This is a genomic window from Vibrio rotiferianus (genome assembly GCF_002214395.1).
Classification (GTDB): Bacteria; Pseudomonadota; Gammaproteobacteria; order Enterobacterales; family Vibrionaceae; genus Vibrio; species Vibrio rotiferianus.
On the sequence record NZ_CP018312.1, the window covers coordinates 1,210,202 to 1,267,266 of the forward strand.

Sequence of the window (57,065 nt, forward strand, 5' to 3'; positions counted from 1 at the left end):
GATAGCCGTCCCAATCGATACAAGGGTTAATGCGAGCAGCGCATTTGTGGTGCGTTTTACCTTATTTACTTTCTTCGGTTCTTGGGCGGTTGGGTTTTCTTTTGCTGTATCTGACATATTCGAGCTCACAAATAATGGGACAGGCAATGGCTGAGTTCTTTATCGGCTTGAGACTTAGGCCGTTATCAAACTCAAAGCTGTTTAGTTGAGAGACAAAATACACCCTAGTAAATACTAGAAATTGCCATTATGCGACAACGAGAAATTTTGATGGAGAGAGCGGGGTTACAGAAAGAAAGGGGAGGTGGCAAAGAGCTTCTACTAGAAAAGCTCTTAAAAATCTGAATTAGTTGCTGTTGTACATCTTTTCAAAGTTCTTAGGATTCCAACCAATCATTACACGGTCACCAATCTTCAGAACGGGAACTGATCGCGCTCCTAGCGCGTCGAGCTCTTTACGTCCGCGTTGCATTTTGGCGTTGCACAAACGGTAATTAATGTTTTTTGAATCGAGATAACGCTGAGCATCTTTGCAGTGAGGGCATTTGTCTTTGATGTAAAGAACGACACGTTTCATTCAGTTTCTCTCCATTATCGTGGGAGCCGAAGTCTACTATAACCGTTTCTATCTCGCTAGTTGTTGTCTTAGTGAAGAAAAGAATGACGATTACCCCTAATCGCTCATTAATCTTTCATACCGTAATTCTACTGGCGGTGGGGAAAAAGTACCAAAGCAGCGCTTTGCTCACTCAAACAATAGAACTCATTTCGCGCATTATTTAGTATCCGTTTGCCATTTATTTCACTGATATGGCGAATTTCTGAACCTTTTGCGAAGGGTTCAATTAGTGCATGGATGATTATTTAAGGTTTGGGAAACATGTCAGGGAAGCGGGTCGCGAAAAATACGCTTTTTCAGATAATGAAAATGCTGATCACAACGATAGTTAACCTGTATATGGTTCGCATACTTCTGCAAGAGTTAGGTGTCGAAGGTTACGGTGTATTCAATCTAATCGCTGGTGTGTTGGCGTTGATGATGTTCCTAAATGGCGCGATGACCACTTCAAGTCAGCGCTACCTTTCCTATTATTGCACTAAGGTTTTGTCAGAGAGAATAAGAGTATTTTCGACAACCAAGTATCTTCACTTATTTGTTGCCTTATTAATCGCTTCCGTTTTGTGGATAGCGCAAGACTTCGTATTCAATTCACTTATCAATGTACCAGCAGGGCTGCTTGCGTCTTCACACAGCTTGTACCAAGTGATGGTTATTGGAGTATTTGCCTCTGTTCTCACCGTACCATTTAACGCGCAAATCAACGCCTATGAAGACCTGGGGGTTGATGCGTTTCTTAGCGTGGTTGAATCAGTTTTAAAACTAGCTTCCGCTTTTATTATTGGATTCGTTGACAACCCACTGACAGCGCTCGGGGTATTGTTTGTTTCTGTTTCATTTTTAATGCTTTTGGTTAAAGCCCTGTACTGTACAGCTCGTTATCGCGAGAGTGTTTTATGGAGCTCAACGCTCGACGTTGCGTTGCTGAAAGAAATGGTTGGATTTACTAGTTGGAACTCGTTTGGAGCGGTATGCGGTGTTGCCAGAGTTCAGGGGCTTGCTATTGTCCTCAATAATTTCTTTGGGGTAACTATTAATGCGGTTTATGCCATTGCGATGCAAGTTAATGGGAAGTTGAAAGAATTTAGTATCAACATAATGAAGGCGATCAACCCTAAAATCGTCAAGGCTGAAAGTAATGGCCAACGTTCAGAGATGCTCAACCTTTCAATGCAAGCAAGTCGGCTTAGTTTGTTGCTTTATTCAGTAATCGCTCTTCCTATCTACTTCGAAGCCAAGTTTATATTGTCACTATGGTTAGGAGAGTATCCGCAAGAAGCCGTGCCTTTTGTGAAGCTGTTTTTAATCTTGTCTTTGGTCAACCTGACGACAATTGGTCTTCAAACGGCGATTCAAGCTATTGGCGATGTTAAGGCGTACCAATCAACCATTGGTTCGGTATTACTGCTGACGATTCCTTTTGCTTATGCAGTATTGACGTTAGGTTATCCCGCTTACTCGGTAATCGTTGTTTCTATCGTAATGGAAGTGGTTTCTTGCTTGATGAGATTTGGCTTTTTGCGGAAGAAAGCGGGGCTGTCCATCAAACGATATGTATTTTTTGTTTTGACTAAAGCACTACAAGTTATCACTCCCACTTGCGTAGTGCTATTCGTATTCACTAGTAGCTATGAGCCTAGCTATCTTCGCGTTATCTCATCCGGATTCATTTCATTTGGCATGATTGTAGGGCTGACATATTGGCTTGTGCTAAGCACAGAAGAAAAAAATTTAATTCGATTAAAGGTATAAGGATATGACTCCAAAGAAGTTGGTTATGGTTGGGTATACACATGATACCAACCTCGGTGACCAAGTAATTGCCGATAGTGCAGAGTATCTAATTAGGAAAAATGCCCTTGAAGAACAACTTGTTGTTGAACGATTTAACCTTAATTATTCCAATGAGTTTAATAGTGCAAAAAAAATTAAGAGAAAATCGATAAACAAAATCCTTAGCAAACTATCACCACGTTCTTCCTTTAATTACAAAATTGGCTGCTACAAACGTGATTATAAAAATAAGTTTGATGATGCAGCGGCCATTGTTTTCGCCGGTGGTGGCATGATCAAATATAAGTATCAAGATTGCTGGGCTCATATTTCAGCACTCGTTGATACTGTTCAAGCTAAGCCATGCCCGATATTTTTTAATGCGGTTGGTGTAGAAGGTTATGATCAAGCTGATTATAAGTGCCGTTTGCTAAAAGCGAGTTTAAATAACTCATCCGTCAAAATGATCACCACCCGAGATGACTTGAATGTATTGAATGACGGATACATTGAGACAGACCATATTGAAACTGCACAAGTTGCTGATTCTGCAGTGTTTAGTTCGGAAGTTTATGGTGTAAAGAAAAACTCGACTGATCGAGTTGGCGTCGGCTTGGTTCGTTCAAAAATATTCAAAGACAATGGTCTTGATTTTAATAGGGAGCAAGTGATTGCTTTCTACGCGTCTTTGCTTTCTGAGCTGGAGTCGAGAGGGCAAGAGTATCAACTATTTACCAATGGGTTAAAAAGCGATGTCGATATTCTCGTCGACTTAGAAAATTATATGGGTAAGCCCCTTCACATTATCGAACCTCAAACTCCTCAAGAACTGGTGGAGCTGATCGCCACGTTTAAATGTACGGTTGCCGCTAGGTTACATGCATGCATTATTTCATACTCACTCAAAGTACCTGTGGCTGGGTTGGTATGGAATAACAAAGTCAAGATGTTTGGTGATTGTATTGGTTACCCAGATCGATTTTTTACCTACGAGCAATTTGATGCCAAGTCGATTGTTGACCGTTTGATGCAGTCTGTTGAGGAGGGTTATGAGCCTAAACGCTATGAACAATATAGACAGACTGTGAACGCTAGCATCAACAAAATGATATCTATGATTTAGGAGCGAATTATGAATGTTGCATTGATTTTTGCTGGTGGTGTGGGAACCCGTATGCAAAACAGTACCAAACCCAAGCAGTTTTTAGAGCTATATAATAAGCCGGTCATTGTTTATACATTGGAAAAATTTGAAGAGAACCCAAACATTGATGCCATTGTTGTTGTTTGCGTCGAACCATGGATTGACTATTTAAGGAAGTTACTTTTCAAGTTTGATATTCAAAAAGTGAAATTTATTATTCCGGGCGGTGAAAGTGGCCAAGAATCCATATTTAATGGGTTGTGTAAAATAGAAGAAGAATTTGACCATAACTCTGTTGTGTTAATACATGATGGAGTGAGGCCTCTGATTAATGATGACATCATCAATCGTAACATTGAGGCGGTGAAAAGCCATGGTAGTGCCATTACGACGTGTCCACCAGTAGAAACATTTGTCTTGGTTGATAATGATGATGTTGTTCAGAATGTTCATGACCGCTCTTTATCACGCTTAGCAAAAGCGCCACAAAGTTTCTATTTAAAGGACATTCTTCAAGTACATAGGCAGGCAAGGGAAGAAGGCTTTATTGACGCAATCGATTCTTGCTCACTGATGACCACATATGGACACGATGTACGCTTGGTATCCGGCATATCTGAAAATATTAAAATAACGTCTCCAATCGATTTCTTTATATTTAAAGCGATCATTGATACTCAAGAAAACTTACAGGTGTTTGGTTAATGTTATGATTGAACAGAAGCAAAGTATCTTAACTGACGATAATAAAGATATTTATACTGCGTTACCTGATTGGGGCGTGCTTAGAGATAAAACGGTATTAATTACTGGGGCAACTGGCATGCTGGCAGCCTGTGTTGTTCGCTTTTTGGTTTACTTAAATAAAGTCGACAATTTAAATATCAATATTTTAATCTTGGCTCGAAATAAGCAGCGAGTGATGGACACCTTTGGTGAAACCGCAAATGAGTTTACTTGTTTCTATCAGGACGTTTGTGAGCCACTAGACTATCAAGGCCACATAGACTTTGTGATCCATGCGGCGAGTAGTGCAAGTCCATACCATATAAAAAACGATCCTGTGGGTATCATCAAAGCAAATGTTCAAGGCACTTCAAATCTATTGGAGCTTGTCAAAGACATGCACGTAAGCAACTTCGTGTTTCTTTCCACCCGTGAAGTCTATGGAGAGGTATTGGACGTTGAATACATAGAAGAGACGGATTTTGGTCATTTCGATCCTCTTGATGCGAGATCGTGCTACCCAGAAAGCAAGCGCCTTGCGGAGACAATGCTCCAGAGTTATGCCGTCCAGTATGGATTAACGTTTAATTCGGTTCGCATTGCTCATTCTTATGGGCCTGGCATGTTTCTCAATGATGGCAGAGTAATGTCAGATTTGCTTGGGGATGTGGTTAACGATAAGCCTATTGTATTAAAAAGTGATGGCAGTGCGCTGCGTTCATTTTGCTATGTCACCGATGCCGTTTCTGCTCTGTTACTAGTGATGCTTAAGGGAGAAAAGAACACGGCTTACAACATTGCCAATGAGAACGATGAGGTATCGATTCTTCAGCTTTCAAATTTGCTAACCAAGCTTAGTGGAGATAAACACTCTGTAGTCCATGAGATCGCCACTGACAGCGCGTATTGCCAATACAAGAGAACGAAGCTATCTACCAACAAGCTAGAAGCATTGCATTGGCGGCCACACGTTGCGTTAAACGATGGCTTGCAGAAGACGATTTCATACTATAGGTAAATCAATTTGAAACAACTAACTTTCGAGCAGCTTCGCAGTGTCCAGATGTCGATACTTGATAAGGTGCATGATTTTTGCCAACAGCATCAACTTGATTACTCGTTGGCGGGGGGCTCACTTCTTGGAGCAATTCGACATAAAGGTTACATACCTTGGGACGATGATATAGACATCATGATGCCTCGGGATGACTACGAATATTTACTCGACAATTTTACACGCGAGAATCCAGACTTTACCTTTTTTAACCTAAATTCGGAGCCAAACCCTTATCCTTTTTTGTTCAGTAAGTTATCGCTTAATGGCTCAGAGATCTCTAATGGGCGCATTAAGGGCGTAGGGATAAACATTGATATATTCCCAATAGATAGTTTAGGAAAAAACCAAGCAACGGCGAAGTTTCGCTTCTCTTTGATGAAAGTGTTGAATCTCTTTCCTAGGGTACAGCGTTCAAGAAAGAAACGATCTAACCCACTCGCTGAGAGGGTGTTTCGCTTGTCTCAGAAATTAGTTCGGGTAATTCCAACACATTGGTTTTTGCGTGCTATTGAGAGTTTGTGCTCACACCGATTGGTGAGGCAATCTGGTTTCGCAGTCAGTATCGGAAGTAGCTATTTGTCTAAGGAGTTGTGTGAAGCCTCTCTGTATCATGAATACACGACCGTTGAGTTTGAAGATCGGCATTACCAAAGCATTGTGCGCTACGAAGATTATTTATCGATGATCTATGGAGACTATATGCAAATGCCTAAAAAACAAGATCGTGAGAATCACGATAATGTCGGCTATATTCAAGAACACTTGCTACCGATGTAGTGATAAATAGCCTAGTGATGTGCAATTTGCTAGGCTATTGCTCCTCTTCTTCAGGTGCATTACCGTTTTAGAAAAGATAGAATTGCTCCCTTTCTATTGTCAAAGCAGACTTAACACGCATGCATCCTTCACTTCGATACATTCAAGGTTACCCTCAGAACATCGTTGAGCAAGTTAGCTCACTGGTAGACAGTGGCAAGCTGGTACCTTGGTTCGAAAAACGCTACCCAGATAGACACCAAATCAAAAGTGAGAAGGCGCTTTATGAGTACGCAATAGCGATCAAGAACCGCTACATGAAGAAGGCGGCGCCAATCAGTAAAGTCATTTACGATAAGAAAATTCATGTGGTGAACAACGCGCTTGGGTTGCACAGTGTGATTAGCCGCAACCACGGTGGTAAACTGAAATCGAAGAATGAAATTCGCATTGCAAACGTGTTTAAAGATGCACCAGAAGCACTATTACGTATGCTGGTGGTGCATGAGTTGGCTCATACTCGTGAGAAAAATCATGATAAAGCATTTTATCAACTGTGCTGCTACATGGAGCCGGAGTATCACCAGCTCGAATTTGATGCTCGTCTGTTTATGATGTACCTCGATTTAAAAGCGGATTCGAATGAAGAACAATAATCACAACGCGAAACAAGCTCAGCCGAAAACGACGCCCCAGAAAACGGGCAAAGATGCAACTAAGGTTAAGTCAAAGCGAGTGAAAAACAAACCCGCAGCGAAAGTAAATGCTTCGGCAAAAAAGAGTGATGTCGAGTTTATTAAAATCGCCAAGAGTGGTCTGCATGAGCGTAATGCTCATAACGGCCGCTACGATTTTAAAAAACTGGTGATAGCCGAACCTCAGCTCAAACCATTTGTAATCAAGAACCCGAAAGGGGAAGACTCAATTAACTTCTCCGATCCAAAAGCGGTCAAGATGCTAAACAAAGCATTGTTAGCGGCGTACTACGATATAGAGTTTTGGGACATTCCTGATACTTACTTGTGTCCGCCGATCCCAGGACGCGCTGACTATGTCCATCGTGTTGCAGAATTGCTCGATGGTGAAGCCAAAGGAAAATATCTGCACCAAAATGTGCGAGCGCTTGATGTCGGTGTTGGTGCAAACTGCATTTATCCAATTGTAGGTGTAACCCAATATGGTTGGCACTATACAGGTAGCGATGTTGATCCAAAATCGATTGAATCAGCTCAAGCTATCGTCACTCGTAACGCATCATTAAACGGGAAGATTGAACTGGTGCAGCAAGGTGATGAGTCGAATATTTATCGTGGTATCATCCAGCCGAACGATCGTTATGATGTTACTACCTGTAACCCTCCATTTCACCGCTCAGCAGAAGAAGCTGCGATGGGCAGCCAGCGCAAGCTTGATAACTTAAAAGCTAACCAACGTAAGAAGGGTGTGAAGGTTCAAGCCAATCAAGGAAAAGCGAATAAACCAGCGCTTAACTTTGGTGGGCAAAATGCCGAGCTTTGGTGTGAAGGTGGAGAAGCTGCCTTCATTCGTAAAATGGCGAATGAAAGCCAAGCTTTCAGTGCACAGGTTCTTTGGTTTACTACCTTAATCTCAAAGAAAGACAACGTTCGACCGATGCGAAAACAATTAGAGAAGCTGGGTGTTAAAGCGATTAGAGTGGTTGAAATGAGTCAAGGGCAAAAGATCAGCCGTTTTATGGCTTGGTCTTATATGGATAAGCAGCAAAGAAAAGAGTGGATTGCATTGAAGTAGTTCAAACAATAAGAAAAGTTAAAAGCCCGCTGAGAATATCAGCGGGCTTTTCTTTATGGCGTTGTATACGGGATACAATCAATAGATTCTAAAGGAACGAATACATCCAGCTTCGCGTAGTACAAACCGCAGCTTTCGCCTCGGATTTGCAATGTGTATTGATCAGGCAAATCCGTGTAGCTACCGTCAAGTAGCAAGTTGTCTTTGCCTTTCACTCTCCCTTTCTCTATCAGTAAGTGAGGTGACGTTTCAAAGACATTTCCTGCAACTCTAGGGGCCGGTGTGTTTTGAATTTCTGCGATCGCACTCTGCACTTCGATAATGGCTTGAGATGTTGTATTTACACTTAGCGCTTCGATAGGAGAGTCAGCAACTGCTTGGCATCCGGTTACCGCTAGTGATGAACCTAGTACTAATGCAAGTGTAAGGCCTTTGCTTGGGAAGTTATTGGATATCAACATGAATCGCCTCTGTTTTCAAAGGAGAACGCAAGTCCATGATTGCTGGTGAAGACGAATCTAATGGCATTGAGTTGAAGCTTACTGGCGAAACTTGCGGGCATACACCAGTGTCCATGTAGTTTAACGCAGCCGCAAGCATGCCTTCCGACGTGTCACCAAGTGGTTTAGATAGATCATCCCCAACCAAGCAACCTTCCACCTTGTTATCTAAACCAAGCGTACTGTTTACCATGTTTTTAGAGGTTGGGATGAATCCATCCGCGAAATCCCCAAAGCCTTTCTCATTCGCTGATTTAAACTGGATCGTGTAGTAGTTTGTGCCACAATTTTGCTCAGGTGCGAACCCATATGGTTTACCCGTCGTGGTTGAACCGATTTGAATGACGTCTACATCTATCCCCCTCAGAGCGTTTATCAGTAACTCACTCGAAGAGGCTGTTCCGCCAGAGGTTAATACATAGACTTTAGTGGCTGACAGTGTTGGCAGAGGTTCATCAGAGTAACGACCTGCTGCCCAGTCAATAGCGACGTTGGTGAACTTGTAAGTGTTTGCACCTGCTTGTGTGTTCTTCATGACTTTATCATTGTGAATAAGCTCGCTAAATACGCGGTTTTGGCCTGCGCCACTGAGCATGTAACCCACTTGAGATGACTGTAATACCAAGCCACCACCGTTGTAACGAAGGTCAACAACGACCTCATCAACTTGCGCTTCCGATAGTTTGTTAAACGCATTGATCAGTGGGGTCTGCGCACTAGGTTCAAATGAGTTGTACTGAAGGTAACCGACTTTTTTGCCATTATAGTTAATGACTTTCGCATTGCGGACTGGGGATGTTACAACATCTGTAGCAGTTAATGTGACGGTTTTAGTTTGTCCGCTGACACTCTCAAACGTAAAAGTATAGTCTTGGTTCAGGTTCGGATTGAATAAGGTCGCATTAATAAAGTCTATGTCGGACTGGCTACCAGTATTGACAACATCAATGGAATTAATCGCAATTAGTTTATCACCGCGAGCGATGCCATTTAGCGAAGCGGGTGAAGCATCCTCAGTGTAAGAGATTCTGACATCTCTTGGCTGAGTGCCTCGAATGAAGAACCAATTGAATCCAAACCCAGCAACAAGGCCAGACTGTGATGATTTCATGTCCTCTTCATAAGGTACCGTGAAATGGAAACGATCTTTCGGCTTGCCAGTTTGTGTCACTTCTGACGTTACTAAGGTGTTGAAATAATCAACCACTGTGCGGTAGTTACTTGGATTGTTATCTGGTACTTCGTCATACCAAAGATAAGTTTCATTGGTAAATGCGCGTAAGAACATTTTTTCTTGTAAAGATGACCCTGCTTGGTCTGGGTATGCTGTGTTTCCTGCATATGGGTCTAAACCTGTTCGCGGATTTTCACATTTATTCGCGAAGTCGCTAGAAGACTGACTAAAATCCCCTGCCTTCCAAGTGGAATTGTCAGTCGTATTGGTGTTAGAAGATGAATCACCACCTCCACAACCTTGAAGTAATGCAAGCGTAACTGCCGTTATTAATGAATACTTAAACTGCATGTAACTATTTCCTTATAAATGATGGCGTTATAATTATTTTTATATTGATTTGTCTTTACTAAGATTGGTGAATGTATAAATTTAATTAGTTTTTACGCAAATTTATATTTTAATTATGTGATATAGAATGAATAAAGTATCACGCAAGGTATTGATATTTAGCCATTATGGGCCACTAATTATGTTCAAGTAATAGGCGTAAGCGGCATTCTCAATGAGTTTGCTCAAAAGATATGCCCTGGAGCAAGTTCAAAGCAGAGGTTTAGGGATATGATTGAGAGGTCAATGATCATAATCAGTCTATGACGAGTGTTACCAACACTGATAAGGGAGGGCGTTATGGAATTTGAATTTTTTGTCCCATGCCAACCAGATTGGTTATGTCAGCCATTTATGACCGTGTTCACGATACTGCTTGTCATCGGGCTCATTGCTTTCATACGTATTGTTTATTTAGAGTACCTAAGCATTCAAAAAAGAACCAGAGTGAGACGCTTGCGGAAATTGACCAAGCAGCAGCGTGAGCAACTACGCCGCCGCTACCCAAGAAAAAACACCAACAAGTTAAGATAAGTTATCTAGTTTCTGCTGATACTTCTCTTTCAGAGCGTCATTGCCAGCGGCTCCCTCTAGTTCCACCATGAGTTGTAATGAGGGCTTCTTTAACCCGTAGGTCTGGTGAAAACGCATGAGTCGTATACGGGCGTCCGTGTACTCTCCATCGTCAATTTCCAATTTTGCCAGTTGTAGGATGGATTTTGGTCGATGAGGGTCATGATCGATGGCTCTTTCAAAGTAATATTTTGCTCGCTTTGGTTGTTGAGACTTAAGAGCACAGAAAGCGGCATTTTCGTAACTGGCGGGAATCAGATAGTAGTATGGCTGCTCGATCGCCCGAGTGAACATTTTATCGGCTTGTTCGTATTTCCCTTGTTTACACAGAAATGTCCCATAATTGTTCAATACGTTTCCGTTCTTAGTATGCTGGCGAAGTGATCGTTTATACATACTTTCTGCTTTATCGACTTCACCTACTGTTTCGTAATAGTGCGCCATAGATAGCTGGGTTCGGTAATATTGAGGTGCGTGAGAAAGCGCTTGTTGCAAATTATCGTGTGCACGAATCATGTTTCCATTTTCGAGGTATCCTAGACCCAGCGCAATGCGAGACTCAGCCATGGCGATGGGATCTGCTTTCTGAGTGGGCTCTCCTTCATTGACGGTTACACAGCCGTTTAACATCACCAGCGCACAAATTGAAAGTGAATTCTTTAAGCTCATCTACATCACCTAATTACCATTGAGTAAAGGCATGATATGAGTTCACGTGGAAATGACTAATAGCGCCAAATTACAATGCGACAAGGTTTGCAAATAACGATGAAATAGCCGGACTTAGCCGGCTATTTAAGTAGGGTATGTTGCTCTTTCGAGCTGATTTTTGCAGCGAATTGTTGGGTGTTTATACAAGGCAGAGACTTTGATGTGTAGTTAGCCTACATGAGAAGTCGATAACGAAGTAGAAATGGCCAACAAACGCTGCCCAGAGGGTTCGGCTAGGCGCCCCCGACTAAAATCGTTTCATGCTTTGTTAAGAAGTATTTGCTTAGAATGACTAGGCTACGCACTTCTTGCCTCGCCTAAAACGATTTTACCTCGAACAAAATTTAACCGCGAAAGAGTAACAGCCCCTAGTACTCTCAATCATCTTTAGTAAATGCAGACTCGCTGAAATGGTCTAAATCGTATGGCGTTTGTTGGTATACGCAGTAGTTTAGCCAATTTGAAAACAACAGATGGCCGTGGCTGCGCCAGCTCGCGCGTGGTGGGTTGTCCGGATTGTTATTAGGGTAATAATTTACCGGTATTGCTGGCTCCATGCCTTCTCCTAAATCGCGGATGTACTCATTGTGTAATGTATGCGAGTCATATTCGGGGTGGCCAGTTACAAACACATTGCGCTTATCTTTCGTTGCAGCAAGATAAACACCAGCCACATCTGATGTAGCGAGGATATCTAGATCGGTGTGATCATTAAGATACTCAGGAGAGAAATCGGCGTACCGAGAGTGAGGAGCAAGAAACGAGTCATCAAATCCTCGTAATATTGGATGGTATGGGTGATGAATGTCGTGATGATAAACCCCAGAAAGCTTCTCTTTACGAGTTTTCTTCGGCAAATCATAAAGCAGTTTTAATCCTGCTTGGGCAGCCCAGCATACAAATAGAGTTGATGTTACATGTTCCTTTGCCCAACTCATGATGGTCTTGAGATGATCCCAGTAAATAACATCTTCAAATTGCACTAGACCTAACGGCGCGCCTGTGATGATCAAACCATCGAAATTTCGGTTCTTAACCATTTCGAATTGACGATAAAAGGTATCTAAGTGCTCTGTCGGTGTATTTTTACTCGGCCTATCGTCAATACGTAATAGTTCGACATCTACTTGCAGCGGGCTATTTGAAAGTAATCGCAGGAACTGGGTTTCTGTTTCGATTTTTTTGGGCATCAAGTTCAGTATGAGAACTCGCAGAGGGCGGATTTCCTGACTAGCGGCACGTGTCTCATTCATCACAAAGATGTTCTCTGTTCTAAGAATATCTGACGCGGGTAATTGATCTGGAATTCGTATTGGCACAGCTTTCTCCCTAAGCTTCTAGACGTCTATACATCTAAAGCTAACTTAAATCAGGCCATATGTCGATACAGAATGTGAGATTGAAAGATTTTTATTGGCGTCGTCGAGTATGGCGCTTTCTAATATGCAATGTAGTTGTGCGATCGGTGGTTGCTTTTAGTTTAGTGAAAACCCTATAACTTAGTCGTACTCTCATAGACACGATGAAATTTGTTATGCTATTAATGGTGTATTTTGACTTTGGTCAAAAAAACAACACTTTGGTGCGTTGGTTGTTAATTCCCTGATTACTATTGATAGAGGACAACGCATTAGCTCATTATGGCTGAAAGGGGAATTAACGTGCGTTACATTGTGATTTGTTTACCTTTGCTACTGGTGGGGTGTGACTTCGGTAAAGATATTTCCGTTAAAGGTCGCACTTTGTATTTTTATGAGGAAATAACACCACAGTCGGTTCAGTTTGCTCAGACGTTAATAAAGCAATCGAAAGAGCAGATTTCAACGATAATGGTAGATAGCAAAGGAGGGGATCATCAAGCTGCGATGGAGCTAGGGCGCTGGATGCATACTAGCAATGTACACCTTATCATCAATGGTGACTGTCAAGCTGAGTGCGCAAACTATGTGCTCCCTGCGGCATCTTCAGTACTAATTACTGGTGCGGCATCAGTACTATGGGTTGATCATCTTGAGTATGCTTCTTTTAAGTTAACAAATGATAAAGAAGCAATTGAGCGTTGGAATCGCGCACTGCAGCTACTTAAAAACCGTGAGAAGACCTTTTATTCAATGATTTCGGTTAACCCAAAAATCAGTCAGTTTGGGTATCTGAATAATCAAGAAAAATGGCAAAGCCAAGGGTGCAACTCAGACATGAAGGGCTGGAGCTATGATATCGATAGCCTTAAGAAATTAGGAATAAAAGACATCACTTACGTTAACTTGAAACGAGCGCAATCGAACGACATCTGCATTCTTAATATAAACGAAAGTGAACTCTAGCCAATTTAAATCCATGAGTTCGGAAGGTGCCCCATGATTCCCTTGATTATTGCTAGTACGTAAAATTGCTTTTCTAAAACTAGGCTAGATAAGCGGTAAAGAATCTCTATAATGCCGCGCTTGAGTTAATCTTCTTGCGTGGTAATTATGTTCAAGCTTTTAGTTTCTTTACCGCCATTGGTCGCGTTAAGTATTGCTATTGTTTGTGAAGTCATAGCAACATCCTATATCCCTAAAACCGAACAGTTCACGAAATGGTTGCCGAGTTCGATTGTACTGGTTGGCTATGCTATTGCTTTTTTCCTTTTGTCAGTAACGGTAAAAACAATGCCAGTTGGTGTTGTATACGCGATATGGAGTGGGGCAGGCATAGTATTGGTCGCTGGGGTTGGTTACGTCTTATACGGCCAGAAACTCGACCTCGCTGCTCTAATAGGTATTGGCTTCATTATAACTGGTGTGTTGATCGTTAATTTGGTGTCTAAAACAGCAACACACTAGAGCGATAAAGGTAGGCAAGTGCCTACCTTGATTGCTCAACTTCTGTGTTGCATCAGTATTCAACCCCGTTTCTCAAGGCAAATTGCACGAGCTCCGCGTGTGAGTCGAGTTCTAACAGGTCTAATAGCCGATACTTGTGTGACTCGATGGTTCTTGGGCTTAAATTCAGCTCTTTGGCACATTCCTTGGCTGACTTCCCTGTCGTTAGCAGTGCTAACACATCATACTGCCTTTGGCTTAGGCGTAGCATCTTTGTATTTTCATTATGTGTAGATACATCGGTCTTATATAAGGTTCGATGTAACTTAGAGTGCTGCCAAAACGACAGCCACATATGTGAAAGGTAAGTATACTCGTTGAGTTCTTTCTCGCTTAACGCTGCTCTTTGGTTGTTGAAGAGCGTAAAAGACATGCCCCCCCAACGCTGCCCGAATTGAACCAATGGAATGGTATAGTGATGGCTACCGCCTTGCGCGGCGATCATTCTCAGCACTGTGACGTCGCTTGACTCCATCTCTTTCGCGGAAAACAGTTGTGTCTTCGATGAGTTGCCAATCAAGCGAAGGTACTTTTCTCCATCTACAGGAGATACCTGCTCTGCGGTTAATATTTGATGAGGGGGACGAGCAACACTTATTGTTTTACCATGACTAAAAAACAACATTGAGTTGGGAAACATCGTTGTTCGATCAATGTTGAACCAATCCATCGCCTCAAGAATACATTGCTTAAGGGTTTCTTCACAATTTTGGGCTTGGGTGTTGGCAAGTAGCATGGTTTGCTTTGTTGCGAGTGCCTCAAAGCTATCAACGATTATCGATGTATGTATCTCGCTTTCCATAAAAATTAATTAACCTCACTGATTTTTATAAATGCAGTATTTTTACTCTACATTCTAATCATATCATTTTGCAGAATGTGTGCGGTGTTATTTCGAAAACTATGGAATAACTAATTACACCCAAGGTTAGCATTCTGATTGCACCATAACCAAAACAATGACTTCGATTGTTTATGGTGTTTTAGCTGATAACTCTGGTGTCTGTGCGTAAACAACAAGATGTAAAATTTATGAAAATGATGAAACTTCGCTACCGAATCGGAATGAGTGACCAATGGACAGAAGTTGTAGTATCGATGTTTGTGGCTCAAAGTTTAGCGAAAGAGTATCTTGGTTACGGATGGCAGGCTGAAGTTCTTTCAGTATAAAAATGGATTAGGGCAGTTGAGTCTTTTGACACTGCCCTTTATAACATCAACTAAGCGGATGCCTCATGATGACGGCTTTCCCATCAGGTTCGTAAATCGTTTTTTGAGTGTTTTCAAAACCAGCCGATTCAAAAAGTGTAATCCCCACTTTGTTTGAACAGGAAACGGTTGCACAAATAGAATTACTCTCCGCATCGATGGCGTAACCATAAACCATCAACTTTTGAAGCGTCGCTTTCCCAACGCCTTTCTGTTGAAACTGCTTGCCAATCACCATGTAGCTCAGCTTAAGTTCATGCCGTTTTGCAAACGGTGCATACTGAGCAAATGCCTTATCTATAACTAAGTAGCCTACCGCCAAGCTGTCTTGGAATATGGTATAAAACACTTCTGACTTACTTCGGTTTTGGTAAGCTTGCTCAAACGGTTTAAAAAATCCTTTTTGATCGTCATGCACTTCCAATTGCATCAAGCTCGCAAAATCTTTCAACTTTGCCGGTTTAATCGCGATCATATCTATCTGGATCTATTCAGAGGTGGTACACAGCATACCGCTATTATAGTGAGGGATGCGATAAAAGCGCAATTACGCTCATGAAGGTTTGAAGAAAAAGCCCCTGTCAACGCAGGAGCGGGTAATAGTAGCCTTGATGGATATAGGCACCAAGAGTAGTAAGTAGATGAGCGCACTCGGCACATTCCACACCCTCAACGATAACAGTGCAATGGTAGGTACGTCCCATGGCGATTAGCTGACGAAGCATTTCTGACTTTTTATCATCCTGTTTGAGATCCATAACGAACAATCTATCGATCTTTAGGTAGTTGGGTGTGATATTGCCAATAAGCTCAACATTGTTGTTACCAGTGCCGAAGTCATCAATGCTGATTTTGCAACCCAAGCCTTTCAGCTTCTTGACGTTCGAATATATCTCTTCGGTGTAGTACATGGACGCGTTTTCTGTAATCTCTATCGTTAGGAGCGAACAGTCCAACTTACTGAGTTGGCGATAGAGCTTGAGAAAGTTGCGCCCTTCAAGCAATGAAGGGCATACATTGATACTAAGTGGCGCGATGAGCGACCTAGATGAGCCGTAAATAAGCCGAATTAGTAGCATTGTATGAGTGAGCAAAAGCCCATTGCTAATAAGACTCTCTATGAACTTTTGGGTGTTTTTCACTTGAAAGCGCGAAAGTACCTCATAGTGAATGTTCACTTTGTTGGCCGTGTTGTAAATGGGCTCAAGCTTTAATTTGAAGTGACGGATGGCCCACATATAAGTCAGAATTGAACGTAGTAGCTTGTGATTAACCAACACGATAAGAAGTAAGCTCAGCGCCAGAATACTACTCACAGGGCCAGTGACGTAATAGACTTCCCTATAGCCACTGCCATTGACGTTGTAAAGAAACGACTGACCGTTTGTATCGCCGATCTCCAAAGCAGGCCCCGTGTTTGTGCATACTTTCATTCCTGATAGGAACATCCGTGACATGTGATTTTCTATGTTATTTGTAATGTTGATGTTTTTGACTCGCACCATTGCCGTGGCACCAGCAAGATCGAATGTGTGGGTTGTATAACTGTCATTATCTAACCACTTGCTTATGTCGTTGTTGTTTACCGGGACCACGGCCTCAGGTGTGATAAGACAGCGGATATTATGTCGGTCAGTCAACAACGCTGATTCAACCAACCTTACATTGTCGAAAAAACCTTTCAAGCGGTCTTCATTTTCAAAACAGCTTTTAAGTGCAATGTCTTGAGCTAATGATGACGCGCTATCGAAATAATTCTGTCTTACGATGTTGCTTATCGCATAAAAACAGATCGCAAGATAAAGCAACCCAGTGAGTACAAGAAAGAACAAAATGTTCAAGTAGAGCAGTCGATTTCTTAAACAAATCTCTATAAAAGTCCTAATACTATGAGCAGTTCGCTTGTCGATACTCTCTTGCTGACGTAAGCCGTCCTTTTGTGCGTGTTGATTGTGGAAGGGAACAAAATACCCCTTGCGGTGAATATTTTCGATGAGTGATTGCTGCATGGAAACATGGTTCTGCGTGAGGAGTCTGAATTTCTTTCTAAGTGAGGCGATTGAGTTTTTAAATCCATTTTCAGGCAGTACCAGTTGATACTGCGCTAATAACTTCTTTTCGATATTCCTCTGACTAATCGGTGCATTTAAGTTCCCAAAAGCCGCGATGGTGCTCAAAAGTAAATATTCAATTCTACTGATAGGAATAGAAGAGTGGGTGGAATTGTTGAGCTCAAGTGAAAGTTGTTTGTCGGACAAGCAAACGCAGATTTGGTTTCCTAGTTCAAACCTAATCATGTGTTAAAGCGCTCCAAATGTAATGTTTTGAATACGGTATCAATATTGAATTGGAAGGTATGTGATGTTCTACGGGCATATCCTAAACTTCTGGATATAGCGGACATTTTAGATTTTTTTATAAAGCTCAATCTAGAGGGAATTTTTCCTAGGTGGATATAGGAATGAAAAAAAGCCCGAGCAATGCTCGGGCTTTTCAATTCAGAGAGAAGAGGGGATTAGCAGATAACTTTAACTGCTAGACCACCTTGAGACGTCTCACGATATTTCGCGTTCATGTCCTTACCAGTCTCTAGCATGGTCTCGATAACCTTATCTAGAGAAACTGTCGGAGCTGAAGAGCGACGCAGTGCCATACGAGTCGAGTTGATCGCTTTTACTGCCGCGATACCGTTACGCTCGATACATGGAACCTGTACCTGACCTGCAACTGGGTCACACGTTAGGCCTAGGTTGTGCTCCATTGCGATTTCCGCCGCCATACATACTTGCTCAGGGCTACCACCCATAAGCTCAGCAAGACCTGCCGCCGCCATAGAACACGCTACGCCAACTTCACCCTGACAGCCAACCTCTGCACCAGAGATAGACGCGTTACGTTTGTAAAGACCACCGATTGCGCCAGAAGCCGCGAAGTAACGGATGTAATCTTTTTCAGTTACGGTTTGGATGAACTTGTCGTAGTAAGCCAGTACCGCAGGGATGATGCCACACGCACCGTTAGTTGGTGCTGTCACAACACGGCCACCTGCTGCGTTCTCTTCGTTTACTGCGAAAGCGAACATGTTTACCCAATCAACAACCGACATTGGATCGTTCGTTGTTTTTTCAGAAGTAAGCAGTTGCTGACGAAGTGCTGCTGCACGACGAGGTACACGCAGTGGACCAGGCAGAATACCTTCTTCGTTCATACCACGATCCATACACTCGCGCATTGTGCGCCAGATGTTTGCGAAGTATGTACGAGTCTCTTCATCAGAGTGCAGAGAGTGTTCGTTTTTCATCACTAGTGCGCTGATAGAAAGACCGCTTTCTTTACACTGGTGAACAAGCTCTTCTGCTGTTGTGTATTCGTAAGGAACCTTGATTGGGTTCTCTACCTCTTTACCGAAGTTCTCTTCATCAACGATGAAGCCGCCGCCGATAGAGTAGTAAGTTTTTGAGTACACTTTTTCGTCTTCGATCCACGCGTGGATCTGCATGCCGTTTTCGTGAAGCTCAAGGTTAGTAGTATGGAAGTTCATACCACCATCTTTCGGGAACGATACTGTGTGACAGTGCATGCCAACAGGAAGGCGTTCAGTTTCTTCTACGCGAGCGATAAAGCCCGGAATAGAGTCGATATCTACTTTCTCAGGGGAGTTGCCAGCAAGACCCATGATGATTGCGATATCCGTGTGGTGACCTTTCCCTGTCAGTGATAGTGAACCATAAACGTCAACGGTGATTTTAGTGATGTCGCGCAGCTTTCCCATTGCACGGAGATCATCAATAAACTCTTTACCCGCTTTCATTGGACCTACAGTATGTGAGCTTGAAGGACCAACACCGATTTTATAGATATCAAAAACACTAATCATATCGATTACCTCAGAACAAAGCCTCCCAAGGGGAGTTGGGAGGCTTTTTATTATCGTTATATTCTTGAATTAATCACGTCTTGTAAAAGAGCAGTGATTAAAGAGCGCCGTAGATTACAGAACTAATTGCTGCAAGACCACAGATTGCTGTGAAAATCTGTACAGGTGCTGAAGTTTTGTACTTCGCCATTGCAGGAACTTTGTTCATAGCGAATACAGGCATCAAGAATAGGATAGCTGCAATCATCGGTGCGCCCATCGTTTCAATCATGCCTAGGATGCTTGGGTTAACGATAGCAACGATCCAAGTAGTCACAACGATGAAGATTAGTGATGCTTTTTCAATCTTGCTCTTAGGTGATTCAGAGCGAGATTTGATTAGACCAACTAGACCTTCGTGTGCGCCTAGGAAGTGACCGAAGTAGCTAGAAGTGATTGCTGCGAACGCCACTAGAGGACCCATGTAAGAGATAAGTGGAGACTCGTGAACGTTAGCTAGGTAAGACAATACTGAGATGTTTTGTTCTTGCGCAGTTGCTAGTTGCTCTGGAGATAGAGAAAGAACTACAGAGAATACGAAGAACATAACGAAGCCCATAAGCATCATCGCTGCACCGCCAGTGATCGCGTCAGTTTTCTTAACTGCGTCATCACCGTATACACGACGTTGTTCTTTAGAGAACTGAGAGATGATTGGGCTGTGGTTGAATGAGAATACGATGATTGGAATTGCTAGCCAAACGATTGAAGGCATTTCGCCCCAGTTTGGAGACACTTCCATCATTGATGTATTCCAGTCAGGAATTAGGTAGAAAGATAGCGCTAGTAGGATGAATACTAGAGGGTAAACCATTGCTGATGTTGCTTTCAGCATTAGCTCTTTACCGAATACTACACCTGCTGTCATTGCTGCAATAAGTGCACCAGACAGTAGCCAGCGAGGGATAGATTCCATACCCATTTGGTTAACTAGGAAAGAGTCAACCGTGTTTGTGATACCAACACCGTAGATAAGTACGATTGGGTAGATAGCGAAGAAGTATGCAAAAGTAATAAGGTTTGCGCCAGTTTTACCGAAGTGCTCTTCTACTGTGTCAGTGATATCAGCTTCAGGGTTTTTCGCAGAAAGTACGAAACGAGCTAGAGATTTGTGTGCGAACCAAGTCATTGGTGCCGCGATTAGAGCAAGGATAACTAATGGCCAGAAACCGCCAGCACCCGCTTTAATTGGAAGGAATAGTACACCAGCACCTACTGCTGTGCCGAATAGAGACAAACACCAGGTGAAGTCTTTGTAAGAAAACTTACTAGACGATTGTGCGGTTGAAACCGCAGAAGTAGTTGTATTCATTTTTGAGTTACTCATTTTGGGAACAGGAAATAAGTCGGGAGCAATTTTGCAAGATTTTGCACTAGGAAAATTAGATCTAAATCATGTATTGCTCGAGCTTATTGAATGATATGTCAAAAACCTGCTTTTTATCACGAAAATGGCGTGCTACACGTGATTATTGCTAATGATTGTGATTAGAAAAACTTATTCGATGCATTAGTTGTATGAATTTATCTTTGCGCAAGCGTTTGCTTTATGAAAATTAAATTAAACTAATGTGAAGTGATGTTTGATAAATAACTTTTTATTAATATTGATGCACATGATGATTGACGTCATGCTGCGAAATTAATTGATAGAGCAATCAATTTGAAGTGATGTGTTTTTGCATCGATTCGATGATCTGTGCAGTCATGCCCCAAATGAAATGTTGTTGAAAAGGAATGGCAAATACGCGATGGCTGGTGTTTTTTAGTTTGAACTGATTGCTGAATAACTTGCTAGGATTCAAAATGTGGTTAGCTGGCACTTCAAAGACTTCGTCCACTTCATTGGGATCGATTCGCGTCGTGTATTCAGGTGAAACGAAAGCCAAAAATGGTGTGACATTAAATTGGCTAATGGTTGGTAGTGTTGGGAGCTGACCAAACACTCTAATATGAGACGGTTCGATTCCGATCTCCTCTTCGACCTCCCTCAATGCTGTGTTCACTAATTGGTCATCTTCAGGTTCATACTTACCACCAGGAAAGCTGATTTGCCCAGGATGGTGGCGCAAATGCATCGCACGCTTAGTAAAAATAACCTGTAAGCCTTGCTCTCTTTCTACAAAGCCGATCAATACTGCCGCTTCACGTAACTCCGCATTTTTTAAATGCGCTAAACGAACCAGAGACTCTTTATGATATCCGGTTGGAAGCTGCAGTTGAAAGTTTTGCAAAAGCGTTGATTTGTTGATGACCAAAGTTCAATCCCTATTTTCGGCGCTCTATGAGTAAAGCGTTGTTACCAACACATTTATTTGAAACTTATAGCGTTATACACCATTCTTTATTTTAAAGCCTCACTATAAGGTTAGTAGAAGAAGATGAAAGGGATTATTTTCACTGAGTTCATGGAGTTAGTTGAAGACAAGTTTGGTCTCGAAACATTAGATCAGGTTCTCGAACTTTCTAACGATGAAGGCATCTACACCGCAGTTGGTAGCTATGATCATCGTGATCTGGTTAAACTGATTGTCAGTTTAAGCAAAATATCCAATATTCCTCCAGAGCAGTTGCAGGAAGTTTTTGGTGAATGTGTATTCCAAAACCTGCTCGCGTCCATACCTAACCATGCAAGCTTGCAGCAATGCCAAACAACTTTTCAGTTCGTGCGCCATGTTGAGGATTTTATTCATGTTGAAGTAAAAAAACTCTACCCAGAAGCCAGCCCGCCACAATTTGACTTTATTAGTGAAACGGAAACAGAGATGGTTTTTGACTATCGAAGTGCCCGTTGTATGGCTCATGTTTGTGTCGGTTTGGTTAAAGGGTGCGCGAGTCATTTCGGTCAGTCTGTGAATGTACGTCATCAGAATCAATCGGCAGATGGAAGCCAAGTTCGTTTTTGGCTAGAGGTAGTGTAACAGTTCATGACAAACCACTCTCCAATAGAACGAAAGCTAAAAAGAGAGATCGCCTCACGCAAAGCGGCTGAGCAGTTGTTAGAACAAAAGAGTCTCGAACTCTATGAGTCTAATCAGCGACTCAGTATTGCGTTGAAGAAGCTTGAAATGAAATCAGAAAAGGATCTGCGCAAGTTTGAGTTCGAAGAGCAGATCGATGCGACTCTTATTAAGTTCGGACGTTCATTCTTATCGAGTGTTTTTGATGAAACGCTTGTAGCTAGTTTTCTAGAGCAACTGACTGCGAGCTCAGTAGTTAGGGGCGCTTTTTTGCTTTTAGACGACGTGCATTTTTCATCTCTCAAACGACATCAATTTGGGCATTTGACTTTATTGGCCAATACGGTGAAACCGACAGACCCCGTGTGGAATGGAGAGTTCCTCAATTTACCGATTACTCTGCATAACCAGGTCCTTGGTGAACTTGTGTTTGATATTGCTCTAGAGCAGATGGATAAGGCATTTATCAGTAAACAGATGGCTTTGGTGTCTGACCTTGTGCATGGTGTGATCAGTCGTCACCTTAGTATGGAGCGAGAAATTGCTTCTCGTAAACGAGCAGAAGAGTCTGAACGTGCAACAAAAGAGTTTGTGGCGATGATCAACCATGAGCTAAGGACACCACTCAATGGCGTGTTAGGTAGTGCTGAGTTGCTAGGCCGAACCGAGTTAGAAACGGAACAACACCAATACCTCACGAACTTGATGCAATCAGGTGAGCTGCTGAGAGTCATCATTAATGATCTGCTTGATTTCAGCAAGATGAATGCGGGGATGATGGAAATTATCCGCAAAGATTTTGCGTGGCCAGAACTGGAAAGTTCATTAATGGGAGTCTTCGCAGCGAAAGCGGCGGAAAAGCGCATTCATTTCTCTATTGATAAGAAGCTAGGCATACCTAACTATCTCAATGGGGATGCTGAGAGGATAACGCAGATACTGGTAAATCTGGTTGGAAACGCCATTAAATTTACCAAATTGGGCGGAGTAGTCCTAAGGGTAGAGTGGCTAGATGGACACCTTTGCTTTGATGTTGAAGATACTGGTATTGGTATCCCACTAGACGCTCAGGCGACGTTATTCGATCCGTTTGTGCAAGTTGATCGTTCGAGTAAACGTAATTTTGAAGGTTCTGGGCTAGGTTTGGCAATCACCAAGAACTTAGTGGAATTGATGGACGGCGAAATTAGTTTTGTCAGTAAAGAAAAGCAAGGAACGATATTCAAAGTATCTATCCCTTTAGCGCTAGGGAAAGAGCAAACACTCATGTCCGTTGGTGGGGTCAGCGCTAAGAAGGGGATTCGTCTTGCGAACAGGCACGTTCTCGTCGTCGATGATATCCGAATGAATCAGGTCATTGTCACGCAGATGCTTAAAAAATTAGACGTTGTTCCTGACTTAAGAAACAACGGAATGGAAGCTCTTGCTGCGGTCGATGAAAAGGACTACGAGTTGATCTTTATGGATTGTAGAATGCCCGAAATGGATGGGTATGAAGCGACAATGTTCTTGAGACAGCGTGGTTATAAAAAGCCAATTATCGCACTCACTGCAGGTACGACGTTAGAAGAAAGGCAAAAGTGTATCAAGTCAGGAATGAACGACATTCTTACTAAGCCTTACACCGCCGCTGATATTGAGCAGGTGATGTGTAAATGGTTAGAAGAATGACGCGTCACGAATAATTGCTGCAAGTAAAAACGGCTCTGTCATTACTGCAGAGCCGTTTTTCTATATGCTGAAAAGCGATATAAGTTACTTCAGAGCCGGTAAGATCTTAGATAGCTTATCCAGCGTCTCTTGATATTCGGCTGAGCAATCACTGTCTGCTACAACGCCACCCCCTGCCCAAGCGTAGAGCTTGTTATCTTCCGCAACCAACGTACGAATCGTGATGCTGGTATCCATTCGGCCATGGCGTGAGATATATCCAATGCTGCCACAATAAGCGCTACGGCGGTGCGGTTCTAGCTCTTCAATAATTTGCATCGCTCGAACTTTTGGTGCACCAGTAATGGAACCCCCAGGGAAGCAAGCTCGAAGCAAGTCTGCTGCGTTGTACTGCGTACCTAAGTTCGCTCGAATAGTGCTTACCAAGTGATGCACCGCTGGGAAGCTCTCGATATCAAACAGCTTAGGCACATGAACGCTGCCCGGTGACGCAACACGGCCAATATCGTTACGCAGCAAATCGACGATCATCAGATTTTCGGCTTGATCTTTTTCAGCCGTCTGTAAGTCGTGTGCGTTGGCTTGATCTAGCTTAGTGTCTTGGCTACGAGGGCGAGTACCTTTGATGGGCTTGGTTTCAATGACGTTATCTTTCAGCTCCAAAAAGCGCTCTGGTGACACGCTCACGATAGCTGAATGAGGCATACGAATAAACGCAGAAAAAGGGGCTTGGTTAGCCGCTTCTAACTTGGTGTAAGCTTGCCACTCACTCCCTTGGTACGAAGCGTTAAAACGTTGAGCCAAGTTGATTTGATAACAGTCGCCACTTAATAGGTATTCTTGAACGCGATCAAAACGTGAAGCGTAAGACGCTTGCGTCATGTTCGATTGCCAATCACCAATCAGCTTGAAGTCTTCAATATCAGCTGGAGATTGTGAATTAAGCCATTGCCACGCTTGCTCAATGTTTTGGCCTACCATACACGCTTTCTTCAACTTGTGATCGATCACTACCGCCCATTCATACAGCCCAACAGCCATGTCTGGTGTTTGAAGGTCTTTGGTCGCCAGTTCTGGCATAGATTCAACACGGCGCCCTAAATCGTAACTGAAATAACCGAGCGCACCACCGACAAATGGCAGATCCCAGTTTGCTACCAAATCAAGGTTTGGCAAAAGCTGCTGTTGAAGTTCATCCAGTAGCGAGAACGGATCTTCTTTAGACACGTATTGTCGCGACTCTGTTTTAATGTGCGTATCGTTAGCAACGGTCTCTAGTGTTGCGATTGGATTGGCAACCAGAACATCGAATCGGCTGTCGATATGTGTATTGGAAGCCGAGCGCAAAAGCATTGCCCAAGGTTGGCTTTCAATACGAGAAAATAGGGAGGTAGCTAGGTCGTTGGCGTAATCCAATGCCTTAAAATCAAGCAATTGCGTATCCATGTTGTTCATTTGTTTAAATTGTGACAAAGAGTTCGTTCACTGCATGGCATGTCATGGGCAGCAAGAGTATCATAAACGCCTGTATAGCCAAACTACCTCTATACAAAGGCTTGGAGGTGGTTTTACTATATGAGAAGGCGACTTCAATTACTCGTGTGTCGATATCAGCCATTCGACAATTGTTTATAAAACATGGTTTAAAAATAACGTTTATAAAAACAAAGCTCATTTAAGAGCAATAAGCTCAACAAACACGATAGAAGCCAAGCCAATAATGGAAGCAAAGCATAACAATAATGAGGCATGCAATGACGGTAATACGCACGCAGGATGTCATCAGCAGTGTTGCTGATGCGCTACAGTATATTTCTTACTACCACCCGCTAGACTTTGTTCAGGCCCTTGAAAAAGCCTACCACCGCGAGGAGAGTCAAGCGGCAAAAGACGCTATCGCTCAGATCCTAATTAACTCCCGTATGTCGGCAGAAGGCCATCGACCGATTTGTCAGGACACTGGCATCGTAACTTGTTTCGTGAACATCGGTATGGGTGTTCAATGGGATTCGGCGGACATGACAGTTCAGCAGATGGTGGATGAGGGCGTTCGACAGGCTTACACAAATCCGGACAACCCATTGCGTGCCTCGGTTCTAATGGACCCTGCGGGCAAGCGAATCAATACTAAAGACAACACGCCAGCGGTCGTACACATCAATATGGTGCCAGGCGATAAAGTTGAAATTCAAATTGCAGCGAAAGGCGGCGGCTCTGAAAACAAAACCAAGATGGTGATGCTAAACCCGTCTGACGACATTGCTGAATGGGTAGAGAAAACACTACCGGCAATGGGTGCAGGTTGGTGTCCACCGGGCATGCTTGGTATTGGTATTGGTGGTACCGCTGAAAAAGCTGCGGTATTGGCAAAAGAATCTCTGATGGAGCACATCGACATTCAGGAACTGATTGATCGTGGTCCTCAAAATGCTGAAGAAGAGCTTCGTCTTGATATCTTCAACCGTGTAAACAAGCTTGGAATTGGCGCGCAAGGCCTAGGTGGTCTAACAACGGTTGTCGACGTGAAAATCAAAACTGCACCAACGCATGCAGCTTCTAAACCGGTGTGCTTAATCCCGAACTGCGCAGCGACTCGTCACGTGCATTTCACGCTAGATGGCAACGGTCCTGCTGAGCTAACTCCACCGAAGCTAGAAGATTGGCCAGATATTACTTGGGAAGCGGGCGAGAACACACGTCGCGTGAACTTAGATACCGTGACCAAAGAAGAAGTTCAAGAGTGGAAAACCGGTGAAACGGTTCTGTTGTCGGGCAAAATTCTTACTGGTCGTGATGCCGCGCATAAACGCATTCAAGGCATGCTAGAAGCGGGTGAGGGTCTACCTGAAGGTGTCGATCTAAAAGGTAAGTTCATCTATTACGTTGGCCCAGTTGATGCGGTTGGTAACGAAGTTGTGGGTCCTGCAGGCCCTACCACATCAACCCGTATGGATAAGTTCACGGACATGATGTTAGAAGAAACCGGCATCATGGGCATGATCGGTAAAGCTGAGCGTGGCCCTGCAACGGTTGAATCGATCAAAAACCACAAAGCGGTTTACCTCATGGCAGTCGGCGGTGCGGCTTACCTAGTAGCGAAAGCGATCAAGAAAGCACGCGTGGTTGCGTTTGAGGATCTTGGTATGGAAGCGATTTACGAGTTTGAAGTCGAAGACATGCCAGTGACGGTCGCAGTGGATTCAAATGGCGCGAACGCTCACCAAATTGGTCCGGATACTTGGAAAGTGAAAATCCAAGAGATGGAAGCGTAATTGCTGTGGGCACTCATCACGAGTCTCACTTAAGAGAATGTGACAAAGTGCTGATTTAACTAGCAAACATTTGACAAAAGTGCAGCGAAACCTGCACTTTTTGTCTATATAATCAGATATAAACTTATAGGCATAGCAAATTACGTTGTTGTGCGGACTATGATTAGGAGAAAGCATGCCTCGTTTTATACAAATTCTACAAATCATTCTTGCAGTAGTGGTGGGCGGCTTTGTTGGCTACGACTTGATTCTTCATGGCATCAGTATCTTTGATGAAAAATACGTCACCATCACTTGCGTATTGTGGTTAATGCTGGAAATAGCTTTGTTTGTTATCTACAAATTGATTGAAGATGATTAGAATTTCCAACCGCAGTTAGAACCTCCAAGCCTCTGAAATTCTCAGAGGCTTTTGCGTTTTTAGGGATCATATATTGCAGTGAATACTTTGTTCATCTTTGATTAAGGTTGGTAAAATTACACTGCGTAGCAAGAATTGATGAGATAAATAAAAAGTATGAAAAGAATAACGCAAGAAGTGAATGACTTTATCAACCGTGGTATGGACGCAAACGTCCGCATCGCCGTAACGGGGCTATCGCGTGCCGGTAAGACGGCTTTTATTACTTCTCTGGTTAATCAATTATTGCATACCGCCACTCACGACAATTTGCCGCTACTTAATGCCGCCCGTGACAAACGTTTAATTGGTGCGAAACGTGAGCCGCAAACTAACATGATGGTGCCACGTTTTGCTTACGACGATGCGATGAGCCAAATTCATGCTATGCCACCTCAGTGGCCAGTGCCTACGCGCGATGTCAGTGAAATCCGCTTAGCGCTAAAATACAAGCCAAACAAAGCCACCAAAAAGCTGTTGAGTAAAACTGCCGTACTGAACGTCGATATCATCGACTATCCGGGCGAATGGCTATTGGACTTACCTTTACTTGATATGAACTTTGCGACTTGGTCTCAGACTCAGTTTGAGGCCTTGAAAGGGCAGCGCAGTGAACTTGCCGCTAGTTGGTTGACTGAACTTGAAGCGTTAGATTTGAATGCAGATCTGAATGAAAAGCAGCTTGAGAAAGTCGCAAAAACTTACACCGACTATTTGCATGCATGCAAAGAAGGCGGTTTACATTGGGTTCAACCTGGTCGTTTCGTTCTGCCTGGTGAGCTTGAAGGTGCGCCAGTATTGCAGTTCTTCCCATGTCGATTTGACGCAGATACGAAGCCAGCCAAAGGTAGCAACCTAGCGATGCTAGAAGCGCGTTATCACGAGTATCAGCAAAAGGTCGTAAAGGCATTTTACAAGCATCATTTTGCAACGTTTGATCGACAGATTGTGCTGGTGGATTGCTTACAACCACTCAATGCGGGTGATGAAGCTTTTTACGATATGCGCCAAGCGCTTGAGCAGATCATGCACAGCTTCCGATATGGGCGCAGCAGCTTTTTGCGCCGTTTGTTTTCGCCAAAAATCGATAGAGTACTGTTTGCCGCGACGAAAGCGGACCACGTGACCCCGGATCAGCATCCTCACTTGGTTTCATTGCTGCAACAGATGGTACATCCGGCTTGGCAAACTGCTTCGTATGAGAACATTGAAATGAGCTGCATGAGCATTGCCTCGATTCAAGCGACGACCTCAGGCTTTATTGCTTCTGGTGATAAGACCGTGCCAGCTTTGCAAGGTACAACACTAGATGGCGAGCCAATGACGATGTTCCCCGGAGAAGTGCCGAAGAAGTTACCTAATGCGGCATATTGGCAAAACAGCGGCTTTGATTTTACTTCTTTCCGTCCAATGCCTTCAGAAACCGACGAGCCGATGAAACATATTCGACTCGATAAAGCGTTGGAATACCTATTGGGAGACAAATTGAAATGAGCGAGCTAAAACAAAAACAGGTCTTCTCAGAAAGAGCGATGCACAGTGATGAAGAGAGAGTTTCACCTGAGTTGACGGCTCAAAAGACGTTTTCAGAAAAAGAAACCTTCGTTCCTGTGGCGATCGAGGAGCAACAGGAAGAAACCGCACAAGAATTGCAGCTTGAACAAGTCATTCGTCCGAAATCTGGTCGAAAATGGCTAACAACGGGTCTCTTTACCACGTTCGCAGGCTTAGTTGGTTGGCAAGCGGTCGATTCAGTCGTTACCGCAGTACAAGCTGCTGATTGGCTAGCGCTTGGTTGGGCTGGCTTTATCACCACCATCGCTTCTTTTGGTTTAGGTGCGTTAGGGAAAGAGTTATGGAAGCTGCGCAAACTGCGCAATCACTTTAGTGTGCAAGAAGAGAGTGAAGCGCTTATCGATAGCCAAAGCGTCGGAAAGGGCAAAGCGTTTTGTGAAAAGGTTGCAGAACAAAGTGGGGTTCTGGCAGAAAATCCTGGTTTTGATCGTTGGCAGAACAGTGTGAATCCCGCTCACAGCGATGCTGAAATTCTAGAGATGTACGACTCCATGGTCGTTAGTCAGCAAGACAAGCTCGCAACCAAAATTGTTTCTCAGCACGCAACTGAGTCTGCGGCTTTAGTGGCGGTGAGTCCATTGGCTGCTGCTGATATGCTGCTGGTGGCGTGGCGCAATTTCAAAATGATCGACAACCTTTCGAAGGTGTACGGCGTTGAACTTGGCTACGCTTCTCGCATCAAACTGCTCCGTGCGGTGTTTGTGAATATGGCTGCGGCTGGTGCTAGTGAGCTTGCAATAGATGCCAGTATGGACCTGATGTCTATGGATCTAGCAGGGAAGATCTCAGCGCGTGCGGGGCAGGGGCTTGGTGTGGGGATTTTGACAGCCCGTCTGGGCCTGAAATCCATGGCACTGCTTCGACCGTTGCCTTGGTATCCAGAGCGTCAAGTCAAATTAGGGGCGATTCGTAAGGAAGTGGTGGCGAAAGTTGCATCAATCACGGTCAAACCGTAAGCAATGTCACCTTTAGCATAGAGGATTGCTTGACGGCATACCAAGCTTAGGAGAAACTACTGTCAACTTTTCCTGACAGTTGTGAATTGGGATTTTTTCAGTGCGTCTTGAAGTCTTATGTGAAGATAGGCTCGGTCTTACCCGAGAACTGCTCGATATTTTAGCATCTAAAAGCATCGATTTGCGTGGTATCGAAATCGATATTAGTGGCATCATCTACTTAAACTGCCCGGATATTGATTTTGATACTTTTAGTGAGCTGATGGCTGAAATTCGTCGTATTTCCGGCGTCAAAGACGTTAGAAAGATTCAATTTATGCCAATGGAGCGCCACAATACAGAGCTACTATCATTGGTAGATAACCTCCCAGACCCTGTATTTGCGATTGACCTTAAAGGCGCTGTCGATATGGCAAATATGGCAGCACTATCATTACTTGGTCAGCACAAACAAGATGTGATCGGTACGCAAATTGGCACATTGCTACCAAGCGTGCGTTTTTCTCGTTGGTCTGAAGGTGTTAACGCGCGTACTCGTGAAAGTTTGGTGATCGACGGCTTAGACTACATTCTTGAGTTGATGCCCGTTTACATTAAAGACGAAGCGCAGAATTCGACTCTCGCCAGTACACTGATGACAATTCGTTCAAGCCAGCAAGGCTCACAAATTGAAGAAATACTGCCGTTACACAATCAATTAGGGTTCGAGCACTTTGTTGGTTTGTCTAACCGTCATAGGGCGTTGATAAACCAAGCGAAAAAACTGTCAGTTCTCGATCAGCCTTTATTGATTGAAGGTGAAACCGGCACTGGTAAAGAGATGCTAGCAAAAGCGTGTCACAGCCGTTCTGGTCGTGCGAGCAAACCGTTTCTCGTCTTGAGCTGTGCATCGATGCCTGATGATGTGGCTGAAACCGAACTGTTTGGCCATGCGCCAGGCTCGTTTAATCACGAGCAAGGTCATAAAGGCATTTTTGAACAAGCAAACGGCGGTACGGTTTTCCTCGATGAAATCGGTGAAATGAGCTCGCATCTGCAAATCAAACTTCTACGTTTCTTACAGGACGGTAACTTCCGGCGTGTGGGTGCAGAAGACGAAATGCACGTTGATGTTCGTATTATTGCTTCGACTAAACACAACTTGGCTGAGCTTGCTGAAGCTGGCAAGTTCCGTGAAGATTTATACTATCGTCTGAATGTCCTAACATTGAACATTCCACCTCTACGCAAGCGCTCGAACGATGTGGCACCGCTACTCGACTTGTTTGTAACGAAACACGCTCAACAACTCGGTATCGATAAGCCAGAGCTGGATGAGGAACTGGTAGATGCGTTAGCTAATTACCAATGGCCGGGCAACATGCGACAGCTCGATAACATGGTTCTGCGTGCATTGACTGAAATGGATGGGCATGTCCTAAAAACCGAAAACTTTAATCTGCCACAACCACAAGCAATGGGTGGCACGAGTACGACACTGAACCTTGATGGCTCGCTTGATGAGATAATGCGTGACTATGAATCGCAGATCTTAGAGCGTCTGTACCAATCGTTCCCATCAAGCCGTAAGCTCGCCAAGCGATTGAACGTTTCGCACACCTCTATCGCGAACAAACTTCGAGATTATGGTATTCGTAAAAGCTAGGATATTCGTAAAAAACGGGCTATCCGCAAAACTCATCCGAAATCAAATGGAAGTTGTCATTCATAATGGAAGATAAAAGCTCCTCTATCGCCGTTCACAAGTTGGACGGCGACTTGCTTCTGCGTACTGCAGAAATTGGCGATGCCGATATGATTGCGGCGTATTTTCAGACTAACCGAGAGTATTTGGCACCATTTGAGCCGCGACGTGAAGAAGCATTCTACTCCGTGAATGGTTGGCTTCAAAAGCTCATTAAGCTGAATGAACTGCATCGGCTGGGGCTTGGTTACTATTGTCTGCTTGTTCATGCAGAATCTGGTAAAATGCTTGGTACGCTCTCTTTTAGCAATTTGACTCGCTTTCCGCTATACGCCTGTAACGTAGGCTATTCCCTTGCAGAAGACGCACAGGGCAATGGTTATATGCGCCGCGCGCTTAAAATGGCCTGTGATTACATGTTCGACGTGCAAAAGTTACACCGTATTCAAGCTGGCTACATGCCACATAACAAGCGCAGCGAAGCGGTGTTACAGCATGTCGGTTTTGAGAGAGAAGGGTACGCAAAGGACTATTTGTTGATCAATGGTCAATGGCAAGATCACGTACTGACATCGTTGACCAACCCAAACTGGACAGCAGAGGCACGATAAATGGAAAGATTGGAAAAGCAACTAGCACTTCTCATTGAACTGGATCAGCTAAAAAGTGTACTTCGTCGTACTCGTGTAAAGAGTGCCGACCGACGCTTAGAGAATAGCGGTGAGCACAGTTGGCACGTTGCATTGATGGCGGTATTAATGCAGGAACATGCGAATGCACCAGTCGATATTGCTCGAGTGATGAAAATGCTGCTTATCCATGATGTCGTAGAGATCGACGCAGGCGATACCTTTGTTTATGATGTCGCAGCCTCAAAAGAGCAAGAAGAGAAAGAACTGAAAGCTGCAGAGCGTTTGTTTGGAATGTTACCAAGTGACCAAGGTGACGAACTGTTCGCCCTGTGGAAAGAGTTTGAAGCTGCACAAAGTGATGATGCGAAATACGCTAAAGCGTTAGATCGCCTTATCCCGATGCTGCTCAACTACCACAACGATGGTCAAAGTTGGAAAGAACATGGTGTCACGCGCGAGCAAGCGTTAACCATCAATAAAAGAATTGAATTTGGCTCTGTCATCCTATGGGACAAAGCTAAAGAATTGATTGAAGAAGCCACCGAGAAAGGTTGGCTGAAGTCGTAAGAAAGGAGACTGAATGTCTTATTTGCCTTTGGATGAATACCAAAGAAAATGGATTTTTACTCACCAGTCAATGCCAGTGCCTGAAGAGGACCTCGAGTTTATCAAGCCGATGAGTCAAGCTCGCGCCGCGCAGTTCTGGAAAGAGAACATTAGTGCACAAAGTCCCGATATGGATCGTTTGAGCTCGTCCGATTGGCCAATGAAAGATTCTAATTGGTCAGAAGAAGTCGATTGGATGACCGCTTGGGAAGCCGATGAACCTGAGTTACCAGAAGAAATCGCGGCGTTTATCGATTGGCAAGATGATGTCACGGTGTACTTCTGTTATGAGAAATACAACGTAATAGAGACGAAGTGGTCAACGTTCAAAAAATATTGGAAGAACTTCCTGTTTTATGATGATGGTCCGATCTTGCTCGGCCGCCGCCGTGCTCAAGCGCTTTGGTTTGATTCCAAAGGCAACGTCAAATTGGGCGAGCGTCACTAGGACATTATATTGCTGAAGCCACCGAGTTATGTCTAATAACTCGGTGGCTTTTGTGTCTCTATAGGTTTGATAAGGGACTTAACACTCCTCCTGCGCCACGTTCGATCACGTGGGTGTAGATCTGAGTCGTTTTCACATCGGTATGTCCAAGTTGCTCTTGGACGGTTCGTATGTCGGCACCTGACTCAAGAAGGTGGGTAGCAAAGCTGTGCCTAAGGGTATGGCAAGTCACCGACTTTTCTATTCCCGCATCTTTTGCCGCTCGTTTGACAGCCCTTTGTATTGCGCTTTCATTGACATGATGCCGTCTAAACTCACCAGTATCTGTATCTATGCTTAATTTGGTTGATGGGAAGAGAAAGTGCCAATTAAAATCCAATTCTGCCCCGGGATACTTCTTTCGTAACCCATCGGAGATATAAACACCGGCATACCCACCCATATGACGGTCTTTCTGATAATAATCTCTCGCTAGATTGACCTGCGCTTTTAGTGGGTCATGTAACTCTTTGGCTAATGTGACCGTTCTATTCTTACCACCTTTTCCTTGCCAGACTCTCAGTGCACCGTAGTCGTAATCAATATCTTGAATTCTTAGCCGTAAGCACTCCATGATTCGCAGGCCAGATCCATACAAAAGTTGGATATGGAGCTTGTATTTGGGGTCAATATGCTGAACAAAGCGTCGCACTTCGTCTCTTGTTAAGACAACGGGCAGCTTCTTCTCAGTGAGTGACTTTTGAAACCTCATATTCAATGAAAGTGGCATCTGAAAGTACTCTCGATACAAAAAAGAGATGGCGTTTAACGCAAGTGCCTGCGTTTTAACCGCTACTTTTTCATCAATAGCAAGATGACTTAGAAAACATTCAACATCGTCTTCAGAAAGTTTAGAGGGGTGAGCTAGCTGGTGGAAGACAATGTAACGTTTTATCCAAAATAGGTAGGTTTCAATGGTCTTCTTTGCATAGTGACGCGAGATCATATGTTCTTTGACGCTGAGTAAAAACTGACTTTTCATTTTTTAATTTAACTGGTTATTTATACAGTTTTGTTAACTTAGCTCCTCATTAAGAATTAGGCGCCACTACGCTGTCTAATTGCGTGTGTGAGCACACAGATTCATACTGATTTTCTATTTGTTTCATAAAGATAAGTGCTAGCATGCATACTTTCTTTTGGAATGAAAGAAGGCGGTAGCGTGCCTGAAAGACGGCGACAGGCCGTATAGAAAGCGTTAGCAATCTTAGGAGAGACAGTGTGCAACATTTTAAGGGATGCAAATTAGTTGTTCATTGTAACGAGCAAATTATTACCTATAAAAGAGATAATACTTCTTCCATTTCATATCCGAATTGCTGGGATTTACCTGGTAGCGGTCGTGAAGAGAACGAAACGCCAGAGGATTGTGCGCTTAGAGAGCTGAAAGAAGAGTTCGGTATCGAACTGTGCCCTTCGCGTATTCATTACAAGCAAAAAGTAGAAAGTCATACAGGCTTTGGTTGTGCATATTTTCTTGCAGTTACGATAACCGAAAGTGAGTTACGCGAAATTCAGTTTGGCGATGAGGGGCAATATTGGAAGCTTATGGACATAGAAACGTACTTAGCCCTCCCAGACGCTGTGCCATCGAATCAGCAAAGAATAAGAGGCTATCTCAACCTATGAGTTCGTATTGCTAACAAGGCGTTTAAGACGGATTCACAACGCTTGGCGATCTCAGTATAAGTTTAATTTAGTGTTTAAGGTACAATGGTTTAGGTTTGGTGATTGGCGTTGTTCACCACTTAACGCGGCGTTATGTGTTTAAGAGGTTTTATGATTGACAGTCGATTGAAAAGGTATTGGTTAGCTGAGCTAGAGCAATCAGCTACATCTCTTGAAAAGCTTTACCGAAGTAATGATTGGGATGTCGAGCTGGAGTTTTCGGTTGAAAAATCCATTTTTCTCGGCTTTTACGCTATCCGTAAATTGAAAGAAAGCGGTTTACTTCCCAATAATGTCATAAGCCTTAACTGGAAAATTACGACTTACCCCATAGCAGAAAAGTCTAAACAAAATAAGTTCATAAATGACTACCAGCTTCTTTCTGGCGGCTCAAAGCAACTTAGTTTGGAGGCTTTATGTAATCAATTTGTACATAGCAACCACTTTTCACCGTTTGTTCCTGATAACCATGTTTGCGCAGGGTTCTTTTTTGCTTCAGACAGAGAGAGTAAAAAGGAATTGTATTATATGCAGCTTGTAAGCGTGATTAACGTTTTTCTTAGCGTGGTTCATGAGAAGAGAATGTCGTTAGAATTAGTACAAAATGAAAGTGAATTCTCTGTCAAGCTACCCAACACATAACAAGCAATTCAAGAGGGATTCTCAACGCTTGGCACTTTTGCTTCTACTTCAAATTTAGTGTTTACGGTACAATACGTTAGGTTGGGTGGTGGCGTTGCTCACCCCTTAATTGGGCGTTAGCAGCTTCCAAGTAAACGATAGATAAGAGGTTATCGGTGTTTGAAATTCCTAATTTTAAGCCTACAGAAGAAGATGTGATAAGAAACTCTAAACTAGAGACTCTCTATAATCACACCTTCGAGAAAGGTAGGTTTTTCCAAGTTATTTTCTCTGACGAGAAAGAGTTTCATATTCAGCTAGCTCCTCGGACAATGATGAAAGTTGTCTATCTGAAAGAAAAAGATGACATTGAGGGCATTAAGCTATGCAAGTTAGTCAGCGGTCAGGAGAAGCAAGTTATTGAACTTTCCAAGTTCAATATGCAGCAATTGAAAACGTTCTTGAATTTCATTCAAGAACTTGATTTGAAGGGGATAGCAGAGCGACGTATTAAGCTATCCGATGATTCAATGGATGTGCTTGATGCCGAGACAAAACAGAAAATAACCACACTACTTTCAGGTTCTGATGGTGGAGAAGTTGTTAGGGACTTACTGTCGCAAGGAATGATCACTACTCAGGATCTTGTGAATACGGGTTATCGGAAGTCACAGTTAGAAATATTCAAAAAACTACTGTCGTCAAACTATCTACCTCAGTATAAAGTCGATATCGGTAAGCCAAATACAAAAGACGAGACTGCATGGCAGCATTTCTTCGCGGTGAATCAATGGATATTCGGTTATGGTTTAGACTACCGATTCCAAGGTGTCTTACAAAAGGAGTTTCACGCGTCTGATACTAATGCGGGTGGCAGTGAAGGTGTTATTGCAGATTTCTTAATGGGTGACAATAAATTTACAACGTTTGTCGAACTTAAGTTACCTACAACCCCATTGTTTGGAACCGCTCAAAATAGAGCGCAGAGTTGGAAACTATCAAAAGAATTGATGGAAGCTTACTCACAAATTCTGGAACAAAAAGCTAGCGGAACGCTCAAGATTGAAACAACTCGAGATCTATATGCTGACGATTACAGCGAAATAAATCAGAATGCTTATGACTCGAAAACGGTTCTAATTGTTGGCAACTGGGCACAGGTTGATAATGCAGCGGAGCCCCCAGGAATCAAAAAAATGAAGCGCAAAACTCTCGAACTTTTCCGTCGAGACTCTCGAAACGTAGAAATCATTACCTACGACGAGTTATTTGAAAGAGCATCATTCATTGTTCTTAATGAGCATAAATCAAACAAATAGAACGCTGCTAACAATCTGTTTAAGAGTGATTCGCAACGCTTGGCATTTTTGCTATGCGTTGCGTTTTGTGTTTAAGGTGGTATGCGGCGGCTTTGGTATTGCGTAGCTCACACCTTAACAGGGCGTTAGGCGACGGGCAGGAAAGTTTCTTGTTCTCATCTTCTTAGGTCTCTCTGAGCATTCGTTTTTCTAAGTCGGCAATTCAACATTGTCGGCTCAAATTCTTGAATATCTCCAACCGTAAAACATGCCAAGTCTCGCGGGTTGCCTCATTGGTTTTTACAGTCGCTTGGTTGTGAGTTTCACTGGCTCAAAGTGTGGAAAGGGCAAGTTAATCGTAGCTTTCGTTTTTGCTATTAGCTCGTAGCTGTTAGTTTTTCAGGTTCAAAAACAGCTTAGTCGCTGCAAATTCGCATTTCGTGGTCGTTGGAAATTTGGCTGAAACATAGTGAGTTTTGTGGTTCTTGAATCACAAAAAGTCAGTGGGTGTTTGGTTGCTTATAGGGTTTAAGGTAATCTGCTTTAAAAATAACTTAAACACTGGTGGAAAACTTCGCCTAACAAGGCGTTTAAGGCGGATTCACAACGCTTGGCGGTTTTAGTTTCAGTCAGGTTTAGTGTCTAAGGTACAGTGGTTTAGGTTTGGTGGTAGGCGTTGTTCACCACTTAACGCGGCGTTAGTCGCCAGAAAAAGCTAGTAATCAAAATCATGTTTCTTAGCTCAAAATTTGGCAGCTGTTTGTTTGGTATACAGATTCATCGTCGATGGTCAAAACTCAGTTTCTGCTGTTTTAAGCCCAAAGCTTGGCAAGTGTCCTAGCGGTTGTTTTGTCCTTTGGTGCTGACAGAACAGGGCAATCGAGAGTCTGTTTTTGGTTGCAACTCTGCTCGGTGAGTTTGTTGGGTACAAAAGCCAATTTACTCGCTGAAATGACGTTTTCTCTGGTGTTGTAAGTTCCACGTGGTTTCAGTGACTTTGTTGAAAGTCCGTACTGTGAGATTGGCTTTCCAAAAGCGCTTTTTGGTGTTGTCAGTCCGTTTTCTACGACGTTGTTTGTTCTAAGTGGTTTAATTGAGTAGCCGCTTTGAGACTACGCCTGACTTAAATGCATCAAAGCACATAAAGTTTGTTGTTCGCAAAGTTTAGTTCGGCTTAAAATTGTCGCTCGGTGCCTCGCGACTAACAAACTGCTCAAGAGGGATTCGCAACGCGTGGCATTTTTACTATGCGTTGTGTTTGGTGTTTAAGGTGGTATGCGGCGGCTTCGGTATTGCGTTGCTCACCCCTTAGCAGGGCGTTATGTGATTGGTGGACAATTCATACCCTTTGGAGCTAAAATGCCCGCTCGCGGCTGCACATGAATTTCAGTCAACTTTAGAGAAAATACGATGATTGTAGAAAATGTGCTTCCTGAAAATTACGCAGAAATGCTTAGTGTTTGGGAAAATTCAGTCCGAGCAACTCATGACTTCATATCAGAAGAAGATATTGAGTTTTTTAAACCAATTATCATTGAGCAGGCTTTTCCTGCTGTCACGTTAAGATGTGTGAAAAATGAAAGTGGTTCAATTTTAGGTTTCGTGGGAATTCACGACTCAAAGGTTGAAATGCTGTTCATCTTAAACGAGGCAAGAGGGCAAGGTGTTGGTAAGGTGCTACTGCAATACGCAATAGAGCAGTTAGGCGCAACCAAAGTCGATGTAAACGAACAAAACCCGCAAGCGGTAGGTTTCTACGAGCATATGGGTTTTAAAGTTGTTTCTCGCTCGCCGCTTGATGATATGGGAAAACCTTTTCCAATTCTGCATATGACACTTTAATGCTCGGTTTGTCGTAACCAGTTTGTCAGAAGAAACGCCCAAAGCTAATAACTTTGGGCGTTTCCGTATGCGGCTAAAAATCACATAACAAAGCGTTTAAGACGGATTCCCAACGCTTGGCATTTTCAGTTTGAATCGGCTTTAGTGTTTACGGCACAATAGTTTAGGTCTGGTGGTAGCGTTGCTCACCACTTAACGCGGCGTTATGTGCTTTGGTGCTGATGACGTATAGATGTACATGAAAGTCATTTTAAAATAGGTAAAAGGAATTACTATGTCCAAAAAGGAATCGAATAAAAGTACTGCAATAAAGTTGGGTTTGTTCATGGCTGGCTCGGTATTTGGTGCAGCCTTGTATATCTTTTTTGCGTTTCCAACATCTTGATTGTTCGGGTTGCTAAATTTCGTTACTTGAATAGCTCATGGTTAGGCTCAGGCTACGTGTAGGGATAGAATGTTAGTTGCCATCGTATACATTATTGTCACAATTCTGATGGTTAAATTGCTTTTAAAGAAGAAAGTCTCCAAAAGTGTACTTTTTTATTTCACTCTTGAACTCTATTTTGGTGCAGTTGCGGTAGCCTCTTATATCGATTAGCTGTTCAGAGAGTAAAGGTGTTTAATTTTAGCACGCACATAACAAATTGTTTAAGAGTGATTCGGCACGCGTGGCATTTTTACTATGCGTTGGTTTTAGTGGTTAAGGTGGTATGCGGAAGCTTCGGCATTGCGTGCCTCACACCTTAACAAGGCGTTAGGTGAATTAATGGAATATCACTACACAAATACTGATAGATTGATGCAGCTAAATGACTTAAAAGGACGTTTGACGCTTTTAATTGCTCATCTTCAACTAAATCATAAAGATGCCAAGATAGTTTCAATATACGAGCGTGCTTTGTTTGACGTAGATGAGCTGATTTGCAATGGTTTTAACCAAAATCAATTGTCGAATGTTAGTGATTCAATCCCAGATCTTTTTAATCGGCACAAAGATTGGGTACCTCCCTTAGAAGTTGGCTCTGATGGTAAGTTGTCTGAGCCGCAATGGTTTTTAGTGTTAGAGAACTATCTTCAACCTGTTCTAAAAAGTGCAAGGGAACTAAAGGAGTTGGGTGCGCGATAATTCACCTAACAAACTGTTCAAGAGGGATTCGCAACGCGTGGCATTTTTACTGTGCGTTGGTTTAAGTGATTAAGGTGGTATGCGGCAGCTTCAGTATTGCGCTGCTCACCCCTTAACAGGGCGTTAGTTGTCTTAGTCAGAGAGAGGAAATCTGTGTCATATTTTGTACCAGCATTATTGATAGCAACGGTATATGTAATCACCCAGTATGTGTCCAGAGCTGAAGGAAAGGTGTTTAGAGTAGAAGCGGGAAAAATTATCGTTTCGGCAATAATTGTATTCTCTAGCTTATATGTTGCTCAATTTTTAAATGAACAGAGTCAAAAAGAGAGAGACTCTGAGTTGGTTACGCAAGTTCTATATATTGCTAGGAACGAAATTGATGATACAACAGAGATTCTACGTAGATTGCCAGATGAATTGAGTAAGGCTGTTGATTTAAATTCAGAGTATACGGTTGAGATGCTCATGAACGACAATGTCATTGAAATTCCGCCAATTGTTGACTCAGCTTTGAGTGATATTAATATATTACGAACAATACACCCCCAATCAGCATCTGCATTGTATGTTGCACTTTCAAACTCAAAAAGTGCGCTTTATACACTACATAACAGAAATATAAATCGCCAAAGCTTTTATCAGCTTGTAGAGCAAGCCAATGCTTTCTTAGGTAGCTTAAGTGAGTTCATGAAATATGAGCTAATGCTACAACAAGGTGTAGTAAACGAAGAAGAGTTCTTCGATTTACATAAAGCGCATAACAAAAAAGTTAATAAGCACACAACATCAACTGCTTACCAAACAGAAAACTAACAAACTGTTTAAGAGTGATTCGCAACGCGTGGCATTTTTACTATGCGTTGCGTTTAGTGTTTAAGGTGGTATGCGGAAGCATCGGTATTGTGTTGCTCACACCTTAACAGGGCGTTAGCCCACAAGAGAGAAATAAAAAGTAGAGTTCGATGATCAAAGGTAAAGTTATAGAGTGGAATGACTCAAAAGGTTATGGATTCATTTCGGCATTAAATGGTGAATTAAGAGTTTTTCTCCATATATCAACGGTTCAGAGTAAAGGTCGACGCCCTAAGGTCGATGATGAAGTTAAATTTGAAGTTAACGAAGACAAAAAAGGGCGTTACAACGCCACTAATGTAACAATTCTAGGTTCCGGCTCGGTACCTTCAACAATCATGTTTAGCATCGTTTACTTAGTTTTAGCGAGTACAGCTGTATTCATATTAGGTGGTGAGAAGCTGTTCATTGCAGCTTATATCCTGATGTCCATTGTTACCTACGTAATGTACGCAATAGATAAAAATGCCGCTCAAAACGGCAAATGGCGGACACCAGAAAATACGCTTCATCTTTTATCGTTACTCGGTGGTTGGATGGGGGCATTATGTGCTCAAAATCAACTTCGTCATAAGTCGAAAAAACAGCCATTTAAATCGATTTTGTGGCTGACGATATCCGTAAATATTGGAGCATTTGTTTGGACATTCACTCCATCAGGTTCGGTGTTCGTTCAGAACTTTATTAGCAATTGGTTCTAGCACTAGCGGTGAGATGTGGGCTAACAAACTGTTTAAGAGTGATTCGCAACGCGTGGCATTTTTACTATGCGTTGGTTTTAGTGTTTAAGGTGGTATGCTGCGGCATCGGTATTGCGTTGCTCACACCTTAACAGGGCGTTATACGAATAAGGAAATTCAGCAAATGGAAACAGTCTTAATCACTGGAGCTTCAAGAGGTATTGGGCTTGAATTAACTCGTCAGTTTTTAGCTTTAGGTTATAGCGTCATCTCGACTTATCGTGGCCAGCCTTCAATGCAGTTAAAAAGCATGCTTGTTAATAGTTCGCTGACACTACATGAACTAGAGGTTACTAATGAAAGCTCAATAGCTAATTTGGCCTCTAAGCTATCCAATGTTCAGTTAGACATACTTATCAATAATGCGGGTGTCATTGGTTCAGATGAGCAATCCATGGAGGCTATCGACCCAAAGGAATGGCTCAATACCTTTGCAGTGAACTCAATCGCGCCTCTTATGGTTAGTCGAGCTCTTTTAGGGCTTATCGAAACTAGTGCAAACCCTCGTATTATTACCGTCTCAAGTCAAATGGGGGCATTAAACCGAGAAAGCTATGGTATGTATGCGTATCGAAGCTCAAAAGCAGCGGTTAATAAGGTAATGCAAGTTTTGGCATTGGAACTTAAGCCTAAAGGAATTGTTGTGTGCCCAATTCATCCTGGCTGGGTGAAAACGGATATGGGTGGTAAGGACGCAGATATCACTGTTGAAGAAAGTGCATCAGGTATTGTAAAGCTTATAAGTAACTTGACCTTAGAACAAAGTGGTAAGTTCTTAACATGGCAGGGGGCGGAACACGTCTGGTAAAATTCGTATAACAAAGCATTTAAGAGTGATTCGCAACGCTTGGCGGTTTCGCTTCGCTCAAGTATAGCCAAGCGCCGCTCACACCTTAATGCGGCGTTAGTTGTCTTAGTCAGAGAGAGGAAATCTGTGTCATATTTTGTACCAGCATTATTGATAGCAACGGTATATGTAATCACCCAGTATGTGTCCAGAGCTGAAGGAAAGGTGTTTAGAGTAGAAGCGGGAAAAATTATCGTTTCGGCAATAATTGTATTCTCTAGCTTATATGTTGCTCAATTTTTAAATGAACAGAGTCAAAAAGAGAGAGACTCTGAGTTGGTTACGCAAGTTCTATATATTGCTAGGAACGAAATTGATGATACAACAGAGATTCTACGTAGATTGCCAGATGAATTGAGTAAGGCTGTTGATTTAAATTCAGAGTATACGGTTGAGATGCTCATGAACGACAATGTCATTGAAATTCCGCCAATTGTTGACTCAGCTTTGAGTGATATTAATATATTACGAACAATACACCCCCAATCAGCATCTGCATTGTATGTTGCACTTTCAAACTCAAAAAGTGCGCTTTATACACTACATAACAGAAATATAAATCGCCAAAGCTTTTATCAGCTTGTAGAGCAAGCCAATGCTTTCTTAGGTAGCTTAAGTGAGTTCATGAAATATGAGCTAATGCTACAACAAGGTGTAGTAAACGAAGAAGAGTTCTTCGATTTACATAAAGCGCATAACAAAAAAGTTAATAAGCACACAACATCAACTGCTTACCAAACAGAAAACTAACAAACTGTTTAAGAGTGATTCGCAACGCGTGGCATTTTTACTATGCGTTGCGTTTAGTGTTTAAGGTGGTATGCGGAAGCATCGGTATTGTGTTGCTCACACCTTAACAGGGCGTTATGTGAATGGAGCGTATATTGAAAATATCAGTCGTCGAAAATGGTGAAATTGAGGCGCATGAAGCTGCACTTAATACACATCTAAACTCGGTTTTTGGCCAAGATTTTACGGTCAATTTTAATCACGAGTTCGTTTGTGCAGTTCTCATTGAAGACGAAAATCAGATTGTTGCTTCTGGTTTTGCTTACAGTCGTTTAATGTCACAAGGTTCAACAAGCTTCAAAGCGGGCATAGTTGGCGGCATTGCTGTTGCACCAAATAAGCGTGGTCTTGGCTTAGCCAAAGTCATCGTAAAAGAACTGGATAAATACTTGGTATCTTTTGGTGTAACTCATTCTTTTCTCTTTGCTTATGAGCCAGATGTATATCGAAGTTCAGGGTATTCAGAGTTGCTTTTGCCTATTCATTACTTCGACATACAGCAGAAAAATTGGAATGCTTTTGTCTACCGCGGAGGCATGGTTAAGACTTACAAAGGCAGTCACGTCTTAAGTAATCAAGTCATTGAGTTTAATGGTTGTGTGTATTGAGCGCGCTGGAAAAATTCACATAACAAAGCATTTAAGAGTGATTCCCAACGCTTGGCGATTTTAGTTCAAGGTTGGGTTTCGTGTTTACGGCGCAATGGTTTAGGTTTGGTGGCAGCGTTGCTCACACCTTAATGCGGCGTTATGTGTATTTAGAAGAACAAGGAAAGTTCACATGAAAAATATTGCAATGGGCGTGGTCGTAAGAGATGGAAAAGTTCTTATCCAAAAGCGCTTCAGACGAGGGCAAGGAATGGTATTTGAATTCCCAGGCGGTTCTATTGACCCTGGTGAGTCAGGTAATCAAGCAGCAGTTAGAGAGCTGTGGGAAGAAACGGGACTGCAAGGTTTAAAGCGACTCGGTAGTCATCAAGCTAAAAATGATTTTGGTGGTGAAATTCATTATGTTGTTTTACGTGCGGGTAATGATACTGAGCCTCAGATGATTGATGAAGTGTACTAATTCAGACCTGATCTGACAGTTACCCACTTTTAGACTCGGTGCCTGTCAGATTATATTTGGGCTAAATTCTTTTCAGCCCAAATTGACTTCCCATCCTCTAATGTTTCTATTGGCGTTCTGCCGCAACACATTTTTCCTTGATGGGTACGATGATTGTTGTAGTAGTCCATCCATTCGTCCAGATCTTTCTGCAACTCCTCCATCGAACCATACAGTTTCTTTCTGAATGTTACTTGGTAGAACTCATTCAATATGGTCTTGTGGAAGCGTTCGCAGATACCATTTGTCTGCGGTGACATTGCTTTCGTTTTTGTGTGGTCGATATCATTGATGGCCAGATAGAGTTGATAGTCATGTTGATCAACACGGCCACAGTATTCAGTCCCTCGGTCTGTCAAAATTCTCAACATTGGTAGTTCATGATTCTCGAAGAACGGCAGAACCTTGTCATTCAGCATATCTGCTGCGGTGATTGGTGTTTTTGTCGTGTAGAGCTTTGCGAAAGCTATTTTGCTGTAGGTATCAACGAACGTCTGCTGATAGATACGCCCAACACCTTTAAGGTTGCCAACATAGAATGTGTCCTGGGAACCGAGATAGCCTGGGTGGGCGGTCTCTATCTCACCACAAGCTTCATCATCATGCTTCTTGCGCTCGAGAGCAGCGACTTGCTCATCCGTTAGAATGATACCGTTCTCAACAACTTGCTTTTCTAAGGCAATGAGGCGTTTTTTGAAGTTTTCTAGGTCGTTGCGAAGCCAAATTGAGCGAACACCACTCGGAGAAATAAATACTCCCAGTTTACGTAGTTCGTTGCTTGTTCTCACTTGCCCGTGGGCAGGGAAGTCTATGGCATATTTTAGGACGGCTTGCTCGGTTTCACTATCGACTCTGTTCTTTAAGTTTGGTGCTCTTCTGCTCTGATTAATCAGAGCATCAATACCGCCAGTTTCAACCAGCTCTTGATAGCGATAAAACGTGTCTCGAGAGACACCCATAACCTTGCAGGCTCTAGATACATTACCAAGCTCTTCTGCAAGATTGAGAAGCCCAGCTTTGTGTTTGATAATTGGATTGCTAGTATGAAGCATGAGAGTTACCTCTTATTGTCTTTGATTGATGACTAAGCACCTTTAATCAAAGTGGGTAACTCTCTTCTTTTCAAATTGAAGTGTCAGATCTAGTCTGAACTAATACAGATGAAGTTAGGCAGCAAACTTTCTTTTGGCTTGAGCCAAGTGCTATTCCACTTGGTGATTTTTATCGAGCTGATATCGAATTTATAGAGAATCACTTAAGCCAATACACATAACAAACGCTTCAAGACGGATTCGCAACGCGTGGCACTTTTATCATGCGTTGATTTTAGTGATTTAGGTGGAATGCGGAAACATCGTATTGCGTTGCTCACCACTTAAGCGGGCGTTAGTACGGGTTTGACATCAAAGGTCATAAGTTCAGGTGTTTATCTGTTTTGGCGCTCGTATTTACACCTTTCAGTTAGTGCCTTTCACGATCTTTCCGGTGGCACTATATGCGGAGTGCTCGCTTTGATTTCACCGTCTACGGCTTCTAACTCTTAGCCTATTTCTTTGGTGCTTCTTCATTTTCGTGGTGGCTTTTGAGAGAACCTCGATTACTTTTGTTGTGGCTGTTGAAGTACGAGGAAAGAATCCTTTTCTAATTTTAAGCCAGTGAAAGCAGGGCAGTTCAGTGCGTTTTTCTTCTAGCCAACTTTCGTCTTTCATTCGGGGTAAAGTTTTGTAGCTGCCCGTCTCACTTCAGTGTTCAAAGCCTTTCATATCATGCGACTTTTCAATATCTTGGAGCGCATAATTAGAAGTGGCACATGTACTAACAAATTGCTTAAGAGTGATTCGTAACGCGTGGCATTTTTACTATGCGGTGGCTTATGGTGATTAAGGCGCTGTGCGGTAGCTTTTGTATTGCGTTACTCACACCTTAGCAAGGCGTTAGCCCTTTTTTAGGAAATGATATGGAAATCGTACAAGAAATAGATGTTTCAGAATTGCATCACAAGGCAATCGAAGCATTAAGAAATCAAGCTTTTCCAGACCACCAAGTAAGTCGTTCTTATTTTAAGCAGTTACCTCATATGCGTGCCCTTCATTTTCAAGGTGAACAGTTGGTTGGCTATCTTGGACTGGATTATCGCGTTGTTAGCGTCGGTGGGGAAATACATAAGGTTCTTGGCGTAATCGACTTTTGTGTTGACGAACGTTATCGAGGGCAAGGTATTGGCTCTTTCATGTTGTCAGAAGTATCGGCATTTGCTGAAACTAAAGACGTTGATTTCATAATCCTCATATCTGAGTTACATGATTTCTACTCATCAAATGGCTTTAACAAAGTTCAGTGTATGCAGTCTTGGTTAAGGCTTCACGAGCACACCAACTTTGGAGTTGCTGTAGAGCATATTGATGAACTGTATGTGAAACCACTCAGAGATAAGCAGTGGGGTGTTGGACATTTTGATTGGCTAGGTTATATGTACTAGTCAACCACAGGGCTAACAAAGCATTTAAGAGTGATTCGCAACGCTTGGCGTTTTCGCTTCGCTCAAGTATAGCCAAGCGCTGCTCACACCTTAATGCGGCGTTATATGCTTTCAAGTTTCAAACAATAAAAGGACTTAAAAATGATTCTAAATCACGTCTCAGTTGGTGCTTCTGATGTGGTAAAAGCAGTTGGTTTTTATGACTCAGTTCTTTCTACGTTGTCTATCAAGCGTGCTCACTATATAGAAAATATCGCAGCGGCTTATGGTGAAAACTTTGAGTTTTGGGTCGGACGTCCCTGCGAAGGAAAAACTACATCAAGTAATGGTGCTCATATTGCTTTTAATGCGCCTTCAAAAGAAGCTGTTGACCAGTTCTATGCTACAGCCATTGAGTTAGGCGGTTCATGTGCAGGTAAGCCAGGATTAAGACCAGAATATGGTGAAACTTACTATGCAGCGTTCATTCATGACTTAGACGGAAACAAAATCGAAGCAGTTTCAATGTAGCTTCGAGTACGCATATAACAATAAATTTAAGAGTGATTCACAACGCTCGGCGCTTTCACTTCAAGCAAGTTTAGTATTTATGGCACAATGGTTTAGCTAAGGTGTTAGCGTTGTTCACACCTTAATTTGGCGTTAGCACACAGGTTCAATATTCGTGATTAAGGAAGAGGTAAATGTCTAAAGATGAAACGCTTCTACATTGTGGAAACTGCAATCAGAAGACGGCTCATAGAAGACTAAGTACATCTGAAGTGGAAGCTCAGCAGCGAGTGAAGAATAGTACTAAGTCTCGCATTCTAAATATCGTTTTTGGTGTCCTACTAGGCTCAAGCAAATCAGAATCGCAGGTTAGTTATTTCAGGTGCAAGGTCTGTAATGCGGATCATGATAGCAATGAAAGCTTGCCTCATGGTTGGGGTTAGTCTGTTCGTAACCCTATGTGCTAACAATAAATTTAAGAGTGATTCACAACGCTCGGCGCTTTCACTTCAAGCAAGTTTAGTGTTTATGGCACAATGCTTTAGGTAGGGTGGTTAGCGTTGTTCACACCTTAATTTGGCGTTATATTTCCGAGTCCCCCACGTTTAGTAGACACTTTACTAAGTTAGAACTAGGGTCTAATTGAGAGGTGATTTATGGCTAAACATCGTAATCCCGCGTACACCGAAGAGTTCCGCAAAGAAGCAGTGCGCTTGGCCAGTCTTCCTGGCCGAACGGCTGTCTCTGTTGCTAAGGAGCTGGGCATCAGTGCCCAGCAGATCCGGAACTGGAAGCGCCAGTTCACACGCCTATCTGATAAACAGTTTAACACCTTAGATGGTGTCGATTATTCGAAGAAAGAGTCCGAAGAGCTTCGAGCGCTAAGGCGCGAGAACAAGCGACTCAAAGATGAAATGGAATTCCTAAAAAAGGTCTCGGCGTACTTCGCGAAGCAGCAAGAGTGAAGTACGAGTTCATTGAAAGCTATACCGGCGAGTACTCGATTAGCTTAATGTGTCGTACGTTAGAAGTGAGTCGAGGTGGTTACTACAGGTGGTGTCATCATACGCCGAGTGAGCGTTCAAAGCGGCGAGAGCGCTTTGAACAGCTCGTCATGTGTACCTTTGCCCAATATCGGGCACGTTACGGTTCAGTGCGAATAGCCGAAGAGCTCAACGAAGCAGGCCATGCCTGCTGCGTGAATTATGTGGCTGATATTATGAAGGAAAAAGGTATCAGGGCACGTAATGGCAAAGGGTTTAAATACAGCAAGGATGTGGCTGCGATGACGAATGTTGCTGACAACTTACTGCGTAGAGACTTTGTATCTGAGACACCGAATCAGAAATGGGTCACAGACATCACGTATATCTGGGTGAAGAGCCGTTGGCTCTTCCTAGCGACAGTGATGGACCTGCATTCAAGGCGCATCGTAGGTTGGTCGCTAGGGACAACGATGACCGTCGAGCTCATCACCAATGCGCTAAAAATGGCGTTTGAGTCACGTAAGCCGCCTAAGGGCGTCATTATCCACTCGGACCGTGGTGTACAATACAGAGCATATAAATATCAAGACTTCATGCGCAAGCATGGAGGTGTACCAAGCATGAGTCGGCAGGGTAACTGCTGGGATAATGCGGTGATGGAGTCGTTCTACAGTCGACTGAAAGTCGAACTGATATACGCAGAAGACTATCAAACTGTCGAAGAAGCCCGAATGGGCATCTTCGAATACATCGAGGTATTTTACAATCGCAGAAGAAGACACTCAGCGTTGGGGCATGTCAGCCCAGTTGAGTACGAAAGTATGTAGTTATGTACTGTCTACTTTTTGTGGGGTACACCAATTTCAGGAGGTGGTGGATATTTAGTTAGAGTGGTCTACAGTTCTGATTGCTTACAATAAATCATGATTAAGGAGGGTCTAAGCATGGCATACAAATTCAGAGAGCTAAATAAGTCAACCTTTGAAATGTTAATTAACAACGAACTGTGGTGTGCAAAACCAGAAACTCTTAATGATCCTTTTGATACGCAAATAGATCGCCAAAATCTCGAAGAACTTTACCAAGGTGTATTTAGTGACCAAGACGAAATAAATCACAGGATCAACGACTTAGCTGATATATTTTCCGGCGTAGGTATATGCTCATTCAGTAAACGAATCGATAGCCCAGTAATGTGGTCTCATTATGCTGATGAACATAAAGGTATTTGCATAGAATTTGATCTCGTTCAGATTAGAGAACAAAATATTGACCTGACTATTCACGATGTAGATTATCAGAAAATACTACCTGAGCTAGACTTTGTTCAATTGGATAAAGGAGAGGGAGTCTTATCACCGAAAAGACAAAGTGCCAACCCATACGCCAAGATGCTCAACACAAAAGACGTTACTTGGGAATATGAAAAGGAAGTTAGGCTCATAAAATATGATGGGCACGGAGTTGCTAAGTTCTCTCCTTCCTGCATTCGTAGTATTTATTTCGGAATGCGTACATCTGAAAGAGATGTTAAAACGTTGAAGAGAATCATGAATAGCGATGCTCATCAACATATAACATGGTTCAAGGCGATAAAATCTAAAACTGAATTTAAGGTAGAGTTTCAAGAAATATAACAATCTGTTTAAGAGTGATTCGCAACGCGTGGCATTTTTACTATGCGTTGCGTTTAGTGTTTAAGGTGGTATGCGGTGGCATCGGTATTACGTTGCTCACACCTTAACAGGGCGTTAGTCGCCAGAAAAAGCTAGCAATCAAAATCATGTTTCTAAGCTCAAAATTTGGCTGCTGATTGTTCGGCCCACAGGTTCATCGTCGTTGGTCCAAACTCATTTTCAGCTGTTTTAAGTCCAAAGTTTTGCAAGTGTCCTCGCGGTTGTTTTGTTCTTTGGTGCTGACATAGCAGGGCAATCGAAAGTTTGCTTTTGGTTGCAACTCCGCTCGGTGAGTTTGTCGGTACAAAAGCCGATTTACTCGCTGAAATGACGCTTTCTCTGGTGTGGTAAGTTCCACGTGGTTTCAGTGACTTTGTTGAAAGTCCGCATTGTGAGATTGGCTTTCCAAAAGCGCTTTTTGGTATTGTTAGTCCGTTTTCTGCGGCGTTGTTTGTTCTAGGTGGTTTCATTGAGTAGCCGCTTTTAGACTACGCCTGACTTAAATGCATCAAAGCACATAAAGTTTGTTGTTCGCAAAGTTTAGTTCGGCTTAAAATTGTCGCTCGGTGCCTCGCGACTAACAAACTGCTCAAGAGGGATTCGCAACGCGTGGCATTTTCACTATGCGTTGAATTTAGTGATTAAGGTGGTTTGCGGCGGCTTCGGTATTGCGTTGCTCACCCCTTAGCAGGGCGTTATATTTTTCTGAGGTTTCGATGGAACAAATAATTTCTAGATCATTTGATGAAATGGTCGCGACTTACACCCGAACGCTAACAAACTTTTATCCAGCGCGAGGGAGTACTGGTTTCACAGAAGCTAACCAAGTTCATATCTACGTAAATGCCCTAGTGAAATGTCTCGATGATGATCGAGCTGTATCATGGCTTGAGTTTCCTTGGGTTGAGAAAAAGCAGCACATTGATGGTTTTGTTTTTTCTCCTAAGCACAAAGCTGTTTTTTTCATTGAGGAAAAACGTTTATCTCACACAAAGAAAAAACAAGAAATTATAAACGATATTGAGCGTCTACATCATCGAGACAAACAGTTCCTTAATGACAATGGGGTTACCGGTTTCGAAAGTGAATACGTAGTTGCTTTATCTGATGTTTGGCTTGAGACAAAGTGGAAACGTTCGATGCCTGAATGGTGGTGTGGACTAAACAATGTACCAGAGCAAGTTGTGGCACATGGTTCACTTAGTACTCCAGATAGTACCATTCACAATAGCTTGGTTGATCTAAATTGGCACCGAAGTACCCCATTTGCATACTGGATGGGTGAGCATTGTGAAAGCGTAAAAAACTACTGTTTACTGATGGCGGCATCAAAAATATAACAAACAATTTAAGAGTGATTCCCCACGCTTGGCATTTTTGGTTTGGATTTGGTTTAGTGTTTACGGTGTTCAAATTGAGTGTCGTGCTAGCGTGGCTCACACCTTAATTGGGCGTTAAGTGCCCCGCCAAACAATAGTGTCAACATACAAGAATGCGAAATATTTATGGCAAGATATCGAAAAAATGGAAACTATAGATACAGAGCCCGTCACTCAAGTAAACCTAGTATAGAAACTGGCATCTATTTTGATATCAGGCAAGTTTATCCTGAGGAAACTGAAGCGTTAGAAATACTTCGTGAAAAAATCAGAAAAGGTTACTCTTTACCAGCTTTCATTGAGAACATAATTTTCAAATTTATGGTAGGCGCAGTTTTAATATCAGCGTTCGTTTCTTTTTCAAGCGACTCATGGGATTCTTTCTTTGTTCGCTACGCATTCGTCCTGTCTTTAGCTGTTTCTTTTGCAATAGTTTGGGTGTGGGAAAATTTGTTTAAATGGTTCAACCCTTCACTTTTCAAACAAAAAGAAGCCTTAGAATTATTCGTAGAAGATAAAAAGAAATTATTGCTGCTTGAACGCAATAGTAGACCTAGTGGATTTCAGTCACTTACTTTAAATGAGTTTAAAGGGTTAAAGTCTGCTCTTCATGCACCGTTATCTCCAAAGACCAAGGGCAGTTCTTGTGTTTATCATATTGCAGTAAATGGTTGGGATTTAACTAAAGGATATGTTGGTGTCAGTAACAACTTTTTCAAAAGAAAGCAGCAGCATTTCAGTTCACTAAAAGTTGGTGAACATGAAAACAAGAAATTGCAGGATGCTTTTAATCTCTATGGTTCTGAGCTCAAAATGAAAATTCTACACAATGGTATTTCTGAGAGTGAATCTTATTTTATTGAAAAAAAATACAGACCAAATGCCAACATGGCTTTGAATATTAGACGCGGTGGTAAGTAGCACTTAACAAAGCATTTAAGAGTGATTCGCAACGCTTGGCGTTTTCGCTTCGCTCAAGTATAGCCAAGCGTCGCTCACACCTTAATGCGGCGTTATGCCTCAATAGGAAAAGGAACTTTCGATGTTTAAACTCGAGACTAAGCGTCTGATTATTAGGGATATGACTCTGAACGATGAAGATGCTTTTGTTGCTATGTCTCAGGATGCTAAATATCAGCGTTTCTATGACGAAAGCGATTGTGACCCTAATAAATACCGAGAGTTAACAAGCTTGTTTATCGCTCAGGCTTCTGAGAAGCCAAGAAGATCATACCAATTAGCTGTCGAGTGTAAGGTGTCAGGTGAGCTCGTTGGGACTGTTTGTTTACGGCTAGAGGACAATCAGCAGGCTTCGATGGGGTGTGCATTTTTGAGAGCCTCTCAAGGTAATAAGTTAAGTCATGAAGCCGCCTTGGCTCTGGCAGATTTTGGGTTCTCGGAGTTGGGAGTTCACCGCATTTATGCGGAGACAATCAGTAAAAACCTGCCAGCTATTAAGCTCTGTAAGTCTCTGGGTATGCGCCAAGAAGCACATTTTGTGGAGCATCGTTTTTTCAAAGGACAGTGGTGGGATACAGTTGTTTTGGCAGTCCTTCGAGCCGAGTGGGGCAAGGCATAACAATCTGTTTAAGAGTGATTCGCAACGCTTGGCATTTTTGCTATGCGTTGCGTTTAGTGTTTAAGGTGGTATGCGGGAGCATCGGTATTGCGTTGCTCACACCTTAACAGGGCGTTAGGTTAATAGGAGAAAACGTGCAGTTTTTTGCAAGATATAAACAAGTTATCGCTGGGGCGATTTTGGGATTCTACGCTTTTGCTGTGGTTTTTTCTTATGCCTCAGAACAATCTACTAATATAATTAAAGTTCTGAATTCTCTAAGTGACTTGATATCATCAGCTGGAGCCATTGCTGCTCTATTTACATTAATTCATCTTGTGAGTGAGAAAAGAGAGGAAGAGCGTAACAGGCATATTTCTAGCGCTAATTATCTGTTAGTTCAGTTACTAAGCCAGGCTTGGGTCACTCGGGAATATATTAAAAAGGTATATCAAGGTTATGAAACTGGAAATGCTGAGAAGTGTATAAATCTAATAATGCCTAGATATTCGGTTGACCACCTTCACAAGCTAGATTTAGAGAAGTACGCGTTTCTAATCGGTGGGTATGATCCTAATTTCTTCGCAAAACTATCGAATTGTAAGTTTAACACTTCTGCCATAACGGAGTATGTTGACAATCGTATTGATTACTATACGACCGAACTTGTTGAACCATGTAAACATATAGCTTCCTCAGATGGTTTCAAGCTCAAACAGGTGGAGGAAGAAATTGAACCATTGGTTATAGGTTCTTTGATTTCTTCAACTGATAGGATTTTATCTCAGCTTCAAACTACTGAAAGAGATCTTATGATGTTACATTCGTTACTTTACTCTCATATGAAGAAAAAATTCCCAAAGGAAATGTTTATCAAGCCGTCGGTTGAACATTAACCTAACAAACTGTTTAAGAGTGATTCGCAACGCGTGGCATTTTTACTATGCGTTGGTTTAGGTGATTAAGGTGGTATGCGGCGGCATTGGTATTGCGTCGCTCACACCTTAACAGGGCGTTATGTGCTTTGGTGTTCGTGACGTTTAGATGAGCATGCAAATCATTTTAAATTAGTAAAAGGAATTACTATGTCCAAAAAGGAATCGGATAAAAGTACTGCAATAAAGTTGGGTTTGTTCATGGCTGGCTCGGTATTTGGTGCAGTCTTGTATATCTTTTTTGCATTTCCAGCATCTTGATTGTTCGGGTTACTAAGTGTCGTCGGTTGGGTAGCCACGGTTAGGCTCAAGCTACATGTAGGGATAGAATGTTAGTTGCCATCGTATACGTTATTGTCACACTTCTTATGGTTAAAGTGCTTTTAAAGAAGAAAGTCTCCAAAAGTGTATTTTTTTATTTCGCATTTGAACTCTATTTTGGTGCAGTTGCGATCGCCTCTTATATCGATTAGCTATTCTGTGAGCAAAGGTGTTCAGTTTAAGCACGCACATAACAAACTGTTCAAGAGGGATTCGCAACGCGTGGTATTTTCACTATGCGTTGATTTAAGTGATTAAGATGGTATGCGGCGGCATCGGTATTGCGTTGCTCACCCCTTAACAGGGCGTTAGGTTTCTCCGCGGGAAACATCGAATTCGAGGATTTTGGATCATGGATTATCAAACGAAGCTACAACTTGCGCACAAAGAATTAAGTGACAAAGGTGTTTGGAAGTCGAACTACAATCCTCCACTTGTAAAGTTGTTACGTAAACTAGGACTGTGTTTTCCACCACCCTATTATCAAAGCTTCTTTGCAAACGTTATGCTTTGTGTGGCTTTCTTTGCTCCTGTTTGGGGAGTCTTTCAATGGTTTCTTGTGTGGAACGAGTTAGGTAAACCAGTTTTAGAAGCAGTTTTCATTTCGTTACTTACTGGTGCTTTGTTTGGCTTGGTTATGGCAACCTTCTATTACATTAGGCGTAAGCAATTAAATCTAACAGATTGGGGTTCTCTGGGGGAATAAGCCCAAAACCTAACAAACTGTTCAAGAGGGATTCGCAACGCGTGGCATTCTTACTGTGCGTTGGTTTTAGTGATTAAGGTGTTATGCAGCGGCTTCGGTATTGCGTTGCTCACCCCTTAACAGGGCGTTATGTGCCCAGTGTGACTTGTCTTACATTATGTGCGATTAGGTGTCTATATTATGTGCGATAGTCATTCATAAGGAGTGGTTATGGCAATTACAAGTAAGTTCAAAGTTGTTGTGTCCGTCGTGGCTATGGCGATATCTTCGATTTTCCTAGCTCTAGACTTATTTGGTGTAATTCCTTTTCTAGTTTTAGTTGTTTCTTTTTTCACAGCAGTTATTCAAGGAAGTCTGTGTTTCCTAGGTTATCAAGATGGCGACATGTTTGAAGCCTATCAAGACTTGGAGCGCACAGAAGCTACAGCCTTTACAAACTTGTTCAAGGATAAAAAGGACTGTGAGAAGCATTGAAGTCGGCACATAACAAGCAATTCAAGCTGATTCGCAACGCTCGGCACTTTCGGTTTCAATTTGTTTAGTGATTAAGGTGAAGTGTTCGGCGTGGTCGTAGCGTTGCTCACAACTTAATTGGGCGTTAGTCGCCAGAAAAAGCTAGCAATCAAAATCATGTTTCTAAGCTTAAAATTTGGCTGATGATTGTTTGCTATATAGGCTCTTCATCGATGGTTAAAACCCAGTTTCAGCTGTTTCAAATCCAAAGTTTTGCAAGTGTCCAAGCAGCTTTTTTGTTCTTTGGCGCTGACAGACCAGGGCAATCGAGCGTCTGTTCTTGGTTGCAATTCTGCCCGGTGAGTTTGTCGGTACAAAAGCCGATTTACTCGCTGAAATGACGTTTTCTCTGGTGTTGTAAATTCCACGTGGTTTCAGTGACTTCGTTGAAAGTCCGTACTTTTAGATTGGTTTTCCAAAAGCGCTTTTTGGTGTTGTCAGTCCGTTTTCTGCGGCGTTGTTTGTTCCAAGTGGTTTCATTGAGTAGCCGCTTCGAGACTACGCCTGACTTAAGTGCATCAAAGCACATAAAGTTTGTTGTTCGCAAAGTTTAGTTAGGCTTAAAATTGTCGCTCAGTGCCTCGCGACTAACAAACTGTTTAAGAGTGATTCGCAACGCGTGGCATTTTTACTATGCGTTGGTTTTAGTGTTTAAGGTGGTATGCGGCGGCTTCGGTATTGCGTTGCTCACACCTTAACAGGGCGTTAGTCGCCAGAAAAAGCTAGCAATCAAAATCATGTTTCTGAGCTTAATATTTAGCAGCTGTTTGGTTGGTACACCGATTAATCTTCGATCATCAGAACTTAGTTTTAGCTGTTTTAAGTCCAAAGTTTTGTAACTGTTCTAGCGGTTGTTTTGTTCTTTGGTGCTTACAGAGCAGGGCAATCGAGAGTCTGTTTTTGGTTGCAACTCCGCTCGGTGAGTTTGTCGGTACAAAAGCCGATTTACTCGCTGAAATGACGTTTTCTCTGGTGTGGTAAGTTCCACGTGGTTTCAGTGACTTTGTTGAAAGTCCGCACTGTGAGATTGGTTTTCCAAAAGCGCTTGTTGGTGTTGTCAGTCCGTTTTCTACGACGTTTTATGTTCCAAGTGGTTTCATTGAGTAGGCGCTTTGAAACTACGCCTGACTTAAATGCATCAAAACACATAAAGTCTGTTGTTCGCAAAGTTTAGTTCGGCTTAAAATTGTCGCTCGGTGCCTCGCGACTAACAAACTGCTCAAGAGGGATTCGCAACGCGTGGCATTTTTACTATGCGTTGAATTTAGTGATTAAGGTGGTTTGCGGCGGCTTTTGTATTGCGTTGCTCACCCCTTAGCAGGGCGTTATAAGCAATTATGAGATTACGAGAGTGAGATATAAGATTCTTTTAGTTTTGTTTCTTGGTTTGACTGTTGGGTTCAATGCGCAAGCTAAGATCTGTAAAAAAGGGCAACCATGCGGGAATTCATGTATATCATGGAAGAAAACTTGCCGCATTGGGACGTACTCCTCGAAGAGTTACTCGCCATCTAAATCCGCGACTAGTGCAAAGTCACCTAAATATAAATCGCAAAATAAATTGAGTGCAGGTGATTACGAAGTTACTGCTACTAAACTAAATGTCCGTGATAACCCATTTAGTTCAAAAGAGGTCGTAGGTACTTTAAGTAAAGGTCAAAGGGTGTATGTACATTCATTTATTAGTGATTGGGCAATGATTCGC

60 protein-coding genes and 2 pseudogenes (2 of these 62 running past the window's edge) are annotated in these 57,065 nt (G+C 42.6%); 44 read left to right on the top strand and 18 right to left on the bottom strand.

Annotated elements, in window-relative coordinates:
• Positions 1-117, bottom strand: partial view of an HlyD family secretion protein gene (locus BSZ04_RS14645; protein ID WP_088880676.1) — the start only. 990 nt of this gene lie to the left of the window's left edge; only the first 117 of its 1,107 coding nucleotides appear in the window; it begins with the start codon at positions 115-117; its stop codon lies beyond the left edge, outside the window.
• A 229-nt stretch (positions 118-346) separates the two neighbouring features.
• Entirely contained in the window at positions 347-577 is a 231-nt protein-coding gene (locus BSZ04_RS14650) for a glutaredoxin family protein (protein WP_010448734.1), read from the bottom strand.
• 303 nt (positions 578-880) lie between these two features.
• On the opposite strand from BSZ04_RS14650, the gene BSZ04_RS14655 reads away from it, so the two are divergent.
• The 7 genes from BSZ04_RS14655 to rlmF all read left to right on the top strand — a co-directional run bounded on the left by BSZ04_RS14655 (position 881) and on the right by rlmF (position 7,845).
• Positions 881-2,371 carry an MATE family efflux transporter gene (locus tag BSZ04_RS14655; protein ID WP_167381319.1) on the top strand — a complete coding sequence of 497 codons (1,491 nt, stop codon included), beginning with the start codon at positions 881-883 and terminating at the stop codon, positions 2,369-2,371.
• A gap of 4 nt (positions 2,372-2,375) precedes the next feature.
• A complete protein-coding gene (locus BSZ04_RS14660) occupies positions 2,376-3,515 on the top strand; it encodes a polysaccharide pyruvyl transferase family protein (protein ID WP_010448736.1) in 1,140 nt (379 codons plus the stop codon).
• A gap of 9 nt (positions 3,516-3,524) precedes the next feature.
• Positions 3,525-4,241: an IspD/TarI family cytidylyltransferase gene (locus tag BSZ04_RS14665; RefSeq protein WP_088880677.1), complete on the top strand. Its 717-nt coding sequence runs from the start codon at positions 3,525-3,527 to the stop codon at positions 4,239-4,241.
• Between the two features lie 4 nt (positions 4,242-4,245).
• Positions 4,246-5,280, top strand: coding sequence for an NAD-dependent epimerase/dehydratase family protein (locus BSZ04_RS14670; RefSeq protein WP_088880678.1), 1,035 nt, complete (start codon positions 4,246-4,248; stop codon positions 5,278-5,280).
• Positions 5,281-5,286: 6 nt separating this feature from the next.
• A complete protein-coding gene (locus BSZ04_RS14675) occupies positions 5,287-6,096 on the top strand; it encodes a LicD family protein (RefSeq protein WP_088880679.1) in 810 nt (269 codons plus the stop codon).
• A gap of 119 nt (positions 6,097-6,215) precedes the next feature.
• Positions 6,216-6,731: a M48 metallopeptidase family protein gene (locus BSZ04_RS14680; RefSeq protein WP_010448743.1), complete on the top strand. Its 516-nt coding sequence runs from the start codon at positions 6,216-6,218 to the stop codon at positions 6,729-6,731.
• Positions 6,718-7,845: a 23S rRNA (adenine(1618)-N(6))-methyltransferase RlmF gene (rlmF, locus tag BSZ04_RS14685; protein WP_010448745.1), complete on the top strand. Its 1,128-nt coding sequence runs from the start codon at positions 6,718-6,720 to the stop codon at positions 7,843-7,845. Before BSZ04_RS14680 ends, rlmF begins: the two co-directional genes overlap by 14 nt.
• Before the next feature lie 53 nt (positions 7,846-7,898).
• On the opposite strand, the gene BSZ04_RS14690 is transcribed toward rlmF, so the two are convergent.
• Positions 7,899-8,306 carry a hypothetical protein gene (locus BSZ04_RS14690; RefSeq protein ID WP_088880680.1) on the bottom strand — a complete coding sequence of 136 codons (408 nt, stop codon included), beginning with the start codon at positions 8,304-8,306 and terminating at the stop codon, positions 7,899-7,901.
• Entirely contained in the window at positions 8,290-9,870 is a 1,581-nt protein-coding gene (locus tag BSZ04_RS14695) for a S41 family peptidase (protein WP_010448749.1), read from the bottom strand. Before BSZ04_RS14695 ends, BSZ04_RS14690 begins: the two co-directional genes overlap by 17 nt.
• Before the next feature lie 339 nt (positions 9,871-10,209).
• Between BSZ04_RS14695 and BSZ04_RS14700 the strand changes: the two genes are divergently transcribed.
• The gene (locus BSZ04_RS14700; RefSeq protein WP_010448751.1) at positions 10,210-10,443 is read left to right on the top strand and encodes a hypothetical protein; all 234 of its coding nucleotides are present in this window, start codon (positions 10,210-10,212) and stop codon (positions 10,441-10,443) included.
• Here the strand turns inward: BSZ04_RS14700 and pilW are convergent.
• A complete protein-coding gene (gene pilW / locus BSZ04_RS14705) occupies positions 10,435-11,151 on the bottom strand; it encodes a type IV pilus biogenesis/stability protein PilW (protein ID WP_088880681.1) in 717 nt (238 codons plus the stop codon). The two genes, BSZ04_RS14700 and pilW, sit on opposite strands and share 9 nt — an antisense overlap.
• Positions 11,152-11,570: 419 nt before the next feature.
• Positions 11,571-12,512, bottom strand: a complete 942-nt coding sequence (gene metA / locus BSZ04_RS14715) for a homoserine O-acetyltransferase MetA (protein WP_010448755.1) — start codon at positions 12,510-12,512, stop codon at positions 11,571-11,573.
• 342 nt (positions 12,513-12,854) lie between these two features.
• On the opposite strand from metA, the gene BSZ04_RS14720 reads away from it, so the two are divergent.
• Together BSZ04_RS14720 and BSZ04_RS14725 are read left to right on the top strand one after the other, a co-directional pair.
• On the top strand, positions 12,855-13,517 hold the full coding sequence (locus BSZ04_RS14720) for a hypothetical protein (RefSeq protein WP_045393470.1): 663 nt from the start codon (positions 12,855-12,857) through the stop codon (positions 13,515-13,517).
• A 147-nt stretch (positions 13,518-13,664) separates the two neighbouring features.
• A complete protein-coding gene (locus tag BSZ04_RS14725; protein WP_088880682.1) occupies positions 13,665-14,018 on the top strand; it encodes a DMT family transporter in 354 nt (117 codons plus the stop codon).
• A gap of 52 nt (positions 14,019-14,070) precedes the next feature.
• Here the strand turns inward: BSZ04_RS14725 and BSZ04_RS14730 are convergent, their stop codons facing one another.
• Positions 14,071-14,859 carry a response regulator transcription factor gene (locus BSZ04_RS14730; RefSeq protein WP_088880683.1) on the bottom strand — a complete coding sequence of 263 codons (789 nt, stop codon included), beginning with the start codon at positions 14,857-14,859 and terminating at the stop codon, positions 14,071-14,073.
• A gap of 230 nt (positions 14,860-15,089) precedes the next feature.
• On the opposite strand from BSZ04_RS14730, the gene BSZ04_RS25055 reads away from it, so the two are divergent.
• Positions 15,090-15,227, top strand: coding sequence for a hypothetical protein (locus BSZ04_RS25055; protein ID WP_167381312.1), 138 nt, complete (start codon positions 15,090-15,092; stop codon positions 15,225-15,227).
• 46 nt (positions 15,228-15,273) lie between these two features.
• Here BSZ04_RS25055 and BSZ04_RS14735 read toward each other — a convergent pair whose 3' ends face one another.
• The 5 genes from BSZ04_RS14735 to BSZ04_RS14760 all read right to left on the bottom strand — a co-directional run bounded on the left by BSZ04_RS14735 (position 15,274) and on the right by BSZ04_RS14760 (position 21,440).
• Positions 15,274-15,741 carry a GNAT family N-acetyltransferase gene (locus tag BSZ04_RS14735; protein ID WP_010448765.1) on the bottom strand — a complete coding sequence of 156 codons (468 nt, stop codon included), beginning with the start codon at positions 15,739-15,741 and terminating at the stop codon, positions 15,274-15,276.
• A 106-nt stretch (positions 15,742-15,847) separates the two neighbouring features.
• The gene (gene tpdA / locus BSZ04_RS14740; RefSeq protein ID WP_088880684.1) at positions 15,848-17,563 is read right to left on the bottom strand and encodes a cyclic di-GMP phosphodiesterase TpdA; all 1,716 of its coding nucleotides are present in this window, start codon (positions 17,561-17,563) and stop codon (positions 15,848-15,850) included.
• Between the two features lie 218 nt (positions 17,564-17,781).
• The gene (locus BSZ04_RS14750) at positions 17,782-19,143 is read right to left on the bottom strand and encodes an L-serine ammonia-lyase (RefSeq protein ID WP_010448769.1); all 1,362 of its coding nucleotides are present in this window, start codon (positions 19,141-19,143) and stop codon (positions 17,782-17,784) included.
• A 97-nt stretch (positions 19,144-19,240) separates the two neighbouring features.
• Positions 19,241-20,494: an aromatic amino acid transport family protein gene (locus BSZ04_RS14755; protein WP_038886980.1), complete on the bottom strand. Its 1,254-nt coding sequence runs from the start codon at positions 20,492-20,494 to the stop codon at positions 19,241-19,243.
• Between the two features lie 346 nt (positions 20,495-20,840).
• On the bottom strand, positions 20,841-21,440 hold the full coding sequence (locus BSZ04_RS14760; RefSeq protein WP_088880685.1) for a CoA pyrophosphatase: 600 nt from the start codon (positions 21,438-21,440) through the stop codon (positions 20,841-20,843).
• A gap of 123 nt (positions 21,441-21,563) precedes the next feature.
• Here BSZ04_RS14760 and BSZ04_RS14765 point away from each other — a divergent pair, with 123 nt between their 5' ends.
• Positions 21,564-22,103 (top strand): heme NO-binding domain-containing protein, encoded by a 540-nt coding sequence (locus tag BSZ04_RS14765; RefSeq protein WP_010448775.1) that lies wholly within the window; start codon positions 21,564-21,566, stop codon positions 22,101-22,103.
• A 6-nt stretch (positions 22,104-22,109) separates the two neighbouring features.
• Positions 22,110-23,813: an ATP-binding protein gene (locus BSZ04_RS14770; RefSeq protein ID WP_088880686.1), complete on the top strand. Its 1,704-nt coding sequence runs from the start codon at positions 22,110-22,112 to the stop codon at positions 23,811-23,813.
• A gap of 84 nt (positions 23,814-23,897) precedes the next feature.
• On the opposite strand, the gene pabB is transcribed toward BSZ04_RS14770, so the two are convergent.
• The gene (gene pabB / locus BSZ04_RS14775; RefSeq protein ID WP_088880687.1) at positions 23,898-25,259 is read right to left on the bottom strand and encodes an aminodeoxychorismate synthase component I; all 1,362 of its coding nucleotides are present in this window, start codon (positions 25,257-25,259) and stop codon (positions 23,898-23,900) included.
• A 308-nt stretch (positions 25,260-25,567) separates the two neighbouring features.
• On the opposite strand from pabB, the gene BSZ04_RS14785 reads away from it, so the two are divergent.
• The 8 genes from BSZ04_RS14785 (at position 25,568) to BSZ04_RS14820 (ending at position 33,386) form a co-directional block, all read left to right on the top strand.
• Positions 25,568-27,085, top strand: coding sequence for a fumarate hydratase (locus tag BSZ04_RS14785; RefSeq protein ID WP_088880689.1), 1,518 nt, complete (start codon positions 25,568-25,570; stop codon positions 27,083-27,085).
• A 175-nt stretch (positions 27,086-27,260) separates the two neighbouring features.
• Positions 27,261-27,446 carry a hypothetical protein gene (locus BSZ04_RS14790; protein WP_010448784.1) on the top strand — a complete coding sequence of 62 codons (186 nt, stop codon included), beginning with the start codon at positions 27,261-27,263 and terminating at the stop codon, positions 27,444-27,446.
• 156 nt (positions 27,447-27,602) lie between these two features.
• Positions 27,603-28,979, top strand: coding sequence for a YcjX family GTP-binding protein (locus tag BSZ04_RS14795; protein ID WP_088880690.1), 1,377 nt, complete (start codon positions 27,603-27,605; stop codon positions 28,977-28,979).
• Entirely contained in the window at positions 28,976-30,016 is a 1,041-nt protein-coding gene (locus BSZ04_RS14800) for a YcjF family protein (RefSeq protein WP_088880691.1), read from the top strand. The genes BSZ04_RS14795 and BSZ04_RS14800 overlap by 4 nt, the downstream gene beginning before the upstream one ends.
• Before the next feature lie 100 nt (positions 30,017-30,116).
• Positions 30,117-31,661 (top strand): transcriptional regulator TyrR, encoded by a 1,545-nt coding sequence (gene tyrR / locus BSZ04_RS14805; RefSeq protein WP_088880692.1) that lies wholly within the window; start codon positions 30,117-30,119, stop codon positions 31,659-31,661.
• 65 nt (positions 31,662-31,726) lie between these two features.
• A complete protein-coding gene (gene rimJ, locus BSZ04_RS14810; RefSeq protein ID WP_010448793.1) occupies positions 31,727-32,311 on the top strand; it encodes a ribosomal protein S5-alanine N-acetyltransferase in 585 nt (194 codons plus the stop codon).
• Positions 32,312-32,899 (top strand): HD domain-containing protein, encoded by a 588-nt coding sequence (locus tag BSZ04_RS14815; RefSeq protein WP_010448795.1) that lies wholly within the window; start codon positions 32,312-32,314, stop codon positions 32,897-32,899.
• A gap of 13 nt (positions 32,900-32,912) precedes the next feature.
• Entirely contained in the window at positions 32,913-33,386 is a 474-nt protein-coding gene (locus BSZ04_RS14820; protein ID WP_038886994.1) for a DUF2947 domain-containing protein, read from the top strand.
• Between the two features lie 58 nt (positions 33,387-33,444).
• On the opposite strand, the gene BSZ04_RS14825 is transcribed toward BSZ04_RS14820, so the two are convergent.
• Positions 33,445-34,407 (bottom strand): integron integrase, encoded by a 963-nt coding sequence (locus tag BSZ04_RS14825; protein WP_088880693.1) that lies wholly within the window; start codon positions 34,405-34,407, stop codon positions 33,445-33,447.
• 239 nt (positions 34,408-34,646) lie between these two features.
• On the opposite strand from BSZ04_RS14825, the gene BSZ04_RS14830 reads away from it, so the two are divergent.
• From BSZ04_RS14830 to BSZ04_RS14840, 3 genes are all read left to right on the top strand, one after another.
• The gene (locus BSZ04_RS14830) at positions 34,647-35,054 is read left to right on the top strand and encodes an NUDIX domain-containing protein (RefSeq protein ID WP_088880694.1); all 408 of its coding nucleotides are present in this window, start codon (positions 34,647-34,649) and stop codon (positions 35,052-35,054) included.
• A gap of 150 nt (positions 35,055-35,204) precedes the next feature.
• Positions 35,205-35,735 (top strand): hypothetical protein, encoded by a 531-nt coding sequence (locus tag BSZ04_RS14835; protein WP_088880695.1) that lies wholly within the window; start codon positions 35,205-35,207, stop codon positions 35,733-35,735.
• Between the two features lie 155 nt (positions 35,736-35,890).
• Positions 35,891-37,033 carry a Shedu anti-phage system protein SduA domain-containing protein gene (locus BSZ04_RS14840; RefSeq protein ID WP_088880696.1) on the top strand — a complete coding sequence of 381 codons (1,143 nt, stop codon included), beginning with the start codon at positions 35,891-35,893 and terminating at the stop codon, positions 37,031-37,033.
• 769 nt (positions 37,034-37,802) lie between these two features.
• On the opposite strand, the pseudogene BSZ04_RS25410 reads toward BSZ04_RS14840, so the two are convergent.
• Positions 37,803-38,106 (bottom strand): annotated as a pseudogene (locus tag BSZ04_RS25410) (hypothetical protein).
• A 316-nt stretch (positions 38,107-38,422) separates the two neighbouring features.
• On the opposite strand from BSZ04_RS25410, the gene BSZ04_RS14860 reads away from it, so the two are divergent.
• From BSZ04_RS14860 to BSZ04_RS14915, 8 genes and pseudogenes are all read left to right on the top strand, one after another.
• Positions 38,423-38,854: a GNAT family N-acetyltransferase gene (locus BSZ04_RS14860; protein ID WP_088880699.1), complete on the top strand. Its 432-nt coding sequence runs from the start codon at positions 38,423-38,425 to the stop codon at positions 38,852-38,854.
• Positions 38,855-39,620: 766 nt separating this feature from the next.
• Entirely contained in the window at positions 39,621-39,980 is a 360-nt protein-coding gene (locus BSZ04_RS14870) for a hypothetical protein (protein ID WP_025523617.1), read from the top strand.
• Between the two features lie 153 nt (positions 39,981-40,133).
• Positions 40,134-40,796 carry a hypothetical protein gene (locus BSZ04_RS14875; protein WP_151899063.1) on the top strand — a complete coding sequence of 221 codons (663 nt, stop codon included), beginning with the start codon at positions 40,134-40,136 and terminating at the stop codon, positions 40,794-40,796.
• Positions 40,797-40,945: 149 nt separating this feature from the next.
• Positions 40,946-41,536 carry a cold shock and DUF1294 domain-containing protein gene (locus tag BSZ04_RS14885; RefSeq protein WP_170827120.1) on the top strand — a complete coding sequence of 197 codons (591 nt, stop codon included), beginning with the start codon at positions 40,946-40,948 and terminating at the stop codon, positions 41,534-41,536.
• A gap of 163 nt (positions 41,537-41,699) precedes the next feature.
• Positions 41,700-42,383 (top strand): SDR family oxidoreductase, encoded by a 684-nt coding sequence (locus BSZ04_RS14895; protein WP_088880703.1) that lies wholly within the window; start codon positions 41,700-41,702, stop codon positions 42,381-42,383.
• A 126-nt stretch (positions 42,384-42,509) separates the two neighbouring features.
• Positions 42,510-43,172, top strand: a complete 663-nt coding sequence (locus tag BSZ04_RS14900) for a hypothetical protein (RefSeq protein ID WP_151899063.1) — start codon at positions 42,510-42,512, stop codon at positions 43,170-43,172.
• Between the two features lie 134 nt (positions 43,173-43,306).
• Positions 43,307-43,819: a GNAT family N-acetyltransferase gene (locus BSZ04_RS14910; RefSeq protein ID WP_088881609.1), complete on the top strand. Its 513-nt coding sequence runs from the start codon at positions 43,307-43,309 to the stop codon at positions 43,817-43,819.
• Between the two features lie 172 nt (positions 43,820-43,991).
• Positions 43,992-44,273: pseudogene (locus tag BSZ04_RS14915) on the top strand (NUDIX hydrolase); the annotation flags it as partial.
• 56 nt (positions 44,274-44,329) lie between these two features.
• Here BSZ04_RS14915 and BSZ04_RS14920 read toward each other — a convergent pair.
• Positions 44,330-45,370, bottom strand: coding sequence for an IS481 family transposase (locus BSZ04_RS14920; RefSeq protein WP_088880544.1), 1,041 nt, complete (start codon positions 45,368-45,370; stop codon positions 44,330-44,332).
• 905 nt (positions 45,371-46,275) lie between these two features.
• Here BSZ04_RS14920 and BSZ04_RS14935 point away from each other — a divergent pair.
• The 5 genes from BSZ04_RS14935 to BSZ04_RS14960 all read left to right on the top strand — a co-directional run bounded on the left by BSZ04_RS14935 (position 46,276) and on the right by BSZ04_RS14960 (position 49,909).
• Positions 46,276-46,797, top strand: a complete 522-nt coding sequence (locus BSZ04_RS14935; protein WP_069507797.1) for a GNAT family N-acetyltransferase — start codon at positions 46,276-46,278, stop codon at positions 46,795-46,797.
• Positions 46,798-46,938: 141 nt separating this feature from the next.
• Positions 46,939-47,307, top strand: coding sequence for a VOC family protein (locus BSZ04_RS14940; protein WP_088880705.1), 369 nt, complete (start codon positions 46,939-46,941; stop codon positions 47,305-47,307).
• A gap of 635 nt (positions 47,308-47,942) precedes the next feature.
• The gene (locus tag BSZ04_RS14950; RefSeq protein WP_004413754.1) at positions 47,943-48,251 is read left to right on the top strand and encodes a transposase; all 309 of its coding nucleotides are present in this window, start codon (positions 47,943-47,945) and stop codon (positions 48,249-48,251) included.
• On the top strand, positions 48,248-49,099 hold the full coding sequence (locus BSZ04_RS14955) for an IS3 family transposase (RefSeq protein ID WP_088880707.1): 852 nt from the start codon (positions 48,248-48,250) through the stop codon (positions 49,097-49,099). The genes BSZ04_RS14950 and BSZ04_RS14955 overlap by 4 nt, the downstream gene beginning before the upstream one ends.
• 117 nt (positions 49,100-49,216) lie before the next feature.
• Positions 49,217-49,909, top strand: a complete 693-nt coding sequence (locus tag BSZ04_RS14960) for a DUF2971 domain-containing protein (RefSeq protein ID WP_161493759.1) — start codon at positions 49,217-49,219, stop codon at positions 49,907-49,909.
• A gap of 158 nt (positions 49,910-50,067) precedes the next feature.
• On the opposite strand, the gene BSZ04_RS14970 is transcribed toward BSZ04_RS14960, so the two are convergent.
• Positions 50,068-50,418: a hypothetical protein gene (locus BSZ04_RS14970; RefSeq protein ID WP_088880710.1), complete on the bottom strand. Its 351-nt coding sequence runs from the start codon at positions 50,416-50,418 to the stop codon at positions 50,068-50,070.
• 246 nt (positions 50,419-50,664) lie between these two features.
• Between BSZ04_RS14970 and BSZ04_RS14980 the strand changes: the two genes are divergently transcribed.
• The 6 genes from BSZ04_RS14980 (at position 50,665) to BSZ04_RS15020 (ending at position 55,321) form a co-directional block, all read left to right on the top strand.
• Positions 50,665-51,288: a hypothetical protein gene (locus tag BSZ04_RS14980; RefSeq protein ID WP_088880711.1), complete on the top strand. Its 624-nt coding sequence runs from the start codon at positions 50,665-50,667 to the stop codon at positions 51,286-51,288.
• A gap of 165 nt (positions 51,289-51,453) precedes the next feature.
• Positions 51,454-52,248, top strand: a complete 795-nt coding sequence (locus tag BSZ04_RS14985; protein WP_088880712.1) for a GIY-YIG nuclease family protein — start codon at positions 51,454-51,456, stop codon at positions 52,246-52,248.
• Positions 52,249-52,369: 121 nt separating this feature from the next.
• The gene (locus BSZ04_RS14990; RefSeq protein WP_088880713.1) at positions 52,370-52,906 is read left to right on the top strand and encodes a GNAT family N-acetyltransferase; all 537 of its coding nucleotides are present in this window, start codon (positions 52,370-52,372) and stop codon (positions 52,904-52,906) included.
• Between the two features lie 134 nt (positions 52,907-53,040).
• Positions 53,041-53,781 carry a hypothetical protein gene (locus tag BSZ04_RS15000; protein WP_088880714.1) on the top strand — a complete coding sequence of 247 codons (741 nt, stop codon included), beginning with the start codon at positions 53,041-53,043 and terminating at the stop codon, positions 53,779-53,781.
• Between the two features lie 712 nt (positions 53,782-54,493).
• Positions 54,494-54,847, top strand: coding sequence for a DUF6404 family protein (locus tag BSZ04_RS15010; RefSeq protein WP_088880715.1), 354 nt, complete (start codon positions 54,494-54,496; stop codon positions 54,845-54,847).
• A gap of 210 nt (positions 54,848-55,057) precedes the next feature.
• Positions 55,058-55,321: a hypothetical protein gene (locus BSZ04_RS15020; protein WP_088880716.1), complete on the top strand. Its 264-nt coding sequence runs from the start codon at positions 55,058-55,060 to the stop codon at positions 55,319-55,321.
• 836 nt (positions 55,322-56,157) lie between these two features.
• Here the strand turns inward: BSZ04_RS15020 and BSZ04_RS25250 are convergent.
• Positions 56,158-56,421 (bottom strand): hypothetical protein, encoded by a 264-nt coding sequence (locus BSZ04_RS25250; RefSeq protein WP_231896329.1) that lies wholly within the window; start codon positions 56,419-56,421, stop codon positions 56,158-56,160.
• 290 nt (positions 56,422-56,711) lie between these two features.
• Between BSZ04_RS25250 and BSZ04_RS25460 the strand changes: the two genes are divergently transcribed.
• Positions 56,712-57,065, top strand: partial view of an SH3 domain-containing protein gene (locus BSZ04_RS25460; RefSeq protein ID WP_399419294.1) — the 5' portion only. It continues 54 nt past the right edge of the window; only the first 354 of its 408 coding nucleotides appear in the window; the start codon lies at positions 56,712-56,714; the stop codon falls past the right edge of the window.

What these genes read in the sequence shown, in the direction of transcription:
- BSZ04_RS14730 (WP_088880683.1), bottom strand. Translation starts at nt 14,859, where the DNA reads ATGGAAAGCGAGATACATACATCGATAATCGTTGATAGCTTTGAGGCA.
- tpdA (WP_088880684.1), bottom strand. Translation starts at nt 17,563, where the DNA reads ATGATTAGGTTTGAACTAGGAAACCAAATCTGCGTTTGCTTGTCCGAC.
- BSZ04_RS14980 (WP_088880711.1), top strand. Translation starts at nt 50,665, where the DNA reads ATGGAACAAATAATTTCTAGATCATTTGATGAAATGGTCGCGACTTAC.
- BSZ04_RS14950 (WP_004413754.1), top strand. Translation starts at nt 47,943, where the DNA reads ATGGCTAAACATCGTAATCCCGCGTACACCGAAGAGTTCCGCAAAGAA.
- BSZ04_RS14825 (WP_088880693.1), bottom strand. Translation starts at nt 34,407, where the DNA reads ATGAAAAGTCAGTTTTTACTCAGCGTCAAAGAACATATGATCTCGCGT.
- rimJ (WP_010448793.1), top strand. Translation starts at nt 31,727, where the DNA reads ATGGAAGATAAAAGCTCCTCTATCGCCGTTCACAAGTTGGACGGCGAC.
- BSZ04_RS14870 (WP_025523617.1), top strand. Translation starts at nt 39,621, where the DNA reads ATGGAATATCACTACACAAATACTGATAGATTGATGCAGCTAAATGAC.
- BSZ04_RS14735 (WP_010448765.1), bottom strand. Translation starts at nt 15,741, where the DNA reads ATGATCGCGATTAAACCGGCAAAGTTGAAAGATTTTGCGAGCTTGATG.
- BSZ04_RS14670 (WP_088880678.1), top strand. Translation starts at nt 4,246, where the DNA reads ATGATTGAACAGAAGCAAAGTATCTTAACTGACGATAATAAAGATATT.
- BSZ04_RS14800 (WP_088880691.1), top strand. Translation starts at nt 28,976, where the DNA reads ATGAGCGAGCTAAAACAAAAACAGGTCTTCTCAGAAAGAGCGATGCAC.
- BSZ04_RS14920 (WP_088880544.1), bottom strand. Translation starts at nt 45,370, where the DNA reads ATGCTTCATACTAGCAATCCAATTATCAAACACAAAGCTGGGCTTCTC.
- BSZ04_RS25055 (WP_167381312.1), top strand. Translation starts at nt 15,090, where the DNA reads ATGAAAATGATGAAACTTCGCTACCGAATCGGAATGAGTGACCAATGG.
- BSZ04_RS15010 (WP_088880715.1), top strand. Translation starts at nt 54,494, where the DNA reads ATGGATTATCAAACGAAGCTACAACTTGCGCACAAAGAATTAAGTGAC.
- BSZ04_RS14655 (WP_167381319.1), top strand. Translation starts at nt 881, where the DNA reads ATGTCAGGGAAGCGGGTCGCGAAAAATACGCTTTTTCAGATAATGAAA.
- BSZ04_RS14785 (WP_088880689.1), top strand. Translation starts at nt 25,568, where the DNA reads ATGACGGTAATACGCACGCAGGATGTCATCAGCAGTGTTGCTGATGCG.
- BSZ04_RS14835 (WP_088880695.1), top strand. Translation starts at nt 35,205, where the DNA reads ATGATTGACAGTCGATTGAAAAGGTATTGGTTAGCTGAGCTAGAGCAA.
- BSZ04_RS14790 (WP_010448784.1), top strand. Translation starts at nt 27,261, where the DNA reads ATGCCTCGTTTTATACAAATTCTACAAATCATTCTTGCAGTAGTGGTG.
- BSZ04_RS14660 (WP_010448736.1), top strand. Translation starts at nt 2,376, where the DNA reads ATGACTCCAAAGAAGTTGGTTATGGTTGGGTATACACATGATACCAAC.
- BSZ04_RS14755 (WP_038886980.1), bottom strand. Translation starts at nt 20,494, where the DNA reads ATGAATACAACTACTTCTGCGGTTTCAACCGCACAATCGTCTAGTAAG.
- BSZ04_RS14960 (WP_161493759.1), top strand. Translation starts at nt 49,217, where the DNA reads ATGGCATACAAATTCAGAGAGCTAAATAAGTCAACCTTTGAAATGTTA.
- BSZ04_RS14815 (WP_010448795.1), top strand. Translation starts at nt 32,312, where the DNA reads ATGGAAAGATTGGAAAAGCAACTAGCACTTCTCATTGAACTGGATCAG.
- BSZ04_RS14695 (WP_010448749.1), bottom strand. Translation starts at nt 9,870, where the DNA reads ATGCAGTTTAAGTATTCATTAATAACGGCAGTTACGCTTGCATTACTT.
- BSZ04_RS14820 (WP_038886994.1), top strand. Translation starts at nt 32,913, where the DNA reads ATGTCTTATTTGCCTTTGGATGAATACCAAAGAAAATGGATTTTTACT.
- BSZ04_RS14885 (WP_170827120.1), top strand. Translation starts at nt 40,946, where the DNA reads ATGATCAAAGGTAAAGTTATAGAGTGGAATGACTCAAAAGGTTATGGA.
- BSZ04_RS14985 (WP_088880712.1), top strand. Translation starts at nt 51,454, where the DNA reads ATGGCAAGATATCGAAAAAATGGAAACTATAGATACAGAGCCCGTCAC.
- BSZ04_RS14690 (WP_088880680.1), bottom strand. Translation starts at nt 8,306, where the DNA reads ATGTTGATATCCAATAACTTCCCAAGCAAAGGCCTTACACTTGCATTA.
- pilW (WP_088880681.1), bottom strand. Translation starts at nt 11,151, where the DNA reads ATGAGCTTAAAGAATTCACTTTCAATTTGTGCGCTGGTGATGTTAAAC.
- BSZ04_RS14795 (WP_088880690.1), top strand. Translation starts at nt 27,603, where the DNA reads ATGAAAAGAATAACGCAAGAAGTGAATGACTTTATCAACCGTGGTATG.
- BSZ04_RS14665 (WP_088880677.1), top strand. Translation starts at nt 3,525, where the DNA reads ATGAATGTTGCATTGATTTTTGCTGGTGGTGTGGGAACCCGTATGCAA.
- BSZ04_RS15020 (WP_088880716.1), top strand. Translation starts at nt 55,058, where the DNA reads ATGGCAATTACAAGTAAGTTCAAAGTTGTTGTGTCCGTCGTGGCTATG.
- BSZ04_RS14990 (WP_088880713.1), top strand. Translation starts at nt 52,370, where the DNA reads ATGTTTAAACTCGAGACTAAGCGTCTGATTATTAGGGATATGACTCTG.
- BSZ04_RS14935 (WP_069507797.1), top strand. Translation starts at nt 46,276, where the DNA reads ATGGAAATCGTACAAGAAATAGATGTTTCAGAATTGCATCACAAGGCA.
- pabB (WP_088880687.1), bottom strand. Translation starts at nt 25,259, where the DNA reads ATGGATACGCAATTGCTTGATTTTAAGGCATTGGATTACGCCAACGAC.
- BSZ04_RS14970 (WP_088880710.1), bottom strand. Translation starts at nt 50,418, where the DNA reads ATGAAACCACCTAGAACAAACAACGCCGCAGAAAACGGACTAACAATA.
- BSZ04_RS14680 (WP_010448743.1), top strand. Translation starts at nt 6,216, where the DNA reads ATGCATCCTTCACTTCGATACATTCAAGGTTACCCTCAGAACATCGTT.
- BSZ04_RS14765 (WP_010448775.1), top strand. Translation starts at nt 21,564, where the DNA reads ATGAAAGGGATTATTTTCACTGAGTTCATGGAGTTAGTTGAAGACAAG.
- rlmF (WP_010448745.1), top strand. Translation starts at nt 6,718, where the DNA reads ATGAAGAACAATAATCACAACGCGAAACAAGCTCAGCCGAAAACGACG.
- BSZ04_RS14895 (WP_088880703.1), top strand. Translation starts at nt 41,700, where the DNA reads ATGGAAACAGTCTTAATCACTGGAGCTTCAAGAGGTATTGGGCTTGAA.
- BSZ04_RS14750 (WP_010448769.1), bottom strand. Translation starts at nt 19,143, where the DNA reads ATGATTAGTGTTTTTGATATCTATAAAATCGGTGTTGGTCCTTCAAGC.
- BSZ04_RS14940 (WP_088880705.1), top strand. Translation starts at nt 46,939, where the DNA reads ATGATTCTAAATCACGTCTCAGTTGGTGCTTCTGATGTGGTAAAAGCA.
- BSZ04_RS14650 (WP_010448734.1), bottom strand. Translation starts at nt 577, where the DNA reads ATGAAACGTGTCGTTCTTTACATCAAAGACAAATGCCCTCACTGCAAA.
- BSZ04_RS14770 (WP_088880686.1), top strand. Translation starts at nt 22,110, where the DNA reads ATGACAAACCACTCTCCAATAGAACGAAAGCTAAAAAGAGAGATCGCC.
- BSZ04_RS14700 (WP_010448751.1), top strand. Translation starts at nt 10,210, where the DNA reads ATGGAATTTGAATTTTTTGTCCCATGCCAACCAGATTGGTTATGTCAG.
- BSZ04_RS14725 (WP_088880682.1), top strand. Translation starts at nt 13,665, where the DNA reads ATGTTCAAGCTTTTAGTTTCTTTACCGCCATTGGTCGCGTTAAGTATT.
- BSZ04_RS14860 (WP_088880699.1), top strand. Translation starts at nt 38,423, where the DNA reads ATGATTGTAGAAAATGTGCTTCCTGAAAATTACGCAGAAATGCTTAGT.